This is a genomic window from Roseococcus sp. (assembly GCF_965227005.1).
Lineage (GTDB): Bacteria > Pseudomonadota > Alphaproteobacteria > Acetobacterales > Acetobacteraceae > Roseococcus.
Map to the genome: position 1 here is coordinate 1 of NZ_CBDDFJ010000019.1, position 53,429 is coordinate 53,429.

Sequence of the window (53,429 nt, forward strand, 5' to 3'; positions counted from 1 at the left end):
GGTCAGCGTGGGCGTCGGGCCCGACGGCTTCAACATCAACCGCAACTCCGGTTCCACCGCGCCCGGCCAGCTCGCGACCCTGGTGCGCGAGCGCCGCGCCGATCTGGGCATCGCGCTGGATGGCGACGCGGACCGCGTGGTGCTGGTGGACGAGCTGGGCGAGCTCATCGACGGCGACCAGATCCTGGCGCTGATCGCAGCCTCCTGGGCCAAGCAGGGCCGGCTGAGGGGCGCGGCCCTGGTCGCGACGGTCATGAGCAATATGGGGCTGGAGCGCTTCATGAAGGCCCAGGGCCTTGCGCTCCATCGTACCAATGTGGGCGACCGCTATGTCAGCGAGCGCATGCGCGAGGCGGGCTGCAACGTCGGCGGCGAGCAGTCCGGCCATGTCATCCTCACCGATTTCGGCACGACCGGCGACGGGCTGGTGGCCGCGCTGCAGGTTCTGGCCGTGCTGGTCGAGCAGAAGCGCCCCGCCAGCGAGGTCTGCCGCCAGTTCAAGACGCTGCCGCAGCGCCTGGTGAACATCCGTTTCACCGGCGTCTCGCCGCTCCGGGACGCGGGCGTGCAGAGCGCGATCGCCGCCGAGGAGGCCGCGCTGGGCGAAGCCGGCCGCGTGCTCATCCGCGCGAGCGGGACCGAGCCGGTCATCCGCGTGATGGTCGAGGCGGAGGAGGAAGGGCTGCTGAACCAGGTGCTCGACCGGCTTTGCGGGACGATCCGCTCCAAGGTGACGGCGTGAAGGGCAGGGTCCTGATCTGCGCCGGCTCGGATTCAGGGGGCGGCGCGGGCATCCAGGCCGATATCAAGGCCGTCACCGCGCTCGGCGGCTTCGCCATGACGGCGATCACCGCGCTGACGGCCCAGAACACACTCGGCCTGCAGGGCGTGATGGGTGTGGAGGCGGGCTTCATCCGCCTGCAGATCGCCTCCGTGCTGGACGATCTGGGCGCCGACGCCATCAAGACCGGCATGCTGCACGACACGCCGACGCTGGAGGCGGTCTGCGACGAGATCGCCGCCCGCGCGCCCGGCGTGCCGCTGGTGGCCGATCCCGTGATGGTCGCCAAGGGCGGCCACGCGCTGCTGGCGCCCGATGCGGTGGAAACGCTGAAGCGCCGGCTACTGCCGCTCGCGACCGTCGTCACGCCCAACCTGCCCGAGGCCGAGGTGCTGGTGGGCTTCCCCGTCACGGACGAGGCCTCGATGCGCGAGGCGGCCCTCGTCATTCTGGCGATGGGCGTGCCCGCTGTGCTGCTCAAGGGCGGGCATCTGGAAGGCGACATCCTGGTGGACCTGCTGGCCACGGCCGAGGGCATCATCCGCTACGAGGACCGGCGCATCGCCACGCGCCACACCCATGGCACGGGCTGCACGACGGCCTCGGCCATCGCCACGGGCCTGGCGCAGGGCCTGGCGCTGGAGCCGGCCGTCGCCCGCGCCCGCGCCTATGTCCGCGCCGCCATCCTGGCCGCGCCGGGCTATGGCAGTGGCCACGGCCCGCTCGACCACGGCGTGACGGTGGATGCCAATCGCTTCGGCTGAACGCGCGACGCCCGGTCCGACCCTCGCCTATGTGCCGCTGCCGCTGCTGGCCGTGCCCATGGGTCTCGGCGGACTCGGCCTCGCCTGGCGGCAGTTCGCCGCGGCCGCGCCCTGGGCCGGGACCTGGGCCGGGACCATCGCCGAAGCGCTGATGGCGCTGACGGTCCTCGCCTGGATCGTCGTGGTGGGGCTCCACATGGCCCGCGCGGCCTCGCACCCGTTCATGGCGCGCGAGGATTGGCGGCATCCCTTCCGCGGCTCCTTCGCGGGGGCCATCTCCATCGGGCTCATTCTGGTGGCCTCCGCCTTCATCCCCTATGCGCCGGGACTGGCGCGCGACGTCCTGCTCGTCGGCGTGGCGTTGCAATGGGGGATCGGCCTCGCCTTGCTGGCGCGCGTGCTGCGGGGCGAAGGCAGCGCGGAGATGCTGGCGCCGCCGCTGCTCATCCCGCTGGCCGGCAATGTCGTGGCGACGATCTTCGCCCCGCGGCTCGGCCTGCCGGTTCTCGGATGGATGCTCTTCGGCATCGGCGGAACGCTCTGGCTGGTGCTCCAGCCGCTGATGCTGGGCCGGCTCCTGGAGGCCACGCCGCCGCCTTTGCTGCGGCCCGCGCTCTTCATCCTGCTGGCGCCGCCTTCGCTGGGGGCGCTCGCCATCGAGGCGCTGATGGGGCCGGGGCCGTTCATGTGGGCGCTTTACGGCTTCGCGGCCTTCACCTTGGCGCTGCTGGTGCTGTCGCTGCGCCACATGACCGTCGCGGGCTTCAACCCCGGCTGGTGGGCCTTCACCTTTCCTTTGGCCGCCTTCACCACCGCGACGCTGAAGATCGCGCCCGGCTGGGTGGGGGGCGGCGACGCTGGCGATCTGCACGATCGTGATCGGCGCGATCGCGCTGCGGACCCTGGCCGGCGCCCGGAGCTTCTTCCGGGCGCCGTGAACCGCGTCAGGCCGTCACTTCCCGAGAAGTGATCTCGTATTGGAACAGCGGCGGATTCAGGCAATCCGGCTGCCCGGCCGAGGTGAAGGCGCAGGGGTACATCAGGAAGGCGAAATTCGGCTTCTGCCGTTCGCCGGCCTCGGGCAGGATGATGTCGGTGGCGCTGTTGTAGCCCAGCCAGTTCATCTCCCATCCGCCGAAGAGCAGGTCCCGCAGCGCGTTGATCTCCGGGCTGCCGAGCGCCAGCCGATGGTCCAGGATCACCTTGCGCACATCGGCCGGGTCCATCGGGAACCAGCCCTCGCCGTCGAGATAGACCTCCGACCGGCAATGCTGCGCGCGGGAGATGTTTCCGCTGGCCCCCATCGTCCGGTAATGCCGGGAGGCGGCGACGCGGATGCCGTAGACGTCGCGCGCCGGGAAGCCGGCCGCCCGCGCGAGCCCCGTCATCAGCCCGTTGATGTCGGCGCATTTGCCCGAGAGGTTGCCGCTCTCCAGCATCGCCCTGATGTCGCCGAGGCCGCAGCCGGGCGTGTCCGGATTGCGCGAGGTGTTGTCCACCACCCAGTCGTACAAGGCGCGCAGCTTCGCCTTCGGATCGGTACGGTCCCCGATAATGCGCAGCGCCGTTTCGCGCACGATGCCGTCGGTCGGCACGCTCTCCGTCGGTTCGCTCCAGAAGCGCCGCTCGGCCGCGGTCACGGGCAGCAGGGTGTTGCCGCCGGCGCGGTCGCAGGCGGCGACGGTCTGCACCAGCTCGACGGTCTTGGGCGTCGTGGACTGACCCTCCCAGGCCAGCTTCAGAATATCGGCGCCGTAATGCGCGTCGCGCACCACGCGGGCCTGGCCCGTCGCCTGCCAGCGCAGCTCCTGCGCCGCCTGGTAGCCGCCGGCGCTCTGAGCGAGGGGCAGCCAGAGATGGGCTAGGCCCGGATCGGGCAGGGTGACGCGGGTGACGATCTCGAAGCGGCGCCAGCCGGGCGGGGGCGCAGTCGGTTGGGCACGGGCGGAGATCGGGGCTGAGGCGGCGCTAGCCGCCAAGCCGATGGCGGCGGTCGAAAGAAAGGCGCGGCGATCCATGGGGATTCCTCCCTGGAGATGATCGGCCCGGACCGGGCACCCATCTTCGCAAGCGGCGATGTCGTCTGCGGCGACTTCCGCCTTGCCCTGGACCGATAGCATCCGCCGGGGGCGGATAGCGAGGATTGCTTGGCCTGCTGCCGCCCCAGCCACCGAGGAGGGGTTGAACACTCCGACGATCGCGACGCAGGGTGAACGCTGGTCAGTCCGCGCGGATGTTCCCCAGCCGCACGACCTCCTCGTAGCGGGCGAGCTCCGATCGCACGAGCGCGGTCAGTTCCTCCGGCGTCTTGCGCCAGGGCGTCATGCCCACGCGGTCCAGCGCCTGTTGGAAGGCGGGATCGGCGAGCATGCCGTCCAGCTCGGCCGTGATGCGGCGCAGGATGGCCGGGTCGGTCCGCGCCGGGGCGAAGAGCGCCTGCCAGGCCAGCATCTCCAACCCCGCGAATTCCGGCAGGCGGGCGAGGGGCGGCAGGTCCGGCAGGTTCGGCGACGGCTCCAGCGAGGAGATGGCGAAGCCCTTGATCCGCCCGTCGCGGATCAGCGGGGCTGTGCTGGTGATGCTCAGCACCGCGAGGTCGAGCCGGTTGGCCATCAGATCCGTCGGGATCTGGGCGGCGATGCGGTAGGGCACGTGCTCCAGCTTCGCGCCCGAGCGCCGCGCGATGATCTCGCCCCAGAGATGCAGCGAGGTGCCCGTGCCGGAGGTCGCATAGGTCAGCCCCTCGGGCCGCGACTTCGACAAAGCGATGACGCCGGCCATGTCGGCCGCGGGCAGGTCCGGCCGGCCGACGAGGGTCAGCGGCAGGGAGGCGATCATGCCGATGGGGGCGAAGTCGCGCAGGGGCTGGTAGCGCACGGCCCCGGGCGTGACGACGGGCGAGATGGTGAGGGGGCTCTCCACGCCCAGCAGCAGGGTCAACCCGTCGGGCGCGGCGCGGGCGGCGCGCTCGGTGCCGATGGTGCCTCCCGCGCCGGGCGCGTTCTCGACCACGACGTTCTGGCCGAGCCGGCGCGTCAGCTCGCTCGCCGCCAGCCGCGCCACCGTGTCGACATTGCCGCCGGGCGCGAAGGGCACGATGAGCGTGATGGCGCGCGACTGCGCGACGGCCGGGGCGGCGAGCAAGGCCGGCGAGGCGAGCAGGATGCGGCGCTTCATGCGATCACTCCTTGGGGGAAGCATTCGGCCGCCAGCGCGTCGAATTCCTGGCTGAAGGCGGCCTCCAGGTGACGGCGCGAGGGCTCCGGCAGGAAGGAGCCCCGGATGCCGTTCAGCATGAAGTCGCGCAGTGTGGCGATGCCGAAGCCGAAATCCTCCACCATCATCCGCCAGCAGCGCGTGGGCGTGACCTGGTGAAGCGGTGGATCGTCGGTATTGGGGTGGATGAGCAGGCCGGCGGCGGGCATGCGACGGATCGGGTGCTCCTGCGCCCAGCGCTCGGGCGGCAAGGTGCGCAGGTAGTAGGAATTGGTCGGCACCACGGTGAAGAGCACGCCGCGCTCGGCGCAGCGCGCGGCCAGATCGGGGTCCTCCAGCACGGTATAGCCGTGGTCGATGCGGTCGACCTCCAGCAGGTCCAGCGCGGTCGCGACGTTGCGCGGATGGCAGCCGAATTCGCCGGCATGGGCGGTGAGGCGGAAGCCGCCGCGCTTGGCCATCCGCCAGGCGCGCCAGAAGAGCTCCGGCGGGCGGTCCGTCTCGCGATAGTCGATGCCCATGCCGATGATGGGGTCGCGCCGATGGGCGAGCATCCATTCGGCCAGCTGGGTCGCGTCCTCCGGCGTGGCCTCGCGGTCGATGGAGGGGATGAGCAGCGCCGAGACGCCGAAATCCGTCGCCGCATCGGCGAAGCCGGCCAGGAGGGCGTCGGCGCCTGTGGCATAGGGGAAGAGATGCGCGGTGCCGGTCGGGTTCCAGAAGATCTCCGAATGGCGCACGCCATGGGCCGCCGCGTCCTGCAGATGCTCATAGGCGATGCGGTGCAGGTCGCCGGGCTGGCGCAGCACGCGCTGCTCCAGGGCGCGGAGCACGTGCAGCACGCCTTTCGGCTTGGCGTCGCGGGCGTAGAGCGACTCCGTCTCGGCCTGGGTCATGCCGCTGCGGGCGGCCAGCTCCGCGAAGGTCGCCTGGCGGACGGCACCCAGGAGATGGACGTGCAGGTCCACCTTGGGCATGGCGAGACAGAAGGTTTCGAGCGCATCGGACATGCGCCGGACACTGCCTCGCGTCCCGCCGGAAGGGAAGGCCGGCGGATGACAGACGGCCCAACCCATGCCAGGAAAGCGGCATGCTCAAGCCGCAGAACCCTTGCTTTTCCTCCGGCCCCTGCGCCAAGCGCCCGGGCTTCTCCCTCGCCGCGCTGGAGGGGGCCATGCTGGGCCGCAGCCATCGCGCCGCGCCGGCCAAGGCCAAGCTGGCCGAGGTGATCGAGCGCTCCAAGGCCATGCTCGGCATCCCGGCCGACTACCGCCTCGGCATCGTGCCTGCCTCGGACACTGGCGCCGTCGAGATGGCGATGTGGAGCCTGCTCGGCCCGCGCGGCGTGGACGTGCTGGCCTGGGAGAGCTTCTCCATGGAATGGGCGCAGGACATGGCCTACGAGCTGAAGCTGCCCGAGATGCGCATGCTCCGCGCGCCCTATGGCGGCCTGCCCGACGTGTGGAAGGTGGACCCCAAGCGCGACTGCGTCTTCGTCTGGAACGGCACGACCAGCGGCGTGCGCCTGGTCGCGGCCGACTGGATCGCCGAGGACCGCGAGGGGCTGACCATCTGCGACGCCACCTCGGCGGCCTTCGCGATGGACCTGCCCTGGAACAAGCTCGATGTGGTCACCTGGTCCTGGCAGAAGGTGCTGGGCGGCGAGGCGGCGCATGGGATGATGGCGCTGTCGCCGCGCGCGGTGGAGCGGCTCGAGACGCACACGCCGGCCTGGCCCATGCCCAAGATCTTCCGCCTCACCAAGGACGGGAAGCTCAACGAGGGCATCTTCAAGGGCGACACGATCAACACCCCCTCCATGCTTTGCGTCGAGGACGCGCTGGACGGGCTGCGCTGGGCGGAATCGGTGGGCGGGCTGCCGGCGCTGATCGCGCGGTCCGAGGGCAACCTCGCCGCGGTCGCCGCCTGGGTGGAGACGAGCGACTGGGCGCGCTTCCTGGCCATGGACCCGGCCACGCGCTCCTGCACCTCGGTCTGCCTGCGGATCGTGGCCGACTGGTTCACGGCGATGGAACATGACGGGCAGGTGGCGGTGGCCAAGCGGCTTGCGGCCATCCTGGAGAGCGAGGGCGTGGCGCTGGACGCCGGCAGCTATCGCGATGCCCCGCCGGGATTGCGCATCTGGTGCGGCGCGACGGTGGAGCGCTCGGATGTCGAGGCGCTGCTGCCCTGGCTGGACGTGGCCTTCGCCAAGGTGACGGCGGAGTTCGCGGCTTAGAGCATCATCCGACCAGACGGAATCGTCTGACCGGATAAAGATGCTCGTAAAAACAAATGGCTAGAGCCTGCGCAGTGAGCCCTTGCGAACGGAGAAGGCTCTAGCGCAGGCCGAAGAAGCTCAGCACGGCGGCGATGACGACGACGAGGCCGACGATATAGATGATGAGGTTCATGGCGGTCTTCCTTCTGCTGCAGTCGTAACCGCGAAAGCGAGGGAAGGTTTCGGCCTCAGACCTCCACCACCACGTAATCCTGCTCCACGCTCACCGGGAAGGTCTCCGCCTGGAGCTCCAGCGCCTCGCCCTTCTCCACGCAGGCGGGGAAGGCGCGCACCTTCATCCGTCGCGGGTCGAAGCGCGACTTGCCGGTACGGATGTCGAACTCCCAGGCATGCCAGGGGCAGCGCACGATCTCGCCCCTGCGGCCATAGCTGTATTCGCCGGGGCAGGGGCTTTCGATCAGCCCGATGGACGGCCCCAGCGACAGCGAGCCGCCCTGGTGCGGGCAGCGATCGGCCAGGGCGAAGAACTCGCCATCCAGGTTGAACAGCACGATCTTCTTGCCCTCGAGCTCGACCGTGCGGCGTTCGCCGGGCGCGATCTCGGCGGCGGGGGCCACGACATGGCGCGTCATCGGAAGCCGTACACCTTCTTCGCATTGCCGCCGTAGATGGCGGCGCGCTTCGCCTCGGGGATGTAGCTCGGGATGGCGTAGCGCGGGTCGTCGAAATCCCAGTGCGGATAGTCGCTGGCGAAGAGGATCTTGTCCCAGCCGATCCACTCCATGCAGTCCAGCAGTTGCTCGGGGCGCGGCGGCTCCTCGACGGGCTGGGTGCTGACCCAGATGTGCTCGCGGATCTGCTCGGAGGGCAGACGCTTCACATGCGGCAGCTCGTGCTTCAGCGTGGGCCACTGCTTGTCCAGCCGCCAGGCGACGCTGGGCATCCAGCCGAAGCCGCATTCGATCAGCACGACCTTCAGCTTCGGGAAGCACTCGAACACGCCCTCCAGCACCATCGAGACGACGAGCGACTGGCAGGAGGTCGCGTGCTCGCTCACCTCCTCGATGTAGAAGCTCGGCCAGCCGCCATTGGTCATGGGCCAGCCGGAATAGCCGAAGGCGTGGATGCCGATGGGCAGGCCCACTTCCTGCGCCGCCTCGAAGATCGGCCAGTACTTCGGATTGCCGAGCGGGTGGCTCGTGCGGCTCATCAGCAGCACCTGGCAGAAGCGCGGATCGCCCGCGCGCAACCGGATCTCCTTCGCGCTCGCCTCGGGGTCCTCATAGGCGACGACGACGGAGGCCTTGAGGCGGTCGTCGTTATCGACCCAGGTCGCGAGCTGCCACTCGTTCACCGCATGCGCCATGGCGACGGAGAAGGGGTTGTTCTGGTCGCCCTGCGCGGTCGGCTGCAGCGGGTTCAGCACACCCACGTCGATGCCGTGGAAGTCGAGATGCTGCGAGGCGACCAGGGCCGGGTCGCTCGCGGGCGTGCCGCCCTGGGCAGGCCAGGCGTCCTGCCGGCAGGCCAGCGGCTGCGATTTGAAGTAGGGCGTTCCCTTGGAGAAGCCGTGGCGCGGACGGATGCCGTAGGTGAGCACCCTTTCGCGCATCGCGGCGGAGAGCCAGGGGAAGTAGTCCTCCATGGAGCGCGCGCGCGGATGGATGTCCACGTCGATGAGGCCCTGGGTGGCGGCGAGCGGCCGGCCGGGGGCGGCCTGCGGGCGGATGACGTTCATGCCACAGTCTCCTGTGCGAAGCGCTTGTAGGTCGCCATCGCGTTGTCGACGCAGATCTTCCGAGCGAGTTCCGGGCCGATCCCCGGCGGCAGCTTCGGCGCGCCCTCGAACTGCCAGTGCGGCCAGTCGCTGGACCACATCAGCATCTCGTCGCTGCCGAGATGGTCCATGATCCGCTTCACCGTCTCGGCATCCTCGGGCGCGTCGAAGGGCTGCACGGAGAGGCGGACGTTCTCGCGCACCACCTCGATCGGCGAGCGGTCGAGCCAGGGCACCTCGAAGCGCACGCCCTTCCAGCCCTTGGACAGGCGCCACAGGAAGGCCGGCAGCCAGCTCACGCCGCTCTCCAGCAGCACGACCTTCAGCGTGGGGAACTTCACGAAGACGCCCTCGGTGACGAGGGAGGCCAGCATGCTCTGGAAGGCCTGCTGGTTGGCCACGTAGTCCTCGGCATACCAGGAGGGCCAGCCGAGCGAGGTCACGGGATTGCGGTAGGTGCTGCCGGCGTGGATGGCGAGCGGCAGGTCGTGCTTCACCAGCGCCTCGAAGATGGGCCAGTTGTGCCGCCGGCCGAGCGGCGTCTCGCCCATCACCAGCACCATGGCCTGCACGAAGCGCTGGTCGGGCGCGCAGCGCTCGATCTCGGCGACGGCGTGCTCGGGGTTGAACATGGGAAGGATGATGGAGCCGGCGAGGCGCGGATCGGCGTCGAGCCATTCGGCGCGCGTCCAGTCGTTCAGCGCCTGGGTGAAGCCGTTGGCCATGTCCTCGTTGAAGACGAGCTGCACGCCGTAGAGCGGCGTGACGATGCCGCGCGAAACGCCCCAGGGGTCGAGCACCTGGTCGCGCAGTTGCTGGATGGTCGCGGCGGGAGGGCCCGTCTCGGGACGCCAGTCGGCGCGCACGGTCTTGGGCGAGCGGGGCGGGTAGGACTGGGTGTCGAAGCCCTCCATGCCGCGCATGGCGATCTGGTCGCGCCAGATGGGCTCCAGATAGGGGCTCAGCGCCGCCAGTCCCGGAACCATGGGATGCAGGTCGACGTCGATGGTGCCACGCGGCAATTCCGTGGGCGGCAATTCCATGTTCATTTCCTCTCGGGGCGTGACACTGCCACGCCCCGACCGGCCATGAAAGTCCGGACGTCTTCAGACGCCGGAGTTAGTCCCGGAGTTAGTAGCGGCCGTAGCCGCCGCGGCGGGGCGCCTCGGGCGTCGTCGCGGCGCCGATGGCGGCGCCACCCAGCGCGCCGACGCCCGCGCCGATCAGCGCACCGCTGCCGCCGCCGGCCAGGCCGCCCACCGCCGCGCCGCCGGCACCGCCGATGAGCGCGCCACCCGCGGCGCGCTGGCCGGGGCTGTAGGGGTTGGTGCAGGCGACCGTGGAGAGGCCGAGGCCCGCGACCACGAGCGCGAAGCGAATCTGCTTGGCCATCATTGCCGTGTTTCCTTCTAGAGGTTGCAAAGGTGAATCTTCCGATCCGAGATCAGATCGGCATAGGCGGCACGGGTCCGGGCCAGGCGGGGATTGGCGGTGTGCGCGGCCAGGGCGTCGTCGTCGGCATAGACCTCGACCAGCATGATCCGGCTGAGATCCGGACCACTCTTGCCCTTGGGCTGGAGCACGTCGAAGCGCTCGCAACCCGGCTCGTCCTGAAGCGTGCCGGCGGCATGCTCGCGGATGATCGTATTGAACGCCTCGTGGGCGCCTTCCTTGATGTGGAATTCAACCACGAGACAGATCTTTGCCATGACGTTTCCTCGACTTCTTCCATCGGCCCCGATGGCCGGCGATTCCATCGAATCTACCTTTGAGTAAACGCGCTCCGATACCCTCCGTTGCATGGCAATCCTGGGGCAGCGCTGCCATAGTTGTCCGAACAGGAGGAATAAGAATGTCCAACGTCACCCGGCGCGCACTTGGCGCGTCGCTTTCGCTGCTCTCCGCGCCGGCTTTCGCCCAGCCCGCTTTCCCCGCGCGGAACATCACCATCATCGTGCCCTTCGCGCCGGGCGGCAGCACCGACGTGCTGACGCGGCGCATGGCGGAGAAGATGAGCCAGACGCTGGGCCGCGCCGTGCAGGCCGAGAACCGCCCCGGCGCGAACACCGCCATCGGCGGCGAGGCCGTGGCCCGCGCCCAGCCCGATGGCTACACCCTGCTGATGTCCTCGGGGACGACGCTGACCATCAACCCGATCGTGCAGCCCAACCTGCCCTATAAGATCGAGGACTTCGCGCCGATCACCCTCTGCACAACCTATCCCTTCGCGGTGATCGCCCGCAATGACGGCCCGCGCGACATCCCCGCCCTGGTCGCCGCCGCCAAGGTGCGGCCGGGCCAGATCACCTACGGCACCAACGGCCCGACGACGCTGACCAATGTCGCGATGCTCATGGTGCTGCAGGGCCTGGGGATCACCATGCAGGACGTCACCTATCGCGGCGACGCGGCCGCGATGAACGATTTCCTGGCCGGCAACCTGGACCTGCTGGTGGTGGCCGGCAGCACGGCGATGCCGGTGATGCAGAACGGCCAGGGCCGCATCCTCGGCTGGACCAGCCTGCAGCGCATGCCGCAGACGCCCGACATCCCCGCTTTCTCCGAATTCGCCCCGGGCGTGGAGGCGCTGAGCTGGTTCGGCCTGCTCGCTCCGGCCCGCACGCCGCCGGCGGCGGTCCAGGCGCTGAACGCGGCCGCGGTGCAGTCGCTGACCGACCCGCGTATCCGCCAGAGCATCGTCGGCGACGTGCAGAATGTCATCGGGGGAACGCCGGCGGAATTCGCCCAGTTCCTGCAGGCGCAGCAGATGGCCTGGCGCCCCGTGCTGAGCCGGATGGCCGTGCCCCTGAACTGAGAGGCGCCGGCGGAGGGGCATGCCCCTCCGCCGGCAAGCTCAGGCGCGGCGGCGCATGAGGCTCAGCAGCCACAGCAGCAGGATGGCGCCGAAGGTGGAGACCACGAGGCTCGGCACCCATCCCTGATAGGCAAAGCCCAGCAGCGCGGCGACCCAGCCGCCCAGCAGCGCGCCGACGAGGCCCACGACCAAGTTGGTGAGGAGCCCGTGGCTGCGCGACATCATCCGCTCGGCGATCCATCCGGCCAGGAGGCCAATGATGATGGCGCCAAAAATTCCCACTCCATTCATGTCGTCTCTCCCGTTGAGGTCTGTCGCCGGCTCCGCAATCCAAGCACGGCAAAGGTGGCCAGAAGCGCCATGATCCAGGCGGCCTGGGTCGCGTCCTGCTCGCGCGAAAGTGCCGGGGCGGGTTCCGCGCGGACAGGGGTGGAGGAGGCGGCGACGAGCGCGGGCGGCAGCGTCTCGACGCCGACCATGGGCGCCTTCGGTGCGCTGGCCGGGGCCTTGCCCGACCAGGCGCGGGTGAACTCCGCGCCCAGCAGGAAGATCACAGCCGAATAATACAGCCAGAGCAACACCAACGCGAAAGCGCCGGCGGCCCCGAAGCCCTGGGTGGCGCCGGAGCGGCCGATATAGGCGCTGATCGCCATCCGCCCGAAGCTGAAGAGCAGCGCGGTCATGAAGGCGCCCGCCAGCACGTCGCGCCAATGCAGCCGCCGCTCCGGCAGGATCTTGTAGATGGCGGCGAAGAGCAGCGTGATGAAGATCAGCGAGACGAAGAAGTTCAGCAGGCCCAGCAGGACGTCCAGCCCCGGCATCCGGTCGTGCAGCCAGAGCTCGAAGGCCGAGAGCGCGGCGTTCACCACGAGCGAGACCAGCAGAAGGAAGCCGGTGGTGCCGACGACGCCGAGGCTCAGCGCCTTGGCGCGGACGAATTGCGTGATGGCGGCCGTGGTGGAGCTGGTCTCCGCCGGCGGCGTCTCGGTCTTCCAGATGGCGTTGAGCGCGCCCTGCAGCGCCCCGAAGGCGCCCGTGGCCGTGAGGCTCAGCGTTGCCAGGCCGATGGCGAGGGCCCATCCGCCGGAGGCGTCGCCGAGCGCACCCTGGGCCATGCCCTGCACCGCGCCGGCCGCCTCGCCGCCCATGAGGTCGCGCAACTGGTTCGCGAGCGCCGCGCGCACCTGGGCCTCGCCGAAGACGAGGCCGCAGATGCCGGTGATGAGGAACAGCAGCGGGCCGAGCGAGAAGAGCGCGAAATAGGCGATGGCCGCCGCGCGCGTCAGCACGTCATCCGCGACGAAGCCTTCGGCCACATCCTTTCCGAAAGCCGCCACGCGTCCCAGCATCAACCCCGTCCTCCTGCAGGCGCTCAACCTTGCAGAAGGGTTCAGGTTGCGCGGCCCGCGACGGCCCGCCGGAAAACAATCAGTGCAGGCGCGGCGCCTTCAGGAAACGCGTCCGGTCGCTGCTGACGATGGCGAGGTCAAGCTGGCGGCTGCCGCGCGCCAGGGTCAGCCGCACCTCCGCCCCAGCGGGCCCCGCCGCGCGCACGGCGGTCCAGAGCGAGGCGAGGTCGTTCACCTTCTGCCCGTCCACCGCGACGATCCGGTCGCGCGGCTTCACCCCGGCCTTCTCGGCCGGGCCGCCCTTGGCGAGCGAACCCACGCCCACCGCCTCGTCGTCCTCGGTGGCGTAGAGGCCGAGCCAGGGGCGCGCGGGGCGGCCGGAATGGCCGGTGCGGCGCAGCGTCTCCAGGATCGGCAGCAGCTCGCCGATGGGCACCACCATGTTGAGGTCCAGCCGCTTGCCGCCCTGCTGTCCCTGCTGGAGGATCAGCGAGCCGATGCCCACCAGCTTGCCGTCGGCGCCGAAGAGCCCCGCGCCGCCCCAATGCGGATGCGCGGGCGCGGTGAAGATCGCGTCTTCCAGCAGATATTCCCAATAGCCGGCGAAGGGTTGCCGCGCGGCCACCGTGCAGGCCAAGGCGTGGCTGATCCCGCCGGCCGCGGCCAGAACGCCCGAGGTGCCATGGCCCATGCTCGCGGAATCGCCCAGCGGCGCGACCTTCTGCCCCGGCAGGCGGCCGAGCGTCTGCACCAGGCCGAAGCCCGTCTCGAAATCCATGCCCAGCGGCGTGGCCTCGACCACGCGGCCGTCATTGGCGGTGATCCAGACCGTCTCGGCCTCGGTGATGAGATATCCGACCGTCAGCACCAGCCCGGCCGCATCGATCCACACGCCCGAGCCCTCGCGCTCCATGCCCAGCGAGGGGGCGGAGGTGGCGTCCGGCGGCACGATCGACTTGATGGCGACCACGCTGGCCAGCCGCTCCTCCAGATCGAAGGAGAATTCGGAAGGGTCCGGCTGGAAGGCTTCAGGAACTTCCCATTCGTCGTCATCGTCGTCAGCCATGGGGATCGGTCCTCCTGATCCTGCTCATATAGCGTCCAGCAGGGAACGGGCCAGACCAAAGGCCTCGCGGACCGTCGCGGCGCGGATGGCGGCGCGGTCGCCGGGGAAGATCCTGCGGACATGGATCGTGTCGTGCCCGTCCATGGCGGCGGCCAGATGGACGAGGCCCACGGGCTTCTCGGCGCTGCCGCCGCCCGGCCCCGCGACGCCGGTGCAGGACAGCGCGATGGAGGCCCCGGAGCGCGACCGCGCGCCCTCGGCCATGGCACGGGCCACCTCCTCGGAGACGGCGCCGAGGCGATCGATCAGCGCGGCGGGAACGCCGACCATCGCCGTCTTGGCCGCGTTGGAATAGGTCACGAAGCCCGCCTGCACGACGTCGGAGGAGCCGGCGACGGCGGTCAGCGCGGCGGCGATCAGCCCGCCCGTGCAGCTCTCGGCCGTCGCCAGGGTGAGGCCGCGCCGGCGCAGCGCTTCCAGCAGGGCGGCGGCTTCGGCCAGGGGTGTCGTCGTCCGAGCATCAGGGCAGCCCCAGTGCGGCAAGGAGGAGCAGGACTGCCGCGGCCATGGCCCCGGCGATGACGTCGTCGGCCATCACGCCGAAGGGGCCCTTCTGGCGGTCGGCCCAGCCCACCGGGCCGGGCTTCAGGATGTCGAAGGCGCGGAACAGCGCGAAGGCGAGAAGCACGCCGACCCAGCCCGTGGCTGCGGCCAGGGCCAGGGACTGCCCGGCCCGCCTCGTCCACCACGACCCAGCCCGGATCGGCCTCGGCCTCGGGCAGCCGCGCACACGGGCCCAATAGCCGACGAGCGTGAAGACCACCCGCCGCGACCAGGCAGGCCCAGCCCGGCAGCAAGGCGAGTGGGAGCACCACAGCCGAGCCCCAGGTGCCGGGCGCGGGCCTGAGGAAGCCGATGCCGCCCAGCGAGGCGATCGCCCTTATCGGGCCCACGCGGCCATCGGATGATCGAGGGCGGCGGTCGCCGGGTTCCTGGCGCGATAGACGACGACGTTCTCGATCACGCGCTGCACGTAGTTGCGCGTCTCGGCGAAGGGAATGAGCTCCATCCAGTCCAGCAGGCGCACGCTGCCCGAGCGCGGGTCGCCGAAGGTGCCGATCCACTCGGTCACGCGCCCGCCGCCGGCATTATAGGCGGCCGCGGCGAAGGCCATGACGCCGCCGAAGCTGTCCAGCCGGTCCTGGATATAGAAGGAGCCGAGGCGGATGTTGTGCGTCGGGTCCGTGGTCAGCCAGCCCAGCTGATGGGGAATGCCGATCCGCCGGGCGACCGACTGCGCGGTGGCCGGCATCAGCTGCATCAGCCCCCGCGCGCTGGCGGAGGAGACGGCGTCCACCTGGAAATTGCTCTCCTGCCGGGTGATGGCGAAGACCAGCGCGGGCTCGGCCGCCCCTTCCGGCGCGGCATAGGGCGCGGGCCAGCCGTCCTCGACCAGCATCGCCCCCTGGGCCCCGCCGCGCCGGGCGACCCAGACGGCGAAGTCCGGGCCGGCCGATGACGGACGCCCAGCCGCGCGATCAGCAGGCGTTCGGCGTTGTTGGGCGCCGTCTCCTCAAGGCGCATCAGGAAGGGGGCGGGCGCGCCGCGCCTCGCCGAGATCGCCCAGGGCGAGGATGAGCCGGGGCAGCTCGCGGTCCAGGAAGGCACGGGCCTCGGCCTCGCCCGGACGCGGCACGGCTGAGGGTGTTGATCCCGCGCGGAAAGCTGCGCGCCGCTCTCGCCGAGCGCCAGCGAGGCCCATCTGGCCGTAGAAGGCGACGGGGAAGCCCGCCGCCCGCTGATAGGCGGCGCGCGCCCGGCCGGGGTCGCTCTCGGCCATGCCCTGCCAAATAGGCGGCGCGGGGCCCTGGGTGATGGCGCTGCGGCTGCCCTCGCCGACGCGCTGGAAATGCGGCAAGGCGCGCGCCTTGTCGTCCAGCAGGCGCAGCGCGATGAAGCCGGCGAGGAATTCGGCGTCCTGGCGGGGCTCGCCGGCCAGGGTCTGGCCGTGCTGCGAGGCGACGACATAGGCCGTGCGCGGATCGCCGAGGCGGACCAGCTTGCGCGCCAGCACACTGGCGCTCGGTCCAGATGGCGCGCTGCGCCCTCGGCCGGCAGGCCCACCTGGGAGGCGGCCCCGGCGGGCGAAGGCGGGCCGCGGCATCGGGCGTCGCGATCGGCGCGGCGCAGCATGCGCGCGCGCTCCAGCGTGGCGCCGGCATCGCGCGCGGCGGCGGCCGGATCGGGATCGGCGCCGCCGCCCGGTCGCATAGGCGAGGCGCAGCTGGGCCAAAGCCTGCCGGTTGCGGTCCAGGAAGGGAATCAGCCGCTGGCCGCCGGCATAATCGGCACCGAAGGAGAGGCGGTTGAAGCGGCGGGCATGATCGTCTGCCGTCAGCAGCGTGCCGGCGCGCTCGAGGAAGGTCGTCTCGGCGAAGGCGTCGCTGGCCGTGTCGTCGCCCCAGGCGCGGCCGGCGGCGGCGCGGGCTTCGGACTGGCGGTTCGCGTTGAGCAGGGCCGTGACGTAGCGCGTGGCGCCGTCCAGCGTACGGGGCGGGCGGCCCCGAGGAAGTAGCGCAGGGCCAAAGCGTCGTCGGGTTCGGCGGTCAGCAGCTCCTCGGCGCGGCGGGAGAGGGCGTCCTGGCTCGGCCAGTCGGCGGCGGTCTCGAGGAAGCCGACGATCTCGGCGGCGCTCGCGGCCCCCCCGCGCTGGGTGAGGCAGCGACCAGGTGACCATCTTGGCGACCAGCGGATCGGCGCTGGCCGCGGCCGACTGCGCCTCGGTCCATCGCTGGGCCTGGGCGGCGGTGAGCGCCCTGCCGGCCCCGCCTCCCGCGAGGGCTGGGCCGCGAGGGGGTTCATCCAGGCATGGCCAGCCAGGAGGAGGAGGGCCAAGGGGAGGGCCAGGGGAGCTGTGAGACGGCGCATCCGGACACTCTAGCCCTTCGGCGCAAGGCTGTAATCCGGTTGATGCGCTTGTTGGGAGGAGGCGACCGTCTTATGTGTTGCCGCCGCACGGGCTGGTGCCCTGCGCAGAACACGCCCCAAAGTGCGCCAAGCACACAAGGAACCGCCAATGTCCAACCTCCGCCTGCAGGGATCGCTGACTGCCCTCATCACGCCCATGCATGCCGATGGCAAACTGGACGAAAAAGCCTTCGCGGATTTCGTGGAATGGCAGATCGCCGAGGGCACCGAAGGCCTCGTGCCCGTCGGCACCACCGGTGAATCCCCCACGCTGAGCCATGACGAGCACAAGCGCGTGGTGGAGATCTGCGTCGAGACGGCACGCGGCCGCGTGCCCGTCGTGGCCGGCGCCGGCAGCAACAGCACCTCCGAGGCGATCGACCTCGCGCGCCACGCCAAGAAGGCCGGCGCGGATGCGACGCTGGTCGTCACGCCCTACTACAACAAGCCCACCCAGGAGGGGATGTACCTCCACTTCACGGCGATCGCCGATGCGGTGGACCTGCCCCTCATCATCTACAACATCCCGCCCCGCAGCGTGATCGACATGACGCCCGAGACCATGGGGCGTCTGGCCAAGCACAAGAACATCATCGGCGTGAAGGACGCGACCGCGAACCTCGCGCGCCCGCTGCACCAGCGCATCACCTGCGGGCCGGACTTCATCCAGCTCTCGGGCGAGGACCACACGGCGCTCGCGCTGATGGCCTCCGGCGGACATGGCTGCATCTCGGTGACGAGCAACATCGCCCCGCGGCTCTGCGCCGACATGCACAAGGCCTGGCGCGAGGGCCGCATCAAGGATGCGATGGTGATCCAGGATCGCCTCGTGCCGGTGCATGACGCGCTGTTCTGCGAGACCTCGCCGGGCCCGGTGAAGTATGCGGCGAGCCTGCTCGGCCGTGGCTCGGAATTCTGCCGCCTGCCGATGGCGCCCATCGCCGAAAGCACGCGCAAGCGGGTCGAGGGCGCGATGCGGACGGCGGGGCTTTTGAACTAGGACCAATGAACTAGGACCAACATGGCAGTCGCCCCCAAGAAGAAGTCGATCATCAGCATCGGGACTGCCTCGCAGAACCGGCGCGCGCGCTACGACTACAAGATCGGCCAGACCTTCGAGGCCGGGATCGTGCTGCACGGCCCCGAGGTGAAGAGCCTGCGCCTGGGCCGCGCCTCGATCGCCGAGGCCTGGGCGGGCGAGCGCGACGGCGAGATGTGGCTCTATGGCTGCCACATCCCGGAGTACCAGGCCGGCAGCTTCATGGCGAAGTTCGACCCGGTGCGGCCGAAGAAGCTGCTGCTGCACCACAAGGAGATCCAGACCCTCGCGGGCTCCGTGACGCGCGAGGGCTCGACGCTGGTGCCGCTGGAAATCCTCTTCAACGAGAAGGGGCTGGCGAAGGTCGTGATCGGCCTCGCCGCCGGCAAGAAGATGCACGACAAGCGCGCCGACATCGCCAAGCGCGACTGGCAGCGCGACAAGGCGCGGGTGATGCGCAACAAGACCGGCGATTGATCCGCCGGGCGCTCCTGGCGGCGGTGGCGCTGCTGGCCGGCGCCTGCGCACCCGAGACGGGGCTTTCCGCCGATGGTGCCGGCGAGCTCGTCCAGATCCCCGCGCCGAACACCGAGCGCGGCTTCACCACCCGGATCTGCCGGCCCGCGGCGCGCGGCCCGGCGCGGCTGGTGGTCATCAACCATGGCTCGCCCGGCGATCCGGCGGAGCGGCCGCGCATGCGCCCCGCCGCCTGCGACAACGACGCCGTGCGCTGGTTCACCGCGCGCGGCTATGTCGTGGCCCTGCCGATGCGGCGCGGCTACGGCGCCACGGGCGGGGCCTGGGCCGAGGAGTTCGGCGGCTGCGTGAGCGGCAATTACCGCCCGGCCGGGCTGGAATCCGCCCAGGATATCCTGACTGTCACGCGGGCCATGCAGGCGCGGGCCGATGTGGCGCGCGGCCCGGCGCTGGTCGTGGGGCAGTCGGCCGGCGGCTGGGGCGCGCTGGCGCTCTCCAGCCTCAACCCCGAGGAGGTCGGCGCGCTGGTGAATTTCGCGGGGGGGCGGGGCGGCTGGCGCGGCGGTGTGGCGAACAGCGTCTGCCGGGAGGACCGGCTGATCGCGGCCGCCGGCGAATACGGCCGCACGGCGCGGGTGCCGACGCTGTGGATCTATGCGGCCAATGACAGCTTCTTCGACAACGCCTTGGCCTCGCGCCTGATCGAGGCCTATCGCTCAGGCGGCGGCCGGGCGGAGTTCTTCGCCGCGCCCGCCTTCGGGCGGGATGGGCACGGCTTCTTCTTCGGCCGGGGCGGAAGCGCCGTCTGGGGGCCGCGGGTGGAGAGATTCCTGCGGCGCTAGGTCGTGTGGACTCTAGGGATTCCCGAAACGTTGGTTGGGTGATTCAAGGCTGCCTTTGGGGAGGCGGCCTTGGGCGTTCTGGATCGTCTGGTGTTGAGCGACGCGGCGTGGGAGCGGATGGCGCCGCTGATCATCGGTCGGCCCGACCAGAAGGGCTCAACCGGCCGCGACAACCGCATGTTCGTCGAGGGCGTGCTGTGGATCGTGCGAACGGGTTCGTCCTGGCGCGACCTGCCCGACGTCTTCGGCGAGTGGAACAGCGTGTTTCGCCGGTTCAGCCGCTGGAGCGACAAAGGCGTGTGGCGGCGCATCTTCGAAGCGATGTCGGACGATCCTGACTTCGAATATCTGATCATCGACAGCACCATCATCCGCGCCCACCAGCACGCCGCCGGCGCCCCAAAGGGGGGTCTGAAGATCAGGCCCTTGGCCGCTCCCGCGGCGGCCTGAGCACCAAGATCCACCTGGCCGTCCGAGGCCTGGGCGTCCCTGTTCGATTCGCCTTGACCGGCGGGCAACGCGGCGATTGCCCGCAGGCCTACGCTCTGATCGAGGGCCTTCCCGCGGATGTCGTCATGGCCGATGCCGCCTACGACGCCGACCCGCTGCGCGAGGCGATCGCGGACAAAGGCGCCATCGCCGTCATCCCGAACAACCCGTCGCGTGCCCGCAAATACCCGCTCGACAAGCACCGCTACGCCCAGCGCCATCTGGTCGAATGCTGCTTCTCCAAGCTTAAGCAGTTCCGCCGTGTCGCCACTCGCTACGAGAAAACCGCGAGGAACTACCTCAGCGTCGTCACTCTCGCCGCTACCATCCTGTGGCTACGATAACTGTCCACACGACCTAGAGCCTTCTTCGTTCGCAAGGGCTCACTTCGACGTCTCTAGCTCTTTGTCTTTTCGAGCATCTTTACCCTCAGACGATTCCGTCTGATCGGATGATGCTCTAGCTCCCTCCACCGCGCGCCCGGTTCAGCCGCTTTTCTTGACGTTCCAGAAGACGGGCAGCGGCCCGCGGACGAAGTCGGTCATGCCGCGGCGATAGGCGGCCGGCTGCCAGTACTGGCCGAGCGGATAGAAGGGCACGTCGCGGAAGGCCATTTGCTGCATCTGCGCGGCGATGGCTTGGCGCGTCGGCTGGTCGGGCGCGTCCATCCAGGAATCGCGCGCCGTCTCCATCTCCGGCAGTTCGGGCCAGCCGAAGGCGCCGCTGGTGCCCAGGCCGCGCATATAGGCATGGGCGGTCGGCGTCGTGCAGTCGACGGCGGCGATGTTGGTGCACAGCGCGCTCCATCCGCCTTGCTCGGTCGGGCCGCGATTGGTCCGTCGCTGGACCACCGTGCCCCAGTCGGTCGACACCACCTCGGCATTGAGGCCGAGCTGGCGGAACATGTCACCCACCACATGGCTCACGGCGTCGAGAGAGACGTTATCGGTCGGCGCGAGGAAGACGAGCTTCTCGCCCCGGTAGCCGCTGGCCGCGATGGCCTGCTTCGCCGCATCGATGCTGCGCGGCGCGGTCAGGTTCTCCATCCCCGCATCGGAGGCCATGGGCGTGCCCGGCGTGAAGAAGCCCACGCCGTCGCGCCAGCGGTCGCGGTCGTCGCCGGCGATCACCTGCATGCAGTCGGTCTGGTTGATGGCGGGCCACAGCGCGCGGCGGAAGGCGGGATTGTTGAAAGGCGCCTGGGTGTGGTTCACGCGCATCAGCGTGATCTGCCCGAAGAGCTCGATCTGCTGTACCGCGACCTGGCGCTGGCGGCGCAGCAGGGGCAGCAGGTCGACCGAGGGCGTCTCCACCCAATCGACCTCACCCGACTGCAGGGCCGCCGCGGCCGTCGCGGGGTCGGGCATGATGCGCCATTCGACGCGGTCGAAATGCGCCCGCTTGCCGCCGGCCAGCATGTCGGGCGCCTCATCGCGCGGGACATAGCCCTCGAAGCGCGCATAGGTGATGCCCGCGCCCGGGTTGAAGGCGTCGGCCACGAAGCGGAAGGGGCCGGAGCCGACCACCTCGCGCAGCTGGGTGAAGCCGTCGGTCCGCGCCAGGCGCTCGGGCATGATGAAGGCGCCGTTCACGCGAGAGAGCGCTTCGAGCAGTTGCGGGAAGGGGCGCTTCAGGCGGATGGACAGGCGCAGGTCGTCCAGCGCCGTCATCTCCTCGATCGCGGCGGCAAGGCTCTGGCCGAAGCTGTCGCGCGAAGCCCAGCGGCGCAGGGAGGCTACGCAGTCGCGCGCCAGCACCTTCTCGCCGTCGTGGAAGCGCAGGCCATCGCGCAGCGTGATGGTCCAGGTCAGCCGGTCGTCGGAGAGGGCGTGGCCAGCCGCCATCTGCGGCTTGGGCTGCAGGTCGGCCCCGAAGCCGTAGAGCGTGTCGAAGACAAGGTAGCCGTGGTTGCGGGTGATATAGGCCGTCGTCCACACCGGATCGAGCACGGTGAGGTTGGCGTGGGGCACGAAGCGCAGGACGCGGCCGGCGGGTTGGGCCAGAGCGGGCGCCGGCATGAGCGGGGCGGCAAGCGCCGCGCCCGAGGCGCGGAACAGGTTGCGGCGGTTCAGGGTCATCTTGGTCCTCAACTTCACTTCGCTTCGGCGAATGGGTTTTCGACGCGCGGCCAATAGGGATGGCGGCGGCGCGTATAGGGCAGGTTGGCGAGGTCGGAATCCACGGTCCCGGGCGAGGTTGCGTAGAGGACCTGGCCCGCGATCGGCGCGAAGCCCGCGTAGAAGTGCTGCGAGGACTTCACCACCACGCCACGGAGCTCCCCGAGGCGCAGGCCCAGCCCCTCGAAGGCGTCCGGATGGAAGACCTGCTGGCGATTGCTGTTGAGCAGCAGGTGAAGCCCCTCGGCCTCCAGCCAGACGGAGGCGCCCATGGCCGAGCGCGAGCCGGAGAGGCCGGTCTGCTCATGATCCGCGCGGATCGCCCGGATCGTGACGTCGAGATCCACCGGCAGGCCGCCATTGCGGCTGATCTTGCCGCCGATGCGCAGGGGCAGCGTCGCCCCCACGCCCGCCTCCTCGCAGATCGAGACCGCGATGGGATCCCAGAAGGCGCCGAGCGCGATGTCGCGCAGCCCGCGATCGACGCAGCGGCGCAGGAAATGCGTGGCGTCCGACGGCGCGCCGCCGCCGGCATTGTCGGGGGAATCGGCGACGATGACCGGCTTGCCCGCCGGCGCGGCGAGGATCGCGTCCAGCGCCGCGTCCACCGTCAGGCGGCGGGGCGCGGTCTCGTGGCGCAGGTCCCAGATCTTGCGGGCGAAGCGCTCGGCCGCGGCCTCGGCGATGGCCGCGTCGCCATCGGCGACGGCGACCATCTTGGCGCCGACATCCGCGATATCCGCCCAGGCGAAGCCGTGGCCGAAGGAGAGGGAGAGAAGGCCGTCGCGCCCCTCGGCGGCGATCATCTCGTCGACGAGGCTGCGCACCGGCTCCACCGGCGTCCGCCACGACGAGCTCATGCGCAGGTCGCGGAAGACCATGCGGGGCTGGATCTCGCGGCGCGCGGTGCGCAGCGCAAGGCCGAAGAGGTCGCGCGCCCGGTCCGCGATATCGGTGTGCGGATACTCCTTGTAGAGGACGACGAGGTCGGCCGCGTCGCGGATCGCGTCGGTCAGATGGCAATGCAGGTCGAGCTCGGTGCCGATGACGACATCGGGGCCGACGACGGCGCGCACGCGCGTCAGCAGGTCGCCCTCGCAATCCTCGTAGCCGTCGGCGACCATGGCGCCGTGCATGTTCAGCAGCACGATGTCGGGCCGGGGCGCGGCGCGCAGATCCTCCAGGATGAGGTCGCGCAGCTCCTCATAGACGGCGCGCACAGTCAGGCCCGCCGGCTGGGCGGCGGCGCTCAGGCTTTCGGTGATCTCGAGGCCTCCGGCCTCGGCCAGGGTGCGCCATTCGCGCATCGCCACATTGCCCCAGCCGGCCGGCTGCAGGCTGGCCTCCTGGCGGAAGAAGCGGTTGCCGAAGAAGGCGGCACGCCCGGTGGGGATCGGGGAGAAGGTATTGGTCTCGGTCGAGAGACCCGCCATGAACAGCCGCATCGTTTCCATCCCCTGGCCCTTCATGCGGGGCCGGGCAGGGGCTTTGCGCTCCCGCCATCGCGTCTTCAGTATAAGGACTGGGCGTCGCGGGCAACGCCCCGCGCGGGAGTTTCGGTGGCGGACGGCACCCTTGCGTCCTATGCTGGAAGGGACACCTATGCTGCCGTAGCGAAGGAGCGTGGATGATGAGCGACACCAGCGACGGCGTGACACTTTCCGGCTCGATCCGGGAGAAGCTAGTCGCCAGCAAGGAGAAATGGGCCCGCGAGGGCCGCCTCCTGACCGGCGAGACCAGCTCCCCCCAGGAGGAGCGCCTGCCGCCGGGACAGCGCCTCGTCACCGATTTCCCCGTGCTCGACCTCGGCGTGCAGCCGGAGGTGAAGCTGGATCGTTGGCGCCTGCGCATCGAGGGCCTCGTGGAGGAGCGCCAGGCGCTGGACTGGGACAGCTTCAACGCCCTGCCGCAGCAGGAGCGGAAGAACGACATCCACTGCGTCACCGCCTGGTCGCGCTACGACAACATCTGGCAGGGCGTGTCCGCGCGCGACCTGCTGATGCTGGCGCGGCCCAAGCCCGAAGCGCGCTTCGTCGTCTTCCACTCCTATGACGGCTACACGACCAATGTGCCGCTGGAGGTCTTCGCAGCCGAGGAGGTGCTGGTCGCGCATTCCTGGAACGGCGTGCCGCTGGAGCGCGTGCATGGCGGCCCGGCCCGCATCGTCATCCCGCGCTATTACTTCTGGAAGAGCGCGAAATGGGTGACTCGGATCGAGTTGCGCGCCGACGACCAGCCCGGCTTCTGGGAGGTCCGCGGCTACCACAATGCCGGCGATCCCTGGCTGGAGGAGCGTTATGGTTGACCGGCGTACGCTGCTGGCGGGCCTCGCGATGAGCGGTCCCGCGATATCACCCGCCGGGGCCCAGGGCAGCGATGCCTTCGGCTTTTCTTTCCAAGCCATCGAAGGCGGACCGCTGCCTTTGGCGCAGTTTCGCGGACGCGTGATGCTGGTGGCCAATACCGCGAGCTTTTGCGGCTATACGCCGCAATATGCCGCGCTTCAGCGCCTGCACGACCGCTACGAGGCGCGAGGACTGACGGTGATCGGCGTGCCCTCCAACGACTTCGAACAGGAGAGCACGGATGAGGGCAAGATCCGTGAATTCTGCGACGGCATGTTCGGCATCGCCTTTCCGATGACGGGGCTGAACCATGTGAAGGGCGCGCAAGCGCATCCCTTCTTCGCCTGGGCCGCGCGCGAGGCCGGGCCGGTCAGCTGGAATTTTCATAAATACCTGGTCGGCCGGGATGGCCGGCATATTCAGGGCTTCTCGACACGCACGGAGCCGGATGCGCCCGAGGTGATCCGCGCCGTGGAGGCCGCGCTGGCCCTTTGAGGATGCCAAGCGCCTCCGCTAGGCTTTCCCTCGCCTGAATGGCGGGAGGACAACAAAATGAAGAAATGGATTGCCGCGGCCCTGCTGGCCGCGATGCCGGCCCTCGCGCAGGAGCCGCTCGCCATTCGCGACATCGGCAGCCTGCATGTCGGCGGGCGGGTGGCCACGCTGGAAGGGCTCGAGACGCGCGAGATCGTCTTCAGCCCCGGCGCGCCGCCCATGCGCATGAACCCCAACGGGCAGTTCCAGGTCGAGCAGATGTACGCGCAATATGTGCGGCTGCAGAACCCGCGCGCCCGCTTCCCGCTGCTGCTGTGGCATGGCGGCGGCCTCACCGGCGCGACCTATGAGACGACGCCCGATGGCCGCCCCGGCTGGCAGATGTTCTTCCTGCGCCAGGGCCACGACGTCTATGTCTCGGATGCGATGGAGCGCGGCCGCAGCGGCTGGGCGCGCTTCCCCGAAATCCTGCGCGGCGAGCCCATCTTCCGCACCATGGGCGAGGGCTGGGGCCTCTTCCGCATCGGCGAGCAGGCCGGCTGGAACGCCGAGCCCGCGCAGCGCCGCGCCTTCGACAACACGCGCTTCCCCGTCGCCGCCTGGGACCAGTTCATGCGGCAGGGCGTGCCGCGCTGGGCGACGACGGACCCGCAGATCCAGGCGGCCTATGACGCCTATGTCCAGACGGTCTGCCCCTGCGTGATCGTGGTGCACAGCCAGGGCGGCAACTTCGCCTTCAACGCCGCGCTCAACGCGCCGGACAAGATCCGCGGGATCGTCGCCATCGAGCCTTCCGGCGCTCCGCCGGCCAGCGCCGAGGCCGCGCGGGTGAGGGGCATCCCCCACCTCGTCGTCTGGGGCGACCACATCGCCGGGAACGCCTTCTGGAGCGGCGTGCGGACCAACATCACCCGCTGGCAGGACCAGATCCGCACGGCCGGGGGCACGGCGGATACGCTGGACCTTCCGGCCGCGGGCATCGCGGGCTCGTCGCACATGATGATGATGGACACGAACAGCGACGAGATCGCGGCGCGCATCCAGGCCTGGATGGCGCAACACGGCCTCATGCGCTGAGCCCTCAGTCGATCTTCGCGCCGGATTCCCGCACCAGATCGGCCCAGAACGCCACCTGCCGGTCGGTGAAGGCCTCCAGCTCCGCGTCGCTCATCGGCGGCGCGGGGGTGAAGCCGGTGGCGGCGAGGCGCTCGGCCATGCCGGGCTGGGCCGCGCCCTCGCGATAGGCCTGGCGCAGCCGCGCCAGCACCTCCGGCGGGGCGGCGCGCTGGACGGAGAGGCCGATGAAGACGTCCGTCTCCGCGAAGCCCGGCATGCCGATCTTCGCGAGGTTCGGCACCTCCGCAAAGCCGGCGACGGGCTGCATTCCCGTCGCCGCCAGGATCTTCAGCCGGCCGTCGCGCGCCAGCGGCACCACGGCCGGCAAGGCGGAAAATCCCCATTCCGTGTCGCCCGCCAGCAGGCCGGCCAGCCCCTCGGAGGGGCCGCGATAGGGGATGTGCTGCGCCTCGCCGCCCGCCGCGCGGATCAGCTGCACGCCCGAGAGATGCTGCGAGGTGCCGTTGCCGGTGGACCAGTAGCGCGTCGGCCGGTCGCGCCGGCGCAGGGCCGCGATCAGCTGCTCCAGGTCGCGGATCGGGCCGTCGGCCCGCACCACCAGGGCGTTCGGCGCCGTCACGGCCACGGCGACGGGGGCGAGCTCGCGATGGGGGTCGTAGCCGAGATTGGCATAGAGCGCGCGGTTGATCGGCACCGTGCTGGTGCCTGAGACGACGAGTGTATGCCCGTCCGGCCGCGCCCGCAGCGCCATTCCCACGGCGATGGTCCCGCCGGCGCCGCCGCGATTGTCGATGATCGCCGTCTGGCCCAGCGCCTGCGCGGTGGCGGGGGCCACGAGCCGCGCCAGGATGTCGGTGCCCGAGCCCGCCGAGAAGGGCACCAGGAAGGTCAGCGGCCGTTGCGGAAATCCGGTCTGCGCGCGCGCCAGGACGGGCACGGCGGCCAACCCCAAGGCGAGGTGGCGTCGAAGCATGCGTTTGTCTCCCGAAGTCTTTTGTCTGTTCTGCCGGACAGGCTGGCGGGCGGCAGGGGGGTGGTCAATCCATTCCCGAGGGCCGCGATCTGCCCTATCCCCAAGGGCATGACCGACACCGCAGCGCGCGCCGGGGCCGCCAGGGCCCTGATCTCCCAACCCGGCTGCGTGCTGCTGCCGAGCTGCTGGGATGCGGGGCTGGCGCGGCTCTTCACCGCCATGGGCTTCCCGGGGATCGAGACCACCAGCGCGGGCCTGGCCTATAGCTTCGGCCGTCCGGACGGGCTGAACGGGGTGACGCGCGCGGAAACCCTCGCCAATGCCCGGCTGATCCTGGAGGCCACGCATCTGCCGGTCTTCGCCGATCTGGAGAACGGCTTCGGCGAAACGCCGGCCGAGGTGGGCGAGACCGTCCGCCTCGCGATCGAGGCCGGCCTCTCCGGCGGCTCCATCGAGGACAGCACGGGCCTCGCGGCGCCGCCGCTCTATCCGCTGGAGGCCGCGGTGGCGCGCATCGCCGCCGCCGTCGCGGCCGCGCGGGGCCAGTTCCACGTCACCGCCCGCTGCGAGGGGCTGCAGCGCCAATGCCTCGATCTCGCCGGGGTGATCGACCGGTTGCGCGCCTATGCCGCCGCGGGGGCCGATGCCGTCTATGCCCCCGGTCTCTCCCGCATCGAGGATGTGGCCGAGCTCTGCGCCGCCGTGCCCGCCCCCGTCACGGTCCTGACCGGCGGGGCCGGCGCCTTCTCCATGGCGGAACTGGCGGCGGCCGGCGTGCGCCGGGCCAGCCTGGGCTCGGCCATGCCCCGCGCGGCTTTGGCCGGGGTGATGGAGGCGGCGCGCGAGATGCAGCAATGGGGCACCTGCGGCTTCGTGGACCGCATCCCGGCCTTTTCCGTCACCCAGGGGCTGATGGCCGGGCGGGGCCTGCCGTGATCCTGATCGGCATCGGCGCGAACCTCCCCGGCGCCGACGGCTCCGGCCCGCGGGAGACCTGCCGGGCGGCGGCGGCGGCGCTGGACGCGCTGCCGGGGTTGCGCCTGAAGGCGCTCTCGCGCTGGTGGGAGAGCGCGCCCATCCCGCCCATGCCGGGCGCGCCCTGGTTCGTGAATGGGGTCGCGCGCCTCGAAGGAAGGGCCGATCCGGCCGGGCTCCTGGCCGCGCTGCATGCCATCGAGGCCGCGCATCACCGCGCGCGTCCCTATCCCAACGCGCCCCGCACGCTCGACCTCGATCTGCTGGATTGCGACGGCCTCGTGCGGGAGGGGCCCGCGCCCATCCTGCCCCATCCGCGCATGGCCGCGCGGGCCTTCGTGCTGCTGCCCCTGGCCGAGGTCGCTCCGACTTGGCATCATCCGGTCACGGGGGAGGGGATCGGTGCGCTGATCGCAACCCTCCCCCTCCAGGATCTCCGCCCGCTCATGTCCTGAGCGGCTTGCGGAGTCACGCCGCAACGCTTATCTGAAGTGTTCGCCGCGGTGCAGCCAGTCTGCGCCCGACCCCCTTTGCCCGAGGTATTCCATGGCGCGCGTCACCGTCGAAGACTGCATTGTCCAGGTTCCCAACCGTTTCGAGCTCGTTCTGCTCGCGGCCCAGCGCGCCCGTAACATCAGCCGGGGCGAGACCCTGACGATCGATCGCGACAACGACAAGAATCCCGTCGTCGCGCTCCGCGAGATCGCCGACCAGACCGTCGAGTTGCCGGCCCTGGAGCAGGACCTCATCAAGTCCCTCAGCCGCGCGCCGGAACCGGAGCCTGTGGAGGACGAGGTCATGGACCTCATCGACACGAACGAGAACATCTTCGGCGTCATGGACGTCAACGAGGAACTTCCCGCCGAGATGGGCGGCGAAGAATTCTCGCCCGACGACCTCGAGGCCCAGCTGGCCGCCGAACTCGGCGGCCAGTCGGACTGAGGGCGCCCGCTTGATCCCGCGCGCCACCCCGGACGAGCCGGCGGTTGCGCGCGCGCCTGAAGGTCTGTCGACGGGCGTGGCCCCGGTGCCAGGCCTGGATGTGGTCCTGGAATTCTGCTCCAGGATCACCGAGGCCGATCCCCGCCTCGACGCCGACCTGATCCTGCGCGCCGGGCGCTTCGCCGCCGAGGCGCATGCCTCGCAGAAGCGCCAGAACGGCGAGCCCTATATCATCCACCCCGTCGCTGTCGCCGAGATCCTGGCGGGCTACCGGCTGGACACGGCCACCATCGCGACCGCGCTGCTGCACGACGTCGTCGAGGACACCGAATACAAGCTCCCCGAGATCGAGCGCCGCTTCGGTGCCGAGATCGCGCGCCTGGTGGACGGCGTCACCAAGCTCTCCCGCATCGAGGTGCAGTCCGAGCGCACCAAGCAGGCGGAGAACCTCCGCAAGCTGCTGCTGGCGCTCAGCGAGGACCTGCGCGTCCTGCTCGTGAAGCTGGCCGACCGGCTGCACAACATGCGCACCATCGGCTTCGTGACGAAGCCCGAGAGCCGGCACCGCACGGCGCGCGAGACGCTCGACATCTACGCCCCGCTCGCCGAGCGCATCGGCATCGAGGGGATGAAGATCGAGCTGGAGACGCTCGGCTTCCGCGAGCTGCACGCCGATGCCTGGGCGACCATCGCCCAGCGCCTGACCTATCTGCGCGGGCGCTCGGCCGACATCATCCCCGACATCGAGGTGGAGCTGCGCGAGGCGCTGGAGCTCAACGGCGTCCCCGTCGAGGAAGTGCAGGGGCGCGAGAAGTCGCCCTATTCCATCTGGCGCAAGATGCAGGCGAAGAACGTCGCCTTCGAGGGCCTCTCGGACGTGATGGCCTTCCGCATCATCGTGCCCGAGCGCGCGCATTGCTACCTCGCGCTGGGCGCCATCCACGATGCCTTCAAGGTGATCGCGGGGCGCTTCAAGGACTATATCTCCACGCCCAAGACCAACGGCTACCAGTCGCTGCACACGGGCGTGCTGCTGCCGGGCCGGCGCGACGAGGCGAAGATCGAGGTGCAGATCCGCACGCGCGAGATGCACCACATCGCCGAGTTCGGCCTGGCCGCGCACTGGATCTACAAGCAGGGCGGCGAGGCGGCGCCCGCGCGAAGCTTCCCTTGGGTGCGCGCCCTCATCGACATCCTGGAGAACGAGCCCGAAGCCAACAGCGCGATGGAGAGCACGAAGCTCCAGCTCCATCGCGACCTCGTCTTCTGCTTCTCGCCCAAGGGCGACCTGATCGAGCTGCCGCGCGACGCCACGCCGGTCGACTTCGCCTATCACGTCCACAGCCAGGTCGGCGACGCCTGCGTGGGCGCCAAGGTGAACGGGCGCATCGTGCGGCTGCACGACAAGCTCGAGAACGGCGACCAGGTCGAGATCATCACCGCCAAGGGCGGGCAGCCCAATCCGGCCTGGCTGAAATTCGTGAAGTCGGGCAAGGCGCAGGCCCGCATCCGCCGCTTCGCCCAGGCCGAGGAGAAGCAGAAGCAGCGCGACGAGGGCCGCACGGCCATCGTGAAGGCCTTCCGCGCCAATGGCCTGGATTTCCAGGAAAAGCTTCTGGAACCCGCGGTGAAGACGCTGCGCCAGTCGGGCGTGGAGGAGATGTATCACGCCGTCGCGACCGGCAGCATCTCCGCGCGCGACGTGGTGCATGCCGCCTTCCCCGAGCTACGCGCGCCGCAGCGCGCCTCCGAGCCGATGGCGCTGGTCGCCGGCCGCGCGCGGCTGGGCCGCGGCTCCGGGCTCAAGCAGACCGCCGTTCCGGCCGTGCCCATCACGGGCGTGGTGGCGGGAATGCAGCTGCACTTCGCCCAGTGCTGCCACCCGATCCCGGGCGACCTGATCGTGGGCATCGTCACCACGGGCAAGGGCGTCACCGTCCACACCCAGGACTGCCACATGCTGGAGAATTTCGCGGCCACGCCCGAACGGTTCCTGGACGTGGACTGGGAGCAGGGCGCGCTCGGCCCCGCGACGCATGTCGTGCGCCTGCATGTCGCGGCGGTGGACGGGCAGGGGCTGCTTCCGGGCGTCGCCAATGCGATCAGCAAGCAGAAGGCCGTGCTGACCAATCTGCGCTTCGGCCGCCGCGAGGATGACGAGTGCGACCTCAACCTCGACGTCGAGGTGCGCGACACCCGCCACCTCGCCGAGCTCATGGGCACGCTGCGGGCCTGCGAGGGCGTGATGCGCGTGGACCGGGCGCGCAGTTGAAGCTGCGCCCAAGGCTGTGAAGAAACCCTCATGATTCTCGGGATCGGCAACGACGTCTGCGACATCCGCCGCATCGAGGCGGTGCTGGCGCGCCATGGCGAGCGCTTCCTCCAGCGCGTCTTCACCCCCGTCGAGCGCGCCAAGGCCGAGAAGCGCACGGAGAAGATCCGCCCCGGCACCTATGCCAAGCGCTTCGCCGCCAAGGAGGCCGCCAGCAAGGCGCTGGGCACGGGTTTCCGGGCCGGCGTCTTCATGCAGGACCTGGGCGTGGTCAACCTGCCCTCGGGCCAGCCGACCCTGAGGCTGACGGGCGGCGCCGCGGCGCGGCTGGCCGCCATGACGCCGCCCGGCCATCGCGCCGAGATCGCGCTGACCATGACGGACGAATATCCTTACGCGAGCGCCATCGTGATCATCTCGGCCGTGCCCATCCCCCCCTCTCTTCCTTGACACCCGAGGGCCCCCGGGTTCAATCCCGGCCCTCAAACGCGCGGTCCCCCCTACCCATGGCAAAATCCACGACCCTGGCGGTCAAGAAGAAGTCGGGCGGCTGGCTCGAGAGCGTGAAGACGGTCGTCTATGCCGCGCTGATCGCCATCGGCATCCGCACCGTGGCCTTCGAGCCCTTCAACATCCCCTCGGGCTCGATGATCCCGACGCTGCTGGTGGGCGACTACCTCTTCGTCTCGAAGTATTCCTACGGCTATTCGCGGCACTCGATGCCCTTCAGCCCGAACCTCTTCGAGGGACGGATCTTCGGCGCCATGCCGCAGCGCGGCGACGTCGCGGTCTTCAAGCTGCCGCGCGACACCACGCAGGACTACATCAAGCGCATCGTTGGCCTGCCGGGCGACATCATCCAGGTCCGCCGCGGCATCCTGCACATCAACGGCCAGCCGGTGCGGCTGGAGAGCCTCGGGCCCTTCGTGGCCGAGGGCGACGGCCCGCGCATGACGGTCCAGCTGCTGCGCGAATTCCTTCCCGGCGGGCGCTCGCACCTCATCATCGAGCAGTCCAATGACGGCCCGCTCGACAACACGCCGGAATTCCGCGTGCCCGACGGCCATGTCTTCGCCATGGGCGACAACCGCGACAACAGCCTCGACAGCCGCGTGGCCAGCGCGGTGGGCTTCATCCCGGTCGAGAATCTGGTGGGCCGGGCGGAATTCATCTTCTTCTCGGTGGATGGCAGCGCGCGCTGGTGGGAGGTCTGGGGCTGGCCCTTCGCCATCCGCTATTCCCGCCTGCTCTCCGCGGTGCGATGACCGACGTTCTTCAGGAGCGCCTCGGCCACCGCTTCCGCAAGCCGGCTTTGCTCGAACAGGCGCTGACGCACCGTTCGGCGGCCGATCCGCGCCGGCGCATGCTGGATTCCAACGAGCGCCTGGAATTCCTGGGCGACCGGGTGCTGGGCCTGTGCATCGCCGAATGGCTGGCGGAGCGCTTTCCGCAGGAGCGTGAGGGCGATCTGGGCAAGCGTCTGGCGACGCTGTGCTCGCAGGATGTGATCGCGCCCATTGCCGAGAAGATCGGCCTGGCCCAGGCGCTGCGCGTTCCGCCCTCCGAGGGGCGGACGGGGCTGCGCGCGCGGGCGACCGTGCTGGCGGATGCGCTGGAGGCGGTGCTCGGCGCCATTTATCTGGATGCCGGGCTGGAAGTGGCGCAGAAGGTGGTGCGGCGCGAATGGGCCGCGGCGATCGAGGTCGATGCCAAGCCGCCCGTCAGCGCCAAGAACCGGCTACAGGAGTGGACCCTGGGGCGTGGCCTCGGCCTTCCGGATTATCAGCATCAATCGGTCACGGGGCCTTCGCACGCCCCCGTCTTCGTGGTGACGGTGCTCGCCGCCGGGCGCACGGCCGAGGGCATTGGCGAGAACAAGCGTGCGGCGGAACAAGCGGCGGCCGAGTTGTGGCTCGCAGGAATCAAAGAATGAGTGACGAACCCAAGGATACGACGCCTGAGGAGGTGAGCCCCGAGCTGAGCCCTGAGGTGAGCGTGGCGCCGCAGGCCCCCGCCTCCATTCCGATGGACAAGCAGCGTTGCGGCTTCGTGGCCATTCTGGGCGCGCCCAATGCCGGTAAGTCCACGCTGGTGAACGCCATGGCGGGCACCAAGGTCACCATCGTCTCGCCCAAGCCGCAGACCACGCGCTTCCGCGTGCGCGCCGTGCTGATCGAGAAGGAAGCGCAGATCGTCCTGGTGGACACGCCCGGCATCTTCTCGCCCCGCCGCCGGCTGGACCGCGCCATGGTCTCGGCCGCCTGGGGCGGAGCCAAGGACGCCGATTTCTCGCTGCTGGTCGTCGACGTGAAGAGCGGCTTGACCGAGGCGGTCCGCACCATCATCGAGCGCCTGGTCGAGCAGAAGCGCACCGTCTGGCTGGCGTTGAACAAGGTCGACCTGCTGCCGCGCGAGATCCTGCTGCCGCTGGCCGCCAAGCTGCACGAACTGCTGCCCTTCGCCGAGACCTTCATGATCTCGGCCGAGAAGAACAAGGGCCTGGACCGGCTGCGCGAGAAGCTGGCCGAGGCCATGCAGCCCGGCCCCTGGATGTTCCCCGAGGACGAGCTCTCCGACCTGCCTAGCCGCATGCTGGCGGCCGAGGTCGTGCGCGAGCAGATCCTCCGCCAGACGCATGAGGAAGTGCCGCACTACGCCTCGGTCGAGACCGAGACCTGGACGGAGCGCCCCGATGGCAGCGCGCGGGTGGACTGCACCATCTACATCGCGCGCGCCACGCAGAAGGCCATCCTGATCGGCGAGGGTGGGGCGCGCATCAAGGAGATCGGCCGCCGGGCGCGGCTGGAGCTGACGGCGCTGCTGGAACGGCCCATCCACCTCTTCCTCAACGTGAAGGAGCGGCCGGGCTGGGACGAGGAGCGCGGCCGCATCCGCGCGCTGGGCCTCGAGGACGAGGGGTGAGGCGCTGGCCGGCCTGGGTCACGGCTTGGGTCGTGACTGCCGGGCTGGCCGCGATCCTGGGCCTCGCCATGGCCCTCACGCCGGTGACCTGCAACATTCTCGGCAATTGTCCCTGGACGAGCGGACTCGGGCTGTTTCTCCTGGGATCGCCCGTGGTGGCGATCTGCCTGCTGGCCGCGCTGACGCTGAGCCTGCGGGCCCTGTGGCGGAGACGGCGGCCATGAGCGTGGAGTGGTCGGCGCCCGCCATCGTCCTCTCGGCCCGCCCGCATGGCGAGGCCGGGGCCGTCATCGACCTGCTGACCGAGGCCCATGGCCGCCATGCCGGCCTCGCCAAGGGCGGCGCCTCGCGCGGCCAGGCGGCGCTCTGGCAGCCGGGCAACCTGATCGAGGCGCGCTGGGTCGGCCGGCTGGCGGAACAGCTCGGCGCCGTCTCGGGCGAGATGGTCCATGCCGCCGCTGCGCGCGCCCTGGACGACCCCCTGGCGCTTGCCGTGCTCACCTCCGCCTGCGCCGTGGCCGTGGGCGCGCTGCCCGAGCGCGAGGCCCATCCGGCCTGCTTCCACGGCCTGGTCGGGGTCATCTCGGCGCTGGTGCATGGGCCGGAGCTGGCCCTGCCGCAGCTGGTGGCCTGGGAGGCCACCCTTCTGGCCGAACTCGGCTACGGCCTGGACCTGACCAGCTGCGCCGCCACGGGCGCCACCGAGGGCCTGATCTGGGTGTCTCCCCGATCCGGCCGCGCGGTCAGCGAGGCCGCCGGCGCGCCCTATGCCGACCGTCTGCTGGCCCTTCCGGCCTTCCTCCACGACGCTACAAAGCCGTCAGACGCGAAGGAATGGCTTGCGGGACTCCGCCTGACGGGCTTTTTCCTGGCCCGGGACGCCTTCGGCCTCCAGCACCGCCCTTTGCCCCAGGCGCGGGTGATGCTGCAGGACCGGGTCAACACCCTGTTGGAACCGATTGAGAATGCCTGACGATCTGGTGAAAGAACCGGGCAATATCCGCGACACGCACCTCGCCGAGGCGCTGAGCGAACGCTATCTGGCCTATGCCATGTCCACCATCATGGCGCGCTCGCTGCCCGATGTGCGCGACGGGCTGAAGCCGGTGCATCGCCGGCTTCTCTGGGCGATGCATCAGCTCAAGCTCGATCCGGCCTCGGGCTTCAAGAAATGCGCGCGCATCGTCGGCGACGTGATGGGCAAGTACCACCCCCATGGCGACAGCTCGATCTACGAGGCGCTGGTGCGCCAGGCGCAGGAATTCGCCGCGCGCTACACCCTCGTCGAGGGCCAGGGCAATTTCGGCAATATCGACGGCGATAACGCGGCCGCCATGCGCTACACCGAGGCGCGGCTCACCGAAGTCGCCCAGGCGCTGCTGAGCGGCATCGACGAGGATTCGGTCGATTTCCGCGCCACCTATGACGGCGAGGACAAGGAGCCGGTGGTGCTCCCCGCCGCCTTTCCGAACCTGCTGGCCAATGGCGCGACGGGCATCGCCGTCGGCATGGCGACCTCGATCCCGCCGCACAATGCGGGCGAGCTCTGCGCCGCCGCGCTGGAGCTGATCGCCAATCCCAACGCCACCACGGCCGATCTGCTGCGGCATGTTCCGGGCCCTGATTTCCCAACGGGCGGCACCTTGGTCGAAAGTGCTTCGGCCATCGCCGAGGCCTATGAGACCGGCCGCGGCGGCTTCCGCCATCGCGCCAAGTGGGAGGTGGAGAAGGGCAAGCAGGGCCTCTGGACCATCGTGGTCACCGAGATTCCCTATCAGGTGCAGAAGTCTAAGCTCATCGAGCAGATCGCCCTGCTGCTGGAAGAGAAGAAGCTCCCGCTGCTGACCGATGTGCGCGACGAAAGCACCGAGGCCGTGCGCCTGGTGCTGGAGCCGCGCAACCGCACGGTGGAACCTGCTGTGCTGATGGAGACGCTGTTCCGCGCGACCCAGCTGGAGAGCCGCTTCAGCCTCAACATGAACGTGCTGGATGCGAACCGCACCCCGCGGGTGATGGGCCTGCGCGAGGCGCTGCGCGCCTGGCTCGACCACCGCCATGTCGTGCTGATCCGCCGGACGGACCATCGCCTCGCGGCCATCGCGCGGCGGCTGGAGATCCTGGCCGGCTATCTGATCGCCTATCTCAACCTCGACGAGGTGATCCGCATCATCCGCACCGAGGATGAGCCCAAGATCAAGCTGATGGAGCGCTTCGAGCTCACCGAGGTGCAGGCGGAGGCCATCCTCAACATGCGCCTGCGCGCGCTGCGCAAGCTCGAGGAAATGGAAATCCGCAAGGAGCACGACAAGCTCAGCAAGGAGCAGAAGCAGCTCCAGGGCCTGCTCGCCAGCACTTCCAAGCAGTGGTCCGCCATTGGCAAGGAAGTGGAAGACGCGCGGCGGAAATTCGGCTCCGGCCCGCTCGGCGACCGCCGCACCGCGATCGGCTCGGGCGCGCCCGCCATCGTTGTGGACGAGAGCGCCTTCATCGAGCGCGAGCCGCTGACCGTGGTGCTCTCCGACAAGGGCTGGATCCGCGCGATGAAGGGCCATCTCGCCGAGGACGCCGAGCTGCGCTTCAAGGAGGGTGACGCGCTGGCCTTCCGCATCCCCGTCCAGAGCACCGATCGCCTCGTCATCTTCGCCAGCAACGGCAAGGCCTATACCCTGCGCTGCGACACCCTGCCGCGCGGCCGCGGCGACGGGCAGCCGCTGCGCCTCATCGTGGACCTGCCGAACGAGGACAGCGTGCTGGCGATGTTCCTGCCGGAGGGCAAGCAGAAGTTCCTGGTGGCGGCTTCCGACGGCAAGGGCTTCCTGGTCGAGGGCGCGGAGTTCCTGGCCGAGAAGCGCACCGGCAAGCAGATCATGACGCTGGAGGGCAATACCCGCGCCGCGCTCTGCGTGCTGGGCGAGGGCGATGCCGTGGCCGTGCTGGGCGAGAACCGCAAGCTCCTCGTCTTCCCGGCGGAGCAACTGCCGATCATGACGCGCGGCCGGGGCGTGCAGCTGCAATCCTATCGGGATGGCGGCCTGGCCGATGCCAAGGTCTTCACCCTTGCCGAGGGCCTGTCCTGGGCGCTGGGCGAGCGCACGCGCACGGAAGTCGACCTGACGGCTTGGCGGGGCAACCGGGCTGGGGCAGGAAAGCTTCCGCCCAATGGCTTTCCACGCATCAACCGGTTCGGAATCTAACCCATGCGCCTTTTCCTGACCGCTTCCCTGCTGCTGCTCGCGGCGCTCCCGGCCCAGGCCCAGCGGGGCGCGGGCCCGCATGACGGAATCTACACCGGCCATCGCGTGCAGGAATGCCGGCGCAGCGGCCGCTCGGGCTCGCAACTCCTGACGGCCACCGTGCATGGCGCGACCATGACCATCCCCGGATTCATTGGCGATGCGCCGATGGAGGCGACCATCAACGCGACCGGTGGCGTGCAGTTGCCGCGGCTCGGCACCTTCGGGGCGGGGACGGGGCAGATCTTCGAGGGGCCGAACAATGCCCGGCGCTTCACCGGCTCGCATCCCGGCCGCAACGACTGCCAGCTCACCTACGACCTGATCCGCCGGCCCGGCGGGCGTTGATTCAGCCCGCGATCACGGCCTCGCTGGTCGCGGAAACCTCTTCCCCGAGTGGGCGCCAGCTGCCCTGGATCAGGACCTCGGCCGGCCTGTAGCCGGCTTTGTAGGACATCTTCCGGCTCTCCGGGACCCAATAGCCCAGATAGACATAGGGCAGCCCGGCGCGGTTGGCCTCGGCCAGCAGCCACATCACCGCGAAGGCGCCGAGGCTGCGGCGGTCCTCCTCGGGCGAGAAGAAGCTGTAGACAGCCGACAGCCCATCCGAGAGCCAGTCGGCCAGGCAGCCGCCGAGCAGCCGCCCGCCGGGCTCGCGGAACTCCACGATGCCGGTGGTGATGGGCGTGTCTTCGACCATGGCCCGGTAGTCGTAGAAGCCCATCGCGGCCATGTCGCCGCCGGTGTGGCGGGACTGCTGATAGTGCTGGAAGAGCGCGAATTGCTCGGCCGTGGCGCGGGCCGGCGTGGCGCGGACCTCGAGGTCCGCATTGCGCGCCAGGATCTTGCGCTGCGTGCGGTTGGGCACGAAGTCGGCGGCGCGCACGCGGATGGGGATGCAGGCGCGGCAGCCCGGGCAGACCGGCGAATAGGCGATGTTGTGGCTGCGGCGAAAGCCGGCGCGCGAGAGCTTGTCGTGCAGGGCCTCGGAATCCGGACCCGTGAGCTCGGTCACGATCTTCCGCTCCGTCCTGCCGGCCAGATAGGGGCAGGGGAGTGGGGTGGTCGTGTAGAAGAATTGCGGGCGTCGGGTTCGGCTTTGCAAGCTGACAATCTTGCCGGTTGTGGGCGGAATTTCAATAGGATCACGGACACCGGCCGGGGGCGGAATAATCTTCATGTCCGCATCGCAATCAGCAGGGCGAGCCACCATGTAAAAATGGCCGGGCAATCCGGACGTGAAATCGTCCAGGTGAGCCATTCCGGCGATCCGGCCAGTATATGGAACGGGTGACGCATGGTTCAGCACAGGTTTGGCGTCGGCCAGAACGTGTCCCTGGTTTCCAGTGGCATGTTCAAGCAGAAGGGCGGCCCCTACCGGGTGCTGCGGCTGTTGGCCAATGACGGGGTCGACCTGGAGTACCACGTCAAGCATGTGGGCGACGGGCACGAGCGCATGGTGCGCCAGAGCGAGATTCTCGGCGAGGCGACCTGAGCAGGCTCCCCGGCACGGTCGCATCCGGCTGATGCCGGGGCGGCCGCGCCGGGGAAAGTGACCTACTTGCGCCGGATCTGACGGGCCGCGTAGCGCGCATCGCGCGCCAGCTTCTGGGCCTTCATCAGTTCGATCGCCTGAGCCTTGGCGGCGATGGCGTGGGCGGTGCGCTCACGCTCGGCTTCCTCGGCGAGGAGGCGGGCCGCCTCGGCCTCGGCGGCAGCGGCGGCGGCGATGGCGGCAGCCTCGGCCGCAAGGGCCTCCGCCAGTGCCACGCGCTCGGCTTCGCGCTTGGCGAGGCGCTCCTGCCGGGCTTCGGCGATGGCCACGCGGGCCTGCATGCGTTCGACGACGGCAGGGTCGTCCGGCTTCGGCGCGGATGCCGCGAACCTGGCCTGGGCCGCCTTGCGGGCGGCTTCCGCCGTCTTGGCGCGGTCCTGGTGGCGATCGTTCCGTGGGCTTTGCATCGTGATGGGGTGGTTTCCTTGTCTTGGGCTTGGAATTTAGATTGGATCACACGCCGGCGCCATGAGGCCCGGGCGTGTGGCCGCGCTTCGTGATCTAGCCGAGGAGGGCGATGACGATGTCACGGAGCTCGGCCTGCGAGAGGCCGATGGTCGGCGCCGTCTCGGAGGACGGCTTGGTCACCGGCAATTGCTTGGAGAAGCTGGCCGGATGGGTCTGAAAATGGTTCATGCTTACTTTACGGCGGGCGCTCTGACGGCACCCTGCCGATATCCTTGATCGATATGGTTCGTCCGCTGCCCAGAATTGGGCATCGGATCAATCTTTCCGTGAAGGGGGCCAGCGGAGGACGCGATGCTTCGCGTCGTGAATACGAGCCCGAGCCAAAAAGGCTGATGGCCTGATATAGTGGCAGCCCCGCGGAATAACAAGAAAATTTTCCGTGACGTGCGAAAGAAGGCCCTGCCGATGCTGCCGATTTTCGCCCGGAATGGGATGAAATCTTCCTGAACCCGGCAGATTTGCTGGAGAAGGAGGCGAATATTCCAAGGGGAATCATCGCAATCCAGCGCGGGCCTCGGCGAGGAGGCACAGAATCTCGAACATCATGGTCGCGCCCACCATGGCCGTATTTCCGGTCTGGTCGAAGGGCGGCGAGACCTCCACGACATCGGCGCCGAGGAAGTTCAGGCCGCGCAAACCCCGCAGCAGGCGCATGGCCTCGCGCGGGGTGAAGCCACCCACCTCGGGCGTGCCGGTGCCAGGCGCGAAAGCGGGGTCGAGGCTGTCGATGTCGAAGGTGAGATAGGCGGGGCCGTCGCCGATCACGCGGCGGGCCTCGGCGATCACACGCTCGGGGCCCAGCTCCTCGCATTCCTCGATGCGCAGGATGCGGATGCCCACGCTCTCCGCCCAGGCCATGTCGTCGGTCTCGTAGAGCGTGCCGCGGATGCCGATCTGCACGATGCGCCTCGGGTCGAGGATCCCCTCCTCGATGGCGCGGCGGAAGGGCGTGCCGTGGGTGTACTTGCTGCCGCCGAAATAGGTGTCGGCCGTGTCGGAATGGGCGTCGAAATGCACCATGCCGAGCGGCGGTGTCTGCGGCGCGGCGCGCCTGAGGCCGCGCAGCAGGGGCAGGGACATGAGGTGGTCGCCGCCCGCGCCCAGAACCCAGGCGCCCGTGGCGCGGATGGCGGCGACGCGCGCCTCCACCAGTTCCAGCGTCCGCATCACATCGACCGGATTGGTCTCGGCATCGCCAAGATCGGCCACGCGGCAGAGCTTGTAGGGCTCGATCAGGCTCACCGGATGCACGCGCCGCATGAGGGTGGAGGCGTCGCGCAGGGCGCGGGGGCCGTGGCGGGTGCCGGGGCGGTTGGTGACGGCGCCATCGAAGGGGATGCCGAGAAGGGCGATGTCGATCCCCTCGGCCGATTCGCGCAGTGGCAGGCGCATGAAGGTGGCGGGCGCGGCGAAGCGGGGGGTGACCAGCCCGTCCACGGGCCTCAGGGCGTCGTTCGTCATCTTCCGTCCTCCGGACTGCGTGGCGGTGAGCCTGTACGTTTGGGCGGGCTCTGTTCAAGCCCGGCTGAACGGAGTGTGGCGGGCGCCGCGATCGAAAGTCGGCCGGTCGGTGCGCATTGCCTCGAAGCAGGCCTTCCCCGACGCGGATGCATGCGCTACTGAGGCGGTGGTCTGGACCCGTAGCTCAGCTGGATAGAGCGCTGCCCTCCGAAGGCAGAGGTCGATGGTTCGAATCCATTCGGGTCCGCCAGACCGACCGCGAACATATTGAAATAATTTTATTTTTAGGAAAATTTGCGAGCGCCAACAGGTGGGTTTGCGAGTTCCTATTCGCCTTTCGTCCCGCACGCTCTCCATCCGAGCCGGGCCCGAACACTCTCAAAGCGACCGCCCAATCGCGTAGCCTTCGGCGGTAGCTGCCAAGGGCGCCCGCGCGACCTTGGCATCGCCAATCAGGTGCACAGGGAAGCCCGCGGCGCGCAACGGCGCCGCCAGCTCGTTATGCGGCGCGCGTGGGGTCGCGTAAGCGAAGAAGGCGACGTTCTCGATCTCGCGCTCCCGGCCCGTGTAGATATTGGCGCAGACGAGCCGGCCCTCCTGCTCGAAGCCCTCGGTCCACTGAGGTTCGGACAAAGCTTCCACGTCGATCCCCAGCATGTTCACGCGCCGATGGATGCCCTGCCGCGTCACCATTGAGGTGTCCTGGGCGATGCTCTCGCGCGGGGTGACGATCACGACGCGCTCGAACCGGCGATGTAGCGCCACGGCGGCGCAATAGGTGCCGTCGGTATGGTCCTGATCGAAGATGACGGCGGTGCCGCGCTGCCGGGCCGAGACGCCGAGCACACCCGGTAGCGCGGTCCGCAGATCCGTCACATAGCCCTCGGCCTTGAGGCTGGCCGGGAGGCAAAGCGGCCAGACCATGGATGATCCGGTCGCCAGCACGACCGCGTCCGGCTGAAGCCCCTGCACGTCCTCGAATTCGGCATCCACTCCAAGCTCCAACCGCACGCCAGCCTTCTGGGCTTCGGCGAGCTGAAAGTCGTAGATGCTCGACAGCGCCTCGCCGCCGGGCAGCGAGGCATGCAGGCGCAGCTTTCCACCTACCTCGGGCGAGCGCCCGAACAGCGTCACCTCGTGCCCGCGCGAGGCCGCCACCCAGGCGGCCTCAAGCCCCGCGACGCCGGCGCCGATCACAACCACACGCTTGCGGACCGTGGCCGGCGGCAGCGGCCGTGATTCCTCGGGTTCTGCCAGGCGCGGGTTGTTGTCGCAGGCCAGCTTGTGCAGCGCCGTGACCTGATGCCAGCAGGAATTCGCCGAGACGCAGTATCGGATATCGCGGGCGTGCCCCGCCGCTGCTTTTGCGGGCCAGGCGGGATCGGTGATGAGCGCGCGGCCCAGCCCGACCATCTCGGCCTCGCCATGGGCCAGGATCCCCTCGGCCTCCGCAGGGTCCGTGATGCGGCCCAGCGCCATCACCGGCACGCCGCCGGCATGGGCGCGCAGGCGGCGCGTCAGTTCCCGGAACGGGAGTGCGGGCCAGTGGCCATCGGGGACATGCATGTCGAGGGTGCGCGCGTGGGTGCCCTGGGCGAATGACAGGTAGTCGATGCCGGTGCGCGCGAGCCGCGCCACGATCTCCGCCGCGACGGTCGGGGGGATGCTGGCGGCAAGACCATCGTCGCCCGGTGCCTTCACGCCGACGATGAAGCCCCGGCCGCAGGTGGCGCGGATGGCGGCAATCGTCTCCAGCAACAGGCGCATGCGGCCTTCCAGGTCGCCGCCGAACTCGTCCTCGCGGCTGTTCGCCCAGGGCGACATGAACTGTGCGAAGATGTGACCGTGCCCGGCCGAAATTTCGATGCCCGAGAAGCCGCAGGCCTGCAGCCGGCGGGATCCCGCCGCGAACCCCTCGATCATGACGTGCAGTTCCGAGGCGCTCAGCACATGCGGCATCGTCCAGCTGATGTCGTCCGGGAGGGCTGCTGCGCCCACGGCTTCGAAGTTGCGACCGGGCGCGTGACGCCCACGCCCCGCATCCTGCACCTGCGCCAGAAGCCGGCAGTCCTCGCCTTCGACCGCCGCCGCCCATCGCTTCAGGCTATCCATCGCCGCATCGTCGCGGGCGTTCACCTTGATCGAGACCTGCTGGTGCGGCGCCATGTTCACCGGCTCGGCCACGATCATGGCCGCGCCGCCCCGCGCGCGGTTCAGGTAATACTGGATGTGCCGGTCGCTGACCTGGCCCCCTGGGCTCATGGCGGTCAGGATCGCGAGGTGCGCCACGCGGTTCCGCAGGTGCCGTCCCGCGAGCTGGAAGGGCGAGAAGAGATGCGGATAGGGCTGGCCTTCCTCCACGACCGGATCTCCTATGTCGCCACCCTTCCGCTCTCGCGCAGGAAGCGCAGCTGTGCCGCGAAGAGCCGCGCCGCCGAGGCGCGCATCGCATCGCCGGTGCCGAAGGAGGGATCAAGCAGCACGCCGGCCTGGGTGAAGTCCCGCTGCGCCTCCGGATCGGCCACGACCGCCTCGACGATGGCCGCGAGGTAGTCGCGCCGGTCCTGCGGGACGTTCCTTGGCAGCATGGCGAAACGCCAGGCGGCCCAGTGAATGCCGTTCGTGCCCAGCGTGCTGTCGAAGGTCGGCACGCCTGGCAGGTTGGGTACGGGCGCCGGGCCGGCGATGCCAACCGGGCGCACCGCACCGGCCTCGAACTGTGCGCGGAACTCCGAGAAGAAGACGGTGGCGACGTCGATATGGCCGCCGAGCATCGCCGTCATCCCGGGAATACCGCCCTGGAAGGGCACCTTCGTGAAGCGCGCGCCGGTGCCGCGTTCCACCTGCTCGATGATGAACTCGGAGGCGCTCTGCGGCAGCATCGCGACGCGGACGCTGTCCGGGGCTTCCCTGGCGCGTGAAACGATGGCGCGAAGGTCCAGGCCCTGCAGCGGGCCGCTCGCCGCGACGATCCAGGTGCTCGGGTCATAGTTGATGAAAGCCGCGATCTCCAGGTCGTCGATGGACCAGCGCCCCTCGGACCGAAGCACGCCGTCCACGAAGACGCCGCTGGAAAGAATGCCCATCGTGTAGCCGTCGGGCGAGGCCTGCTTCGCCATGAAGTTGTGCGCCACCATGCCGGCCCCGCCGGTCCGGTTGTTGACGACAAACCGATGCCCGGTCAGCCGCTCCGCATGGCGGGCGAGGATGCGGGCGGTCACGTCCATCCCCCCGCCCGCCGGGAAGGCCACGATCAGCTCGATGGGGCGACTGGGGAAATTGCCAGGCTTCCGAGCTGACAATGCGGGCGGCTGGGCATCGGCAGGGCGCGAAAGCAAGACTGTCGGCGCGGCCAGCAGGGTGCGACGATCCATCGGCATTTCCTCCATCCGCGAACTCGATACGGTTCGCTTTCGTCCCCGCGGAAAGGAAGGTCGCCGATACAGGCCGCGACGCTCCATTCTCCAGCGACGACTGCCAGCAGCCTCGCAGGATCGGTCCCGCCGGATCAATCTTTTCCGGTGCCGGATCTGGCCATGCCGCCTGTGGCAACCTTCGTCAGACGTCCGCCCGGATGTTCCGCTTCCGCACGAGGTCGGTCCAGCGCTGCGCCTCGTTCCGCATGAAGGCGTCGAACTGTTCCGGCGTCGTGTCGCCGGGGACATAGGCGCGCTGAGCGAGCTGCTCGCGCACGTCCTGGAGGCGCATGATCCCCTGCACTTCGGCCGAGACATGGCGGACGATATCCGGCGAGGTCCCGCGGCGCGCCACGAGCCCGTACCAGGAGCTGGCCTCGTAGCCGGCGAAGCCCTGCTCGGCGATGGTCGGAACATCCGGCAGAACCGAAAGTCGATGCGCGCCGGTGACGCCAAGCGCGCGCAGGCGTCCCTCCTTGATGTGATCGACGCTGCTGCTGTCGAACATCGCCTGCACGCGCCCCGACAGCAGGTCCGCCTGCGCCGGCGCGCTGCCGCCATAGCCGATGAGGTTCACGCGCGTGTCCGTCATGTCGTAGAGCAGCTCGCCGGCCAGATGGGTGATGGTGCCGACGCCGGTATGGGCCACGGCGATCTCTCCCGGACGCTTGCGCAGTTCCGCCACGAATTCGGGAACATTCCGCACGGGGAGGGAGGGATGCGCGACCAGGATGTTCGGCGCGGAGGACATGAGCCCCACCGCGGTGAAGTCCCCGAAGGGATCATAGGGCAGGTTCGCCATCAGCACGGTATTCAGCGCGAAGTTCAGCGAGACGACGAGGTAGCTCGTCCCGTCGGCCGGCGCGCGCTGCACCGATTGCGTGGCGATGAGCGTGTTTCCGCCCGGCCGGTTCTCCACCACGACCGGCACGCCGATCTTTTCGGTCAGCCGCTGCGCGACGGTGCGGGACGTGACGTCCGCCGCGCCGCCCGCCGTATAGGCGACGACGAAGCGAACCGGTTTGTCGATCAGCCGCGGCTGCGCTCTTGCGGCCAGCGGCGTGGCCATGGCGCCGCCGATCACTAGGCGTCGTGTCGTTTTCATTCTTGTGTCCTCCCTGATTCTTCGGCTCAGACGAGCTGCCGAAGCGCCACCGATGGATCGAGCAGCGTCTGTCGGCCGAGCGGTTTCCCGCCGGCGATGATCCGCCGCAGCGGCGTCGCCTCCCGGCCATTGTCGATCAGTACGGCGCCCTGGACGCGGCCCCCGGCATCGAGGCCCAGGCAGGCGAGACGATCGCCCTCCACCCGTTCGATCCAGTCGAGGCCCTCGCCCTGCGCACCGAGGATCTGGACGTTGCGTCCATACTGATCGGTCCAATGCCAGGGCAGTTCGGCATAAGGTTTTTCCACGCCGCAGAGGGCGTTCGCGACCGCGACGGGCTGGTGCTGCGCGACCTGCCAGGTCTCGAAGCGGACATGCCGTCCGGCCGCCTCCTGCCAGATGCGCGCGACCTCCCCGGCCGCGAAGACCTGCGGGGCCGAGGTGCGGCCACAGGCATCGGCCAGGATGCCGTCCGCTGCCGAGATGCCGGCCTCGCACGCAAGCTCCGCATTGGGGACGGCGCCGATGGCGACGAGGAGGAGATCGGCCACGATCTCTCCCTTGCCCGTCGTGAGACGCAGCCCGTCATGCTCCGGCCTTATGGCCGTGAGCGCGCAGCCGAATTCGAGGACGACGCCCGCCGAGCGATGCCACGTCTCGACGCGCGCGCTGATCGCCTCCGGCACGCACCGCGCCATCGCGCGCCGACCCATCTCCAGCACGGTCACGGCGCAGCCCAGCTGGATCGCCGCGGCGGCGACTTCGAGGCCGATGAGACCGGCGCCCGCCACGGCGAGGCGCAGGCCGGGCCGCAGCCGCGCGTGCAGCGCCCTGGCGTCTGCCATGCTGCGGAGCGTCAGCACGCGCGGGTCTTCGGCGCCCGGGAGCGGCAGGCCGCGCGCTCGCGCCCCGGTTGCTATCACGAGAGAATCATAGGCGATGCGCTCGCCCGTCACCGTCTCCAGCCGGCCCGATGCCAGATCGATGCCCGTGACGCGGGTTGAGAGCGATAGCGCGATGCGCTGCGCTTCGTAGGCGTCCACGTCGCGCTGCATCAACCCGCGCGGACGCTTCTCGCCAAGCAGGATTTCCTTGGAGAGCGGCGGCCGGTCGTAGGGCGGCTCGCATTCCTCGCCGATCAGCAGGATCTCACGCTCCGCATCCATCCCGCGCAACAGCTCGGCGGTACGGCGGCCGGCCTGGCCGGCTCCGACGATCACGGTCCGCATCAGAGCTGGAACTGCACCACGCCGCCCTCGACGCGCGTGGGAAAGGTGGCCAGGTCAATCTCCGCCGGCTCGTCCAGCGCCTTGCCGGATCGGATATCAAAGCAAGCCTGATGGAGGGGGCATTCGATCTTGCCCTCTTCGCAAAAGCCCTCGGAGAGAAGCGCGTATTCATGCGTGCAAACGTCGCTGATGGCGTAGAAGCCGTCCTCGAGGCGGAAGACCGCGACGCGCTCCTCCCCCACCTGAACCACCTTCGGCACGTCCTCGTCGAAGGCGTCCGCGGGCGCCACGTCGTGCCAGGTCATCACTTCATCTCGATGAGCACGTACTGGTCCTCGACCGAGACCGGGAAGGTCTCCGCCACGAAGGGGCCCTCGGCCAGTTCCGCACCGTCCTTCACCGTCACGGCGTAGGAGCGCGCCTTGATGCTCTCCGGGTCGCAATAGGACTGGCCCGTGCGGATATCGAATTCCCAGCCGTGCCAGGGGCATTGCAGCATCTCGAAGGGCCGCGTGCGCTCATAGACGCCCGGCTCCTTGGAGCGGATCAGGCCCACCAGCTTGCCGTGGCACAGGCTGCCGCCCTCATGCGGGCAGGTGTTGCTGATGGCGAAATACTCGCCGTCCACATGGAAGAGCGCGATCGGCCGTCCCTTCACCTTCACGAGCTTGCTGCCGTTCTGAGGGATATCCCCCACCTTCGCGACGACATGCCGCGTCGGGGTCGCCGTCGCGCTCATGCCAGCCGCTCTCCATAGATCGTCTCGGCATTGCCAACGAAGATGCCGCGCTTCTCCGCCTCGCTCAGCCGGATCTTGAAGGCGTGGCGAGGGTCGTCGGAATCCCAATGCGGGTAGTCGGAGGCGAAGACGATCTTGTCCCAGCCCATCCAGTCGAGCATCTGGCGCAGTTGCTCCGGCTTCTCCGGCTCCTCCATGGGCTGCGTCGTCCACCAGAAGTTGCGGCGCAGATATTCGGAGGGCTTCATCTTCAGATAGGGAACCTCGCCGCGGAAGCGATCGAACAGCCCGTCCATCCGCCAGCCCAGCGGCGCGGCCCAGGCGAAGCCGCCCTCGACCACGACGATCTTCAGTTCCGGCAGGCGCTCCAAGACGCCCTCGATGATGAAGCTGGTCGCCATGGCATGCAGGCTCATGGAGACGGCCTGGTGCTCCTCGAAATAGAAGGAGGGCGAGCCCCCGGCCGTGACCGAATGGCCGTTATTGCCGGAGTTGTGCAGGCCGAGCGGGAAGCCGTGATGCGCGGCCGCCTCATAGATCGGCCAGTAGCGCTTGCGGCCCAGCGGCTCGATCGGGCGCGTCACCAGCGCGACCTGGGCGAAGCCCTTCAGCTTGGCGCAGCGCTCGATCTCGGCCACCGCGCCTTCGGCATCCTCGGCCATGACGGTGATGGTGCCCTTGAGGCGCGGCTCGGGCTCGATCCACTCGGCCACCTGCCAGTCGTTGATGGCGCGGCAGACGGCATGGGCGCACTCGATGTTCCGCTCGTCCAGCGCGCGCGGAAAGAGCGGGAAGAGCATGCCGCGGTCGATGCCGTTCGCGTCGAGGTGCTGACGCTGCATCATGGCGAGGTCGGAGCCGGGCGGGCTGCCATCCTCGGGCCAGGCATCGCGGCGGGCGAGGGCCGGCGTTGCCTTGGGGAAGGCGGTCGAGGCGACGAAAGCCTGGCGAAAGCGCTGGCCGAAGCTGTCCAGATGCTCGCGCCAGCGGGAGGACATGTAGGGGTGCAGGTCCTTCATGGAACGCACCGTGGGATGGATGTCGCAATCCACCAGCCTGATGGCCGCATCCTTCGGTTTCGCGGGGGCCTGTAGGACGGAGCTGCTCATCACACGGTCTCCTTCAGACGGGAATAGGTGGCCAGAGGTGTTTCGCGCAGGGCCTTGGCCAGCAGGGTCGGCGGCAGGCCGCGCGTGGGGTCGCCGCCCTCAAAGCGCCAATGCGGATAATCCGTCGAGAAGAGGAAGATATCGTCCGCGTCGATTTGCTCGATGAGCTGGTCGAGCTGCGTGGGATCCGTGGGCAGATCCCATGTCTGCAGCGAGAAGCGCACGCGCTCGCGCACGATCGCGGCCGGCGAGGCGTCGACCCAAGGGATTTCCTTGCGCATGCCGCGCCACATCTTAGTGCCGCGCCAGAGGAAGCTCGGCAGCCAGGCGATGCCGGATTCCAGCAGAACGACACGCAGGGCAGGGAACTTGGTGAAGACCCCTTCCGCGATCAGGCTGAGCAGCTGGCTTTGGAAGGTCAGCGCGAAGCTGCAGTGCTCCTCGAAGAGCGTGGAGGGCCAGCCATTCGCCGTCGGCGCGTGGCGCATGGCGCTGCCGGCGTGGATGGCGATGGGCAGCCCATGCTTCTCGGCGGCCCTGTAGATGGGCCAGTGCTCGCGATGGCCGAGCAGGGATTCATGGGCGCCCAGGAGCAGAATCTGCACGAAGCGGCGGTCGGGCGCCCAGCGCTCGATCTCGTCCACCGCCAGCTCGGCATTCTGAACCGGGATGACGATGGAAGCCCGCAGCCGGTCGTCCTTATCGAGCCATTCGGCCGCCACCCAGGCATTGGTGGCGCGGCAGATCGCGGCACTGAGATCGGCGCTGTACATGGCCGGCCCGCCATAGAGGCAGTTGAGGATGCCGCGGCTGATGCCGAAGGCGTCAAGCGCCTGGGACTGCATGTCCGCGAGCGTGGAGCCGGGCTTGCGGCCGGGGACGCGCCAATCGGGCCGCGCGCTGATCGGCGCGTTGGGCGGGTAGTAGGCAAGGTCCAGACCGTCCACGCCGCGTGCGTCGATCACCTCCTGCCAATGCGCGTCGAAAAAGGGGAGCAGCGCCTTCATGCCGGGCACGGCGGGGTGAATGTCGCAGTCGATCAGACCGGTGGCGGCGATGTGCCCCATCCGAGAACCTCCCTCGAAAGGCGCGGATTGGTCCGCTCCAATTCTCGACGAGGGTAAGCGAGCCGAAACTTACGTGTCAATAAGTCAATTTGGCAGTGCCGAGCTCGATCCGGCCGTCACCATATTCATGCCCCAGCTTCGCTCGATCAGATCGAGCTGCGCGGCGTAATGCTGGGACAATCCCCGGAACCCGCCGCTGTCGCGCGAGATATGCACCGCATAGAGGAAGCAGCTCGCCATCAGTCGACCGAGCTGCTGGCAGGGGGCCTGGGGCCGCAGCTCGCCTTCCGCCACGGCCTGTTCCAGTCCGACGATCGCGCTTGCCTGAATGTCACGACGAAAGGCCAGGATGCGCTCACGCATCAGGTCATCCAGCGCCTCGCCTTCGGCCGAAAGCCGGGTGATGAGGCTCCATGAGTTTCCCTCGTCGCCCTTGGGGTTCAGGCGGGTAAAGGCCTCGCGGTTGAAGGTCACCGTGGCCTCGACCTTCCTGGCGAGGCCGGCGCCGGCGGCCGTCCAGATGCCGCGGTAGCGGCCGCCGACCTGTTCGACATAGTCATGCATCACCGTCGCCACGAGCCGCGCCTTAGGCCCGAAATGGTAATGGATGTTGGTGGTGGTGATCTCGAGCTCCTGGGCGATGTCGCCATAGCTCACCCCGCGATAGCCCCGCAGCATCAATAGCCTGGTGGCCACTCGCTTGATCTCGTCCCGCATGGGCACCTTTCCGGGCGCTTCAATCTGATCGTTCATTCCGCAATCCTTGGCCTGTCGCGCAGGGCACTAGCTCTTGACGCATAAGTAAGTGACGGGCTTCATCCGGACGATGCGCGAAAGCCCGCCGAGAAATTGTCCGGAGGAAACCCCAAATGCCCGTTAACCTATCACGCCGCACGAGTCTGGCCGTCGGCCTGGCGAGCCTCGCGGCTCCTGCCTACGCCCAATCGAGATTCCCCGACCGGCCTCTGCGGATCATCGTGCCGGTGGCCGCCGGCGGCATCTCCGATACGATCTCACGCTTCCTGGCAGAGGCCCTGCGTCCCGATCTCGGCCAGCCGGTCATCGTGGAGAACCGGCCCGGCGCGAACGGCATCCTGGCCAGCGAGGCGATCGCCCGTTCCGCGCCTGACGGCTACACAATCGGCTACATGCTCTATGCGGCGATGACGCTGAACCCGCTGCTCATATCGAGCCTCTCCTACAAGATGACGGATTTCCTTCCGCTCACCCCCACCTTCAAGGCCCCCATGGTGCTGGCGGTCGGCAAGGACGTGCCGGTCCGCAACGTCCGCGAGTTCGTCGATTACGTGAAGCGTCAGGGGACACTCAGCTACGGCACGCTGGGCAATGCCAGCACCGGGCAGATCCTGATGGAGATGCTGCGCGGCGTCTCCGGCATCGAGTTGGAGAATGTCGGCTATCGCGGCGAGACGCTGGCCGTCACCGACATGATCTCGGGCAATCTGCCCGCCGTCTGCATTTCCACCATGAACGTCCTGGAGCAGCATCGCGCCGGCACGGCCAGGATCATCGGTATTTCCACGCCGCAGCGCATTCCGGCCCTGCCTGACCTGCCAACCTTCGCCGAGTCCGGCTTCCCGATCGACTACAGCTACTTTCACGGACTTGTGATGCCGGCCGGCACGCCGGCCCCCGCCGTCGAACGCCTCCATCGCAGTCTCGGCGCCGCCCTGCAAAGCGAAGGCCTGCGCGCGCGGCTCACCCCGGACATGCAACCCTTTGTGCTCAGTCCGGCTGAATTCTCGACGATGCTGGGCCAGGAAACGTCGAAGCTCGGCGAGCTGGTGCAGGCCCGCGGCATCCGGCTGCAATAGGTCGTCGCCGCAGCGGAGCGGGTCGCACCCCGTCGCCCTGTCCACCGTGAGCTCGTGCGATCTGTGCAGTATTCTCACCAGGCGTCGCTTCTGCGAGGATGGCACCCGATGGCTGCCCTTGGATCGAAGCTTCGCGAGTTGCGCCTGCGCCGTGGCCTCGGCATGCGGGAGCTGGCCCTGCGATCCGGAATCTCGCACTCGGCCATCTCCCTGATCGAACGCGACCGGATGAGCCCCTCCGTCGATACCCTGGGCGCCATCCTCGCCTCCCTCGGCTCCACGCTCTCCACCTTCTTCGGCGACCTGGATTCGGCCCTGCCGCGACAGCCCTTCTATCCGGCCGAGACCTTGACCGAGATCGGCCGGGCGGATCGCGTCTCCTACCGCCTGGTTGGCATGGACCATCCCAACCGGCGGATGCTGCTGCTCTCCGAGCGCTATGCCCCGGGCGCGGCGACCGACGGCCTGATCGCGCATAATGCCGAGGAGGCCGGCATCGTGACCCAGGGCGCCGTCGAGGTGACGGTGGGCAGCGAGACCCGCATTCTGCGCGCCGGCGACGGCTACTATTTCGACAGCCGCGAGCCGCACCGCTTCCGCAACGTCAGCGACGGCGTCAGCACCATCATCAGCGCCGTCACGCCTCCGACCTACTGATCCGGCGACTATCCTGGCCGTCCCACCGTCGGCGCATTGCGCTCCGACGCACCCCGCTCTCTGCTGCCCTCAAGAACCCGGGCGAGACGATCCATGGCAAAGCGACGCATCCTGGCCGGCGGCATCGCCCAGGAATCCCACAGCTTCAACCCTGTCCTGACGGGCAGGGACAGCTTCACCATCACCACAGGCACCGATGCGGTGGCCCGCGCGCGGGCCACCAACTCGACCCTTGGCGGCATCATCGACACGGCCGAGGAAGCGGGTGCCGAGGTCATCGTGCCCGTGATGTTCCGCGCCCAGTCGGGCGGGCCGGTCGAGGAGGCCGTCTTCGCCGAGGTGCGCGAGGCGATGCTCGGCGCCGCGAAGCGCGGGGATTTCGATGCCATCGCCCTGCCGCTCCATGGCGGCATGCTCACCCCCAGCCTGCACGACCCCGAGGGCCTCCTGATCCGCGACCTGCGCGCGATCGTCGGCGCGGCCGTGCCGATCACCGCCGCCTTCGACCTGCACGCCCATGTCACGCCCATGACCCTAGCGGAGTGCGACCTGCTGGCGGGCTACCTGACCAACCCGCATGCGGACCAGGGCGCGACCGGCCGCCGTGCCGGCGCGGCGGCCCTGGCCATGCTGGACGGACGCCTGGAGCCGGTGCTGGCCTGGGCGCACCTGCCCATGCTCACCTTGGGCAACGACCGCACGGACCAGGAGCCGCTCCAGGGCCTGCAGGCCCGCGCGCGGGCAGCCGCGGAATCCGGCGCGGTGTGGGACGCCTCGATCTTCAACGCGCAGCAGTTCCTGGACGTCGCCGGGCTGGGGCAGGTGGTGATGGCCTATGGCAATGCCCGCTCCGAGGCGGCCGAGGCCCTTGTGGCGGGGCTGGCGACGGATCTCTGGGCCGCGCGGGCAAGCCTGATCGGCGTCTATCCCAGCCTCGAATCCTGCCTGGCCCGTGCCATCGCCGGCACGCCGCGCCCGCTCATCCTGGGCGACCAGGGCGACCGCGTGGCGGCCGGCGCACCGGGCGACAGCACCTATATCCTGCACGCGCTGCTGAAGGCCGGGGCGGAACTGCCGGCCATCGTCCCGGTCACCGATGCGGCGGCCGTGTCCGCTTGCCGCGCGGCCGGCGTCGGCGCCACGGTCACCGTGACGCTCGGCGGCCGGTACTCCACCGTCGCGCCGCCGCTGACGCTGACCGGCGAGGTGATCTCGGCGGGCGAGGGCGCCTCGCTCACCTATGAGGGACCGGCCGAGAAGGGGCAGCACGCGAGCGTCGGCCCCTATGCCGTGCTGCGCGTGGGCGCGATCAGGATCGTGCTGACCGCCTATCCCTATTCCTACATCGACCCGAACTACTTCCGGGCCATGGGCGTTGAGCCTGCCGAGCAGAAGATCGTCGTTACCCGCTCGGGCTATCACTTCACGCTGAACTACGCGGCGATCGGCGAGTGCATCACCATCGACACGCCGGGCATGTCCTCCTACCGCGTGTCCGAGCTGCCCTTCACCGTGGCGCGGCCCTTCTACCCGCTGGACGAGCCGGAGATCACGCCCGAAGTTAGGCTGCTGCGGCGTCCCGCATAGCGATCGCAGCGCGGGCGAAGCCGCGC

At 69.4% G+C, this 53,429-nt stretch carries 58 protein-coding genes, 1 tRNA gene and 2 pseudogenes (1 of these 61 running past the window's edge); 29 read left to right on the top strand and 32 right to left on the bottom strand.

What is annotated here, in order from left to right:
- The 3 genes and pseudogenes from ACO057_RS09965 to ACO057_RS09975 form a co-directional block, all read left to right on the top strand.
- Positions 1-742, top strand: a pseudogene (locus ACO057_RS09965) (phosphoglucosamine mutase); the annotation flags it as partial.
- On the top strand, positions 739-1,545 hold the full coding sequence (gene thiD, locus ACO057_RS09970) for a bifunctional hydroxymethylpyrimidine kinase/phosphomethylpyrimidine kinase (RefSeq protein ID WP_421991179.1): 807 nt from the start codon (positions 739-741) through the stop codon (positions 1,543-1,545). The pseudogene ACO057_RS09965 and the gene thiD, both read left to right, overlap by 4 nt.
- Positions 1,526-2,515: a hypothetical protein gene (locus ACO057_RS09975; protein WP_421991181.1), complete on the top strand. Its 990-nt coding sequence runs from the start codon at positions 1,526-1,528 to the stop codon at positions 2,513-2,515. The genes thiD and ACO057_RS09975 overlap by 20 nt, the downstream gene beginning before the upstream one ends.
- On the opposite strand, the gene ACO057_RS09980 is transcribed toward ACO057_RS09975, so the two are convergent.
- The 3 genes from ACO057_RS09980 to ACO057_RS09990 form a co-directional block, all read right to left on the bottom strand.
- Positions 2,490-3,563 (bottom strand): transglutaminase-like domain-containing protein, encoded by a 1,074-nt coding sequence (locus tag ACO057_RS09980; protein ID WP_421991183.1) that lies wholly within the window; start codon positions 3,561-3,563, stop codon positions 2,490-2,492. The two genes, ACO057_RS09975 and ACO057_RS09980, sit on opposite strands and share 26 nt — an antisense overlap.
- 202 nt (positions 3,564-3,765) lie before the next feature.
- The gene (locus ACO057_RS09985) at positions 3,766-4,722 is read right to left on the bottom strand and encodes a Bug family tripartite tricarboxylate transporter substrate binding protein (protein ID WP_421991185.1); all 957 of its coding nucleotides are present in this window, start codon (positions 4,720-4,722) and stop codon (positions 3,766-3,768) included.
- Complete coding sequence (locus tag ACO057_RS09990; RefSeq protein WP_421991187.1) at positions 4,719-5,771, bottom strand: adenosine deaminase family protein; 1,053 nt, start codon at positions 5,769-5,771, stop codon at positions 4,719-4,721. Before ACO057_RS09990 ends, ACO057_RS09985 begins: the two co-directional genes overlap by 4 nt.
- An 80-nt stretch (positions 5,772-5,851) precedes the next feature.
- Here ACO057_RS09990 and ACO057_RS09995 point away from each other — a divergent pair, with 80 nt between their 5' ends.
- Positions 5,852-7,000 (top strand): phosphoserine transaminase, encoded by a 1,149-nt coding sequence (locus ACO057_RS09995; protein WP_421991189.1) that lies wholly within the window; start codon positions 5,852-5,854, stop codon positions 6,998-7,000.
- A gap of 230 nt (positions 7,001-7,230) precedes the next feature.
- On the opposite strand, the gene ACO057_RS10000 is transcribed toward ACO057_RS09995, so the two are convergent.
- From ACO057_RS10000 to ACO057_RS10020, 5 genes are all read right to left on the bottom strand, one after another.
- On the bottom strand, positions 7,231-7,635 hold the full coding sequence (locus ACO057_RS10000) for a Rieske (2Fe-2S) protein (protein ID WP_421991191.1): 405 nt from the start codon (positions 7,633-7,635) through the stop codon (positions 7,231-7,233).
- A complete protein-coding gene (locus tag ACO057_RS10005; RefSeq protein ID WP_421991193.1) occupies positions 7,632-8,741 on the bottom strand; it encodes an amidohydrolase family protein in 1,110 nt (369 codons plus the stop codon). The genes ACO057_RS10000 and ACO057_RS10005 overlap by 4 nt, the downstream gene beginning before the upstream one ends.
- A complete protein-coding gene (locus tag ACO057_RS10010; RefSeq protein ID WP_421991195.1) occupies positions 8,738-9,823 on the bottom strand; it encodes an amidohydrolase family protein in 1,086 nt (361 codons plus the stop codon). Before ACO057_RS10010 ends, ACO057_RS10005 begins: the two co-directional genes overlap by 4 nt.
- Before the next feature lie 88 nt (positions 9,824-9,911).
- On the bottom strand, positions 9,912-10,172 hold the full coding sequence (locus ACO057_RS10015; RefSeq protein WP_421991197.1) for a glycine zipper domain-containing protein: 261 nt from the start codon (positions 10,170-10,172) through the stop codon (positions 9,912-9,914).
- A gap of 17 nt (positions 10,173-10,189) precedes the next feature.
- Positions 10,190-10,537 (bottom strand): putative quinol monooxygenase, encoded by a 348-nt coding sequence (locus ACO057_RS10020; protein ID WP_421991199.1) that lies wholly within the window; start codon positions 10,535-10,537, stop codon positions 10,190-10,192.
- A 95-nt stretch (positions 10,538-10,632) separates the two neighbouring features.
- Here ACO057_RS10020 and ACO057_RS10025 point away from each other — a divergent pair, with 95 nt between their 5' ends.
- Entirely contained in the window at positions 10,633-11,595 is a 963-nt protein-coding gene (locus ACO057_RS10025; protein ID WP_421991201.1) for a Bug family tripartite tricarboxylate transporter substrate binding protein, read from the top strand.
- 39 nt (positions 11,596-11,634) lie between these two features.
- Here ACO057_RS10025 and ACO057_RS10030 read toward each other — a convergent pair whose 3' ends face one another.
- The 7 genes from ACO057_RS10030 to ACO057_RS10060 form a co-directional block, all read right to left on the bottom strand.
- Complete coding sequence (locus ACO057_RS10030) at positions 11,635-11,886, bottom strand: GlsB/YeaQ/YmgE family stress response membrane protein (RefSeq protein WP_421991203.1); 252 nt, start codon at positions 11,884-11,886, stop codon at positions 11,635-11,637.
- Complete coding sequence (locus ACO057_RS10035) at positions 11,883-12,944, bottom strand: YihY/virulence factor BrkB family protein (protein ID WP_421991205.1); 1,062 nt, start codon at positions 12,942-12,944, stop codon at positions 11,883-11,885. Before ACO057_RS10035 ends, ACO057_RS10030 begins: the two co-directional genes overlap by 4 nt.
- Before the next feature lie 79 nt (positions 12,945-13,023).
- Entirely contained in the window at positions 13,024-14,010 is a 987-nt protein-coding gene (locus ACO057_RS10040; RefSeq protein ID WP_421991207.1) for a S1C family serine protease, read from the bottom strand.
- 24 nt (positions 14,011-14,034) lie between these two features.
- A complete protein-coding gene (locus tag ACO057_RS10045; protein ID WP_421991209.1) occupies positions 14,035-14,553 on the bottom strand; it encodes a CinA family protein in 519 nt (172 codons plus the stop codon).
- Complete coding sequence (locus tag ACO057_RS10050; RefSeq protein ID WP_421991211.1) at positions 14,531-14,833, bottom strand: phosphatidylglycerophosphatase A; 303 nt, start codon at positions 14,831-14,833, stop codon at positions 14,531-14,533. The genes ACO057_RS10045 and ACO057_RS10050 overlap by 23 nt, the downstream gene beginning before the upstream one ends.
- Before the next feature lie 117 nt (positions 14,834-14,950).
- Positions 14,951-15,469: a lytic transglycosylase domain-containing protein gene (locus ACO057_RS10055; RefSeq protein ID WP_421991213.1), complete on the bottom strand. Its 519-nt coding sequence runs from the start codon at positions 15,467-15,469 to the stop codon at positions 14,951-14,953.
- 114 nt (positions 15,470-15,583) lie between these two features.
- The gene (locus ACO057_RS10060) at positions 15,584-16,747 is read right to left on the bottom strand and encodes a hypothetical protein (RefSeq protein WP_421991215.1); all 1,164 of its coding nucleotides are present in this window, start codon (positions 16,745-16,747) and stop codon (positions 15,584-15,586) included.
- Positions 16,748-17,086: 339 nt separating this feature from the next.
- Here ACO057_RS10060 and dapA point away from each other — a divergent pair, with 339 nt between their 5' ends.
- From dapA to ACO057_RS10080, 4 genes and pseudogenes are all read left to right on the top strand, one after another.
- On the top strand, positions 17,087-17,977 hold the full coding sequence (gene dapA / locus ACO057_RS10065) for a 4-hydroxy-tetrahydrodipicolinate synthase (RefSeq protein WP_421991217.1): 891 nt from the start codon (positions 17,087-17,089) through the stop codon (positions 17,975-17,977).
- 21 nt (positions 17,978-17,998) lie between these two features.
- Positions 17,999-18,493 (top strand): SsrA-binding protein SmpB, encoded by a 495-nt coding sequence (gene smpB / locus ACO057_RS10070; protein WP_421991219.1) that lies wholly within the window; start codon positions 17,999-18,001, stop codon positions 18,491-18,493.
- Entirely contained in the window at positions 18,490-19,335 is an 846-nt protein-coding gene (locus tag ACO057_RS10075) for a dienelactone hydrolase family protein (RefSeq protein ID WP_421991221.1), read from the top strand. The genes smpB and ACO057_RS10075 overlap by 4 nt, the downstream gene beginning before the upstream one ends.
- A gap of 117 nt (positions 19,336-19,452) precedes the next feature.
- Positions 19,453-20,168: pseudogene (locus ACO057_RS10080) on the top strand (IS5 family transposase).
- 141 nt (positions 20,169-20,309) lie between these two features.
- Here the strand turns inward: ACO057_RS10080 and ACO057_RS10085 are convergent.
- Together ACO057_RS10085 and ACO057_RS10090 are read right to left on the bottom strand one after the other, a co-directional pair.
- Positions 20,310-21,896 (bottom strand): ABC transporter substrate-binding protein, encoded by a 1,587-nt coding sequence (locus ACO057_RS10085; protein WP_421991301.1) that lies wholly within the window; start codon positions 21,894-21,896, stop codon positions 20,310-20,312.
- A 20-nt stretch (positions 21,897-21,916) separates the two neighbouring features.
- Complete coding sequence (locus ACO057_RS10090; protein ID WP_421991223.1) at positions 21,917-23,410, bottom strand: M81 family metallopeptidase; 1,494 nt, start codon at positions 23,408-23,410, stop codon at positions 21,917-21,919.
- 161 nt (positions 23,411-23,571) lie between these two features.
- On the opposite strand from ACO057_RS10090, the gene ACO057_RS10095 reads away from it, so the two are divergent.
- The 3 genes from ACO057_RS10095 to ACO057_RS10105 are packed head-to-tail and all read left to right on the top strand — an operon-like array spanning position 23,572 to position 25,858.
- Positions 23,572-24,246, top strand: coding sequence for a sulfite oxidase-like oxidoreductase (locus tag ACO057_RS10095; protein WP_421991225.1), 675 nt, complete (start codon positions 23,572-23,574; stop codon positions 24,244-24,246).
- On the top strand, positions 24,239-24,781 hold the full coding sequence (locus tag ACO057_RS10100) for a glutathione peroxidase (RefSeq protein ID WP_421991227.1): 543 nt from the start codon (positions 24,239-24,241) through the stop codon (positions 24,779-24,781). Before ACO057_RS10095 ends, ACO057_RS10100 begins: the two co-directional genes overlap by 8 nt.
- Before the next feature lie 57 nt (positions 24,782-24,838).
- Positions 24,839-25,858 carry an esterase gene (locus ACO057_RS10105; protein ID WP_421991231.1) on the top strand — a complete coding sequence of 340 codons (1,020 nt, stop codon included), beginning with the start codon at positions 24,839-24,841 and terminating at the stop codon, positions 25,856-25,858.
- A gap of 4 nt (positions 25,859-25,862) precedes the next feature.
- Here ACO057_RS10105 and ACO057_RS10110 read toward each other — a convergent pair whose 3' ends face one another.
- The gene (locus tag ACO057_RS10110) at positions 25,863-26,831 is read right to left on the bottom strand and encodes a Bug family tripartite tricarboxylate transporter substrate binding protein (RefSeq protein WP_421991233.1); all 969 of its coding nucleotides are present in this window, start codon (positions 26,829-26,831) and stop codon (positions 25,863-25,865) included.
- Positions 26,832-26,939: 108 nt separating this feature from the next.
- On the opposite strand from ACO057_RS10110, the gene ACO057_RS10115 reads away from it, so the two are divergent.
- The 12 genes from ACO057_RS10115 (at position 26,940) to ACO057_RS10170 (ending at position 37,523) form a co-directional block, all read left to right on the top strand.
- A complete protein-coding gene (locus ACO057_RS10115; protein ID WP_421991235.1) occupies positions 26,940-27,767 on the top strand; it encodes an isocitrate lyase/PEP mutase family protein in 828 nt (275 codons plus the stop codon).
- Complete coding sequence (gene folK, locus ACO057_RS10120; RefSeq protein ID WP_421991237.1) at positions 27,764-28,261, top strand: 2-amino-4-hydroxy-6-hydroxymethyldihydropteridine diphosphokinase; 498 nt, start codon at positions 27,764-27,766, stop codon at positions 28,259-28,261. Before ACO057_RS10115 ends, folK begins: the two co-directional genes overlap by 4 nt.
- Positions 28,262-28,352: 91 nt before the next feature.
- Positions 28,353-28,748, top strand: a complete 396-nt coding sequence (gene rpoZ / locus ACO057_RS10125; RefSeq protein ID WP_421991239.1) for a DNA-directed RNA polymerase subunit omega — start codon at positions 28,353-28,355, stop codon at positions 28,746-28,748.
- Between the two features lie 10 nt (positions 28,749-28,758).
- Entirely contained in the window at positions 28,759-31,020 is a 2,262-nt protein-coding gene (locus tag ACO057_RS10130; RefSeq protein ID WP_421991241.1) for a RelA/SpoT family protein, read from the top strand.
- A 30-nt stretch (positions 31,021-31,050) separates the two neighbouring features.
- Entirely contained in the window at positions 31,051-31,470 is a 420-nt protein-coding gene (acpS, locus tag ACO057_RS10135) for a holo-ACP synthase (protein ID WP_421991243.1), read from the top strand.
- 56 nt (positions 31,471-31,526) lie between these two features.
- Positions 31,527-32,285 (top strand): signal peptidase I, encoded by a 759-nt coding sequence (gene lepB / locus ACO057_RS10140; protein ID WP_421991245.1) that lies wholly within the window; start codon positions 31,527-31,529, stop codon positions 32,283-32,285.
- Complete coding sequence (gene rnc / locus ACO057_RS10145) at positions 32,282-32,953, top strand: ribonuclease III (RefSeq protein WP_421991247.1); 672 nt, start codon at positions 32,282-32,284, stop codon at positions 32,951-32,953. The genes lepB and rnc overlap by 4 nt, the downstream gene beginning before the upstream one ends.
- Positions 32,954-33,045: 92 nt before the next feature.
- Complete coding sequence (era, locus tag ACO057_RS10150; RefSeq protein WP_421991303.1) at positions 33,046-33,942, top strand: GTPase Era; 897 nt, start codon at positions 33,046-33,048, stop codon at positions 33,940-33,942.
- Positions 33,939-34,166 (top strand): hypothetical protein, encoded by a 228-nt coding sequence (locus ACO057_RS10155; protein ID WP_421991249.1) that lies wholly within the window; start codon positions 33,939-33,941, stop codon positions 34,164-34,166. The genes era and ACO057_RS10155 overlap by 4 nt, the downstream gene beginning before the upstream one ends.
- A 2-nt stretch (positions 34,167-34,168) precedes the next feature.
- Positions 34,169-34,915 carry a DNA repair protein RecO gene (recO, locus tag ACO057_RS10160; protein ID WP_421991305.1) on the top strand — a complete coding sequence of 249 codons (747 nt, stop codon included), beginning with the start codon at positions 34,169-34,171 and terminating at the stop codon, positions 34,913-34,915.
- Positions 34,908-37,136 (top strand): DNA topoisomerase IV subunit A, encoded by a 2,229-nt coding sequence (gene parC / locus ACO057_RS10165; RefSeq protein ID WP_421991251.1) that lies wholly within the window; start codon positions 34,908-34,910, stop codon positions 37,134-37,136. The genes recO and parC overlap by 8 nt, the downstream gene beginning before the upstream one ends.
- Before the next feature lie 3 nt (positions 37,137-37,139).
- Positions 37,140-37,523: a hypothetical protein gene (locus ACO057_RS10170; RefSeq protein ID WP_421991253.1), complete on the top strand. Its 384-nt coding sequence runs from the start codon at positions 37,140-37,142 to the stop codon at positions 37,521-37,523.
- A 1-nt stretch (position 37,524) separates the two neighbouring features.
- Here the strand turns inward: ACO057_RS10170 and ACO057_RS10175 are convergent, their stop codons facing one another.
- Positions 37,525-38,280: an arginyltransferase gene (locus tag ACO057_RS10175; protein ID WP_421991255.1), complete on the bottom strand. Its 756-nt coding sequence runs from the start codon at positions 38,278-38,280 to the stop codon at positions 37,525-37,527.
- A 246-nt stretch (positions 38,281-38,526) separates the two neighbouring features.
- Between ACO057_RS10175 and ACO057_RS10180 the strand changes: the two genes are divergently transcribed.
- Positions 38,527-38,670, top strand: coding sequence for a hypothetical protein (locus ACO057_RS10180; protein WP_421991257.1), 144 nt, complete (start codon positions 38,527-38,529; stop codon positions 38,668-38,670).
- Positions 38,671-38,732: 62 nt separating this feature from the next.
- Here ACO057_RS10180 and ACO057_RS10185 read toward each other — a convergent pair whose 3' ends face one another.
- From ACO057_RS10185 to speB, 3 genes are all read right to left on the bottom strand, one after another.
- Positions 38,733-39,137, bottom strand: coding sequence for a DUF6481 family protein (locus ACO057_RS10185; RefSeq protein ID WP_421991259.1), 405 nt, complete (start codon positions 39,135-39,137; stop codon positions 38,733-38,735).
- Positions 39,138-39,231: 94 nt separating this feature from the next.
- Entirely contained in the window at positions 39,232-39,366 is a 135-nt protein-coding gene (locus ACO057_RS10190; protein ID WP_421991261.1) for a hypothetical protein, read from the bottom strand.
- A 324-nt stretch (positions 39,367-39,690) separates the two neighbouring features.
- Entirely contained in the window at positions 39,691-40,659 is a 969-nt protein-coding gene (gene speB / locus ACO057_RS10195; protein ID WP_421991263.1) for an agmatinase, read from the bottom strand.
- 173 nt (positions 40,660-40,832) lie between these two features.
- Here speB and ACO057_RS10200 point away from each other — a divergent pair.
- A tRNA-Arg gene (locus ACO057_RS10200) sits at positions 40,833-40,909 on the top strand.
- Between the two features lie 128 nt (positions 40,910-41,037).
- Here ACO057_RS10200 and ACO057_RS10205 read toward each other — a convergent pair.
- The 9 genes from ACO057_RS10205 to ACO057_RS10245 all read right to left on the bottom strand — a co-directional run bounded on the left by ACO057_RS10205 (position 41,038) and on the right by ACO057_RS10245 (position 50,077).
- Positions 41,038-43,020 carry an FAD-dependent oxidoreductase gene (locus ACO057_RS10205; protein ID WP_421991265.1) on the bottom strand — a complete coding sequence of 661 codons (1,983 nt, stop codon included), beginning with the start codon at positions 43,018-43,020 and terminating at the stop codon, positions 41,038-41,040.
- Between the two features lie 11 nt (positions 43,021-43,031).
- On the bottom strand, positions 43,032-44,033 hold the full coding sequence (locus ACO057_RS10210; RefSeq protein WP_421991267.1) for a tripartite tricarboxylate transporter substrate binding protein: 1,002 nt from the start codon (positions 44,031-44,033) through the stop codon (positions 43,032-43,034).
- Between the two features lie 184 nt (positions 44,034-44,217).
- On the bottom strand, positions 44,218-45,180 hold the full coding sequence (locus ACO057_RS10215; RefSeq protein WP_421991269.1) for a Bug family tripartite tricarboxylate transporter substrate binding protein: 963 nt from the start codon (positions 45,178-45,180) through the stop codon (positions 44,218-44,220).
- A gap of 26 nt (positions 45,181-45,206) precedes the next feature.
- Positions 45,207-46,400, bottom strand: a complete 1,194-nt coding sequence (locus ACO057_RS10220; protein ID WP_421991271.1) for an NAD(P)/FAD-dependent oxidoreductase — start codon at positions 46,398-46,400, stop codon at positions 45,207-45,209.
- An 8-nt stretch (positions 46,401-46,408) separates the two neighbouring features.
- Positions 46,409-46,714, bottom strand: a complete 306-nt coding sequence (locus ACO057_RS10225; RefSeq protein ID WP_421991273.1) for a non-heme iron oxygenase ferredoxin subunit — start codon at positions 46,712-46,714, stop codon at positions 46,409-46,411.
- Positions 46,714-47,148: a Rieske (2Fe-2S) protein gene (locus ACO057_RS10230; protein WP_421991275.1), complete on the bottom strand. Its 435-nt coding sequence runs from the start codon at positions 47,146-47,148 to the stop codon at positions 46,714-46,716. Before ACO057_RS10230 ends, ACO057_RS10225 begins: the two co-directional genes overlap by 1 nt.
- Entirely contained in the window at positions 47,145-48,257 is a 1,113-nt protein-coding gene (locus ACO057_RS10235) for an amidohydrolase family protein (RefSeq protein WP_421991277.1), read from the bottom strand. Before ACO057_RS10235 ends, ACO057_RS10230 begins: the two co-directional genes overlap by 4 nt.
- Positions 48,257-49,324, bottom strand: coding sequence for an amidohydrolase family protein (locus tag ACO057_RS10240; protein ID WP_421991279.1), 1,068 nt, complete (start codon positions 49,322-49,324; stop codon positions 48,257-48,259). The genes ACO057_RS10235 and ACO057_RS10240 overlap by 1 nt, the downstream gene beginning before the upstream one ends.
- Before the next feature lie 84 nt (positions 49,325-49,408).
- Positions 49,409-50,077 carry a TetR/AcrR family transcriptional regulator gene (locus tag ACO057_RS10245; protein WP_421991281.1) on the bottom strand — a complete coding sequence of 223 codons (669 nt, stop codon included), beginning with the start codon at positions 50,075-50,077 and terminating at the stop codon, positions 49,409-49,411.
- A 116-nt stretch (positions 50,078-50,193) separates the two neighbouring features.
- On the opposite strand from ACO057_RS10245, the gene ACO057_RS10250 reads away from it, so the two are divergent.
- From ACO057_RS10250 to ACO057_RS10260, 3 genes are all read left to right on the top strand, one after another.
- Positions 50,194-51,159, top strand: coding sequence for a Bug family tripartite tricarboxylate transporter substrate binding protein (locus ACO057_RS10250; protein WP_421991283.1), 966 nt, complete (start codon positions 50,194-50,196; stop codon positions 51,157-51,159).
- Between the two features lie 108 nt (positions 51,160-51,267).
- On the top strand, positions 51,268-51,816 hold the full coding sequence (locus tag ACO057_RS10255; protein ID WP_421991285.1) for a cupin domain-containing protein: 549 nt from the start codon (positions 51,268-51,270) through the stop codon (positions 51,814-51,816).
- Between the two features lie 93 nt (positions 51,817-51,909).
- Positions 51,910-53,403, top strand: a complete 1,494-nt coding sequence (locus ACO057_RS10260) for a M81 family metallopeptidase (protein WP_421991287.1) — start codon at positions 51,910-51,912, stop codon at positions 53,401-53,403.
- On the opposite strand, the gene ACO057_RS10265 is transcribed toward ACO057_RS10260, so the two are convergent.
- Positions 53,378-53,429, bottom strand: the 3' end of a protein-coding gene (locus tag ACO057_RS10265; protein WP_421991289.1) for an aminotransferase class III-fold pyridoxal phosphate-dependent enzyme. It continues 1,193 nt past the right edge of the window; only the last 52 of its 1,245 coding nucleotides appear in the window; its start codon lies beyond the right edge, outside the window; the stop codon is at positions 53,378-53,380. The genes ACO057_RS10260 and ACO057_RS10265 overlap by 26 nt on opposite strands.

What these genes read in the sequence shown, in the direction of transcription:
- ACO057_RS09975 (WP_421991181.1), top strand. Translation starts at nt 1,526, where the DNA reads ATGCCAATCGCTTCGGCTGAACGCGCGACGCCCGGTCCGACCCTCGCC.
- ACO057_RS09980 (WP_421991183.1), bottom strand. Translation starts at nt 3,563, where the DNA reads ATGGATCGCCGCGCCTTTCTTTCGACCGCCGCCATCGGCTTGGCGGCT.
- ACO057_RS09985 (WP_421991185.1), bottom strand. Translation starts at nt 4,722, where the DNA reads ATGAAGCGCCGCATCCTGCTCGCCTCGCCGGCCTTGCTCGCCGCCCCG.
- ACO057_RS09990 (WP_421991187.1), bottom strand. Translation starts at nt 5,771, where the DNA reads ATGTCCGATGCGCTCGAAACCTTCTGTCTCGCCATGCCCAAGGTGGAC.
- ACO057_RS09995 (WP_421991189.1), top strand. Translation starts at nt 5,852, where the DNA reads ATGCTCAAGCCGCAGAACCCTTGCTTTTCCTCCGGCCCCTGCGCCAAG.
- ACO057_RS10000 (WP_421991191.1), bottom strand. Translation starts at nt 7,635, where the DNA reads ATGACGCGCCATGTCGTGGCCCCCGCCGCCGAGATCGCGCCCGGCGAA.
- ACO057_RS10005 (WP_421991193.1), bottom strand. Translation starts at nt 8,741, where the DNA reads ATGAACGTCATCCGCCCGCAGGCCGCCCCCGGCCGGCCGCTCGCCGCC.
- ACO057_RS10010 (WP_421991195.1), bottom strand. Translation starts at nt 9,823, where the DNA reads ATGGAATTGCCGCCCACGGAATTGCCGCGTGGCACCATCGACGTCGAC.
- ACO057_RS10015 (WP_421991197.1), bottom strand. Translation starts at nt 10,172, where the DNA reads ATGGCCAAGCAGATTCGCTTCGCGCTCGTGGTCGCGGGCCTCGGCCTC.
- ACO057_RS10020 (WP_421991199.1), bottom strand. Translation starts at nt 10,537, where the DNA reads ATGGAATCGCCGGCCATCGGGGCCGATGGAAGAAGTCGAGGAAACGTC.
- ACO057_RS10025 (WP_421991201.1), top strand. Translation starts at nt 10,633, where the DNA reads ATGTCCAACGTCACCCGGCGCGCACTTGGCGCGTCGCTTTCGCTGCTC.
- ACO057_RS10030 (WP_421991203.1), bottom strand. Translation starts at nt 11,886, where the DNA reads ATGAATGGAGTGGGAATTTTTGGCGCCATCATCATTGGCCTCCTGGCC.
- ACO057_RS10035 (WP_421991205.1), bottom strand. Translation starts at nt 12,944, where the DNA reads ATGCTGGGACGCGTGGCGGCTTTCGGAAAGGATGTGGCCGAAGGCTTC.
- ACO057_RS10040 (WP_421991207.1), bottom strand. Translation starts at nt 14,010, where the DNA reads ATGGCTGACGACGATGACGACGAATGGGAAGTTCCTGAAGCCTTCCAG.
- ACO057_RS10055 (WP_421991213.1), bottom strand. Translation starts at nt 15,469, where the DNA reads ATGCTGGTCGAGGACGGCTGGCCCGCGCCCTATGCCGCGCCGGAAGGG.
- ACO057_RS10060 (WP_421991215.1), bottom strand. Translation starts at nt 16,747, where the DNA reads ATGGTCACCTGGTCGCTGCCTCACCCAGCGCGGGGGGGCCGCGAGCGC.
- dapA (WP_421991217.1), top strand. Translation starts at nt 17,087, where the DNA reads ATGTCCAACCTCCGCCTGCAGGGATCGCTGACTGCCCTCATCACGCCC.
- smpB (WP_421991219.1), top strand. Translation starts at nt 17,999, where the DNA reads ATGGCAGTCGCCCCCAAGAAGAAGTCGATCATCAGCATCGGGACTGCC.
- ACO057_RS10090 (WP_421991223.1), bottom strand. Translation starts at nt 23,410, where the DNA reads ATGAAGGGCCAGGGGATGGAAACGATGCGGCTGTTCATGGCGGGTCTC.
- ACO057_RS10095 (WP_421991225.1), top strand. Translation starts at nt 23,572, where the DNA reads ATGAGCGACACCAGCGACGGCGTGACACTTTCCGGCTCGATCCGGGAG.
- ACO057_RS10100 (WP_421991227.1), top strand. Translation starts at nt 24,239, where the DNA reads ATGGTTGACCGGCGTACGCTGCTGGCGGGCCTCGCGATGAGCGGTCCC.
- ACO057_RS10105 (WP_421991231.1), top strand. Translation starts at nt 24,839, where the DNA reads ATGAAGAAATGGATTGCCGCGGCCCTGCTGGCCGCGATGCCGGCCCTC.
- ACO057_RS10110 (WP_421991233.1), bottom strand. Translation starts at nt 26,831, where the DNA reads ATGCTTCGACGCCACCTCGCCTTGGGGTTGGCCGCCGTGCCCGTCCTG.
- ACO057_RS10115 (WP_421991235.1), top strand. Translation starts at nt 26,940, where the DNA reads ATGACCGACACCGCAGCGCGCGCCGGGGCCGCCAGGGCCCTGATCTCC.
- rpoZ (WP_421991239.1), top strand. Translation starts at nt 28,353, where the DNA reads ATGGCGCGCGTCACCGTCGAAGACTGCATTGTCCAGGTTCCCAACCGT.
- acpS (WP_421991243.1), top strand. Translation starts at nt 31,051, where the DNA reads ATGATTCTCGGGATCGGCAACGACGTCTGCGACATCCGCCGCATCGAG.
- lepB (WP_421991245.1), top strand. Translation starts at nt 31,527, where the DNA reads ATGGCAAAATCCACGACCCTGGCGGTCAAGAAGAAGTCGGGCGGCTGG.
- rnc (WP_421991247.1), top strand. Translation starts at nt 32,282, where the DNA reads ATGACCGACGTTCTTCAGGAGCGCCTCGGCCACCGCTTCCGCAAGCCG.
- era (WP_421991303.1), top strand. Translation starts at nt 33,046, where the DNA reads ATGGACAAGCAGCGTTGCGGCTTCGTGGCCATTCTGGGCGCGCCCAAT.
- parC (WP_421991251.1), top strand. Translation starts at nt 34,908, where the DNA reads ATGCCTGACGATCTGGTGAAAGAACCGGGCAATATCCGCGACACGCAC.
- ACO057_RS10170 (WP_421991253.1), top strand. Translation starts at nt 37,140, where the DNA reads ATGCGCCTTTTCCTGACCGCTTCCCTGCTGCTGCTCGCGGCGCTCCCG.
- ACO057_RS10180 (WP_421991257.1), top strand. Translation starts at nt 38,527, where the DNA reads ATGTTCAAGCAGAAGGGCGGCCCCTACCGGGTGCTGCGGCTGTTGGCC.
- ACO057_RS10185 (WP_421991259.1), bottom strand. Translation starts at nt 39,137, where the DNA reads ATGCAAAGCCCACGGAACGATCGCCACCAGGACCGCGCCAAGACGGCG.
- ACO057_RS10190 (WP_421991261.1), bottom strand. Translation starts at nt 39,366, where the DNA reads ATGAACCATTTTCAGACCCATCCGGCCAGCTTCTCCAAGCAATTGCCG.
- speB (WP_421991263.1), bottom strand. Translation starts at nt 40,659, where the DNA reads ATGACGAACGACGCCCTGAGGCCCGTGGACGGGCTGGTCACCCCCCGC.
- ACO057_RS10210 (WP_421991267.1), bottom strand. Translation starts at nt 44,033, where the DNA reads ATGGATCGTCGCACCCTGCTGGCCGCGCCGACAGTCTTGCTTTCGCGC.
- ACO057_RS10215 (WP_421991269.1), bottom strand. Translation starts at nt 45,180, where the DNA reads ATGAAAACGACACGACGCCTAGTGATCGGCGGCGCCATGGCCACGCCG.
- ACO057_RS10225 (WP_421991273.1), bottom strand. Translation starts at nt 46,714, where the DNA reads ATGACCTGGCACGACGTGGCGCCCGCGGACGCCTTCGACGAGGACGTG.
- ACO057_RS10230 (WP_421991275.1), bottom strand. Translation starts at nt 47,148, where the DNA reads ATGAGCGCGACGGCGACCCCGACGCGGCATGTCGTCGCGAAGGTGGGG.
- ACO057_RS10235 (WP_421991277.1), bottom strand. Translation starts at nt 48,257, where the DNA reads ATGAGCAGCTCCGTCCTACAGGCCCCCGCGAAACCGAAGGATGCGGCC.
- ACO057_RS10240 (WP_421991279.1), bottom strand. Translation starts at nt 49,324, where the DNA reads ATGGGGCACATCGCCGCCACCGGTCTGATCGACTGCGACATTCACCCC.
- ACO057_RS10245 (WP_421991281.1), bottom strand. Translation starts at nt 50,077, where the DNA reads ATGAACGATCAGATTGAAGCGCCCGGAAAGGTGCCCATGCGGGACGAG.
- ACO057_RS10250 (WP_421991283.1), top strand. Translation starts at nt 50,194, where the DNA reads ATGCCCGTTAACCTATCACGCCGCACGAGTCTGGCCGTCGGCCTGGCG.
- ACO057_RS10255 (WP_421991285.1), top strand. Translation starts at nt 51,268, where the DNA reads ATGGCTGCCCTTGGATCGAAGCTTCGCGAGTTGCGCCTGCGCCGTGGC.
- ACO057_RS10260 (WP_421991287.1), top strand. Translation starts at nt 51,910, where the DNA reads ATGGCAAAGCGACGCATCCTGGCCGGCGGCATCGCCCAGGAATCCCAC.